At 62.7% G+C, this 56,115-nt stretch carries 53 protein-coding genes, 1 tRNA gene and 2 rRNA genes (2 of these 56 only partly in view); 23 read left to right on the forward strand and 33 right to left on the reverse strand.

Translation table 11 applies throughout. From position 1 onward, the window contains the following. The 3 genes from P1IM2_RS04300 to P1IM2_RS04310 all read left to right on the forward strand — a co-directional run. A 23S ribosomal RNA gene (locus P1IM2_RS04300) occupies positions 1-908 on the forward strand; it begins 1,885 nt to the left of the window's first position. A 116-nt stretch (positions 909-1,024) separates the two neighbouring features. Further along, positions 1,025-1,139 (forward strand): 5S ribosomal RNA (rrf, locus tag P1IM2_RS04305). A gap of 111 nt (positions 1,140-1,250) precedes the next feature. Further along, positions 1,251-1,327: transfer RNA gene (locus tag P1IM2_RS04310), tRNA-Met, on the forward strand. Between the two features lie 159 nt (positions 1,328-1,486). Here the strand turns inward: P1IM2_RS04310 and P1IM2_RS04315 are convergent. Next, complete coding sequence (locus P1IM2_RS04315; RefSeq protein WP_186401513.1) at positions 1,487-2,527, reverse strand: hypothetical protein; 1,041 nt, start codon at positions 2,525-2,527, stop codon at positions 1,487-1,489. Positions 2,528-2,685: 158 nt separating this feature from the next. Beyond that, positions 2,686-3,852 (reverse strand): CapA family protein, encoded by a 1,167-nt coding sequence (locus P1IM2_RS04320; RefSeq protein ID WP_186401514.1) that lies wholly within the window; start codon positions 3,850-3,852, stop codon positions 2,686-2,688. A gap of 155 nt (positions 3,853-4,007) precedes the next feature. Between P1IM2_RS04320 and P1IM2_RS04325 the strand changes: the two genes are divergently transcribed. From P1IM2_RS04325 to P1IM2_RS04340, 4 genes are read left to right on the forward strand one after another with little or no spacing between them, the layout of a single operon-like run. Then, entirely contained in the window at positions 4,008-6,902 is a 2,895-nt protein-coding gene (locus P1IM2_RS04325; protein WP_186401515.1) for a TonB-dependent receptor, read from the forward strand. A gap of 46 nt (positions 6,903-6,948) precedes the next feature. Continuing rightward, positions 6,949-8,499, forward strand: a complete 1,551-nt coding sequence (locus tag P1IM2_RS04330; protein WP_186401516.1) for an AbgT family transporter — start codon at positions 6,949-6,951, stop codon at positions 8,497-8,499. 8 nt (positions 8,500-8,507) lie between these two features. Next, entirely contained in the window at positions 8,508-10,340 is a 1,833-nt protein-coding gene (locus P1IM2_RS04335) for a CocE/NonD family hydrolase (protein WP_186401664.1), read from the forward strand. 2 nt (positions 10,341-10,342) lie between these two features. Then, positions 10,343-11,278: a LysR family transcriptional regulator gene (locus P1IM2_RS04340; protein WP_062901470.1), complete on the forward strand. Its 936-nt coding sequence runs from the start codon at positions 10,343-10,345 to the stop codon at positions 11,276-11,278. Between the two features lie 437 nt (positions 11,279-11,715). On the opposite strand, the gene P1IM2_RS04345 is transcribed toward P1IM2_RS04340, so the two are convergent. Genes P1IM2_RS04345 through P1IM2_RS04365 form a run of 5 tightly spaced genes read right to left on the reverse strand, consistent with a single transcriptional unit; the run spans position 11,716 to position 16,242 of the window. Continuing rightward, the gene (locus P1IM2_RS04345; RefSeq protein WP_186401517.1) at positions 11,716-12,861 is read right to left on the reverse strand and encodes a 12-oxophytodienoate reductase; all 1,146 of its coding nucleotides are present in this window, start codon (positions 12,859-12,861) and stop codon (positions 11,716-11,718) included. Continuing rightward, positions 12,858-13,664: an alpha/beta fold hydrolase gene (locus P1IM2_RS04350; protein WP_186401518.1), complete on the reverse strand. Its 807-nt coding sequence runs from the start codon at positions 13,662-13,664 to the stop codon at positions 12,858-12,860. The genes P1IM2_RS04345 and P1IM2_RS04350 overlap by 4 nt, the downstream gene beginning before the upstream one ends. Before the next feature lie 8 nt (positions 13,665-13,672). Next, positions 13,673-14,140, reverse strand: coding sequence for a nuclear transport factor 2 family protein (locus P1IM2_RS04355; RefSeq protein WP_186401519.1), 468 nt, complete (start codon positions 14,138-14,140; stop codon positions 13,673-13,675). 25 nt (positions 14,141-14,165) lie between these two features. Continuing rightward, positions 14,166-15,458, reverse strand: a complete 1,293-nt coding sequence (locus P1IM2_RS04360) for an acyl-CoA dehydrogenase family protein (RefSeq protein WP_186401520.1) — start codon at positions 15,456-15,458, stop codon at positions 14,166-14,168. 31 nt (positions 15,459-15,489) lie between these two features. After that, positions 15,490-16,242, reverse strand: coding sequence for a glucose 1-dehydrogenase (locus tag P1IM2_RS04365; protein ID WP_186401521.1), 753 nt, complete (start codon positions 16,240-16,242; stop codon positions 15,490-15,492). Positions 16,243-16,513: 271 nt separating this feature from the next. On the opposite strand from P1IM2_RS04365, the gene P1IM2_RS04370 reads away from it, so the two are divergent. From P1IM2_RS04370 to P1IM2_RS04400, 7 genes are all read left to right on the forward strand, one after another. Further along, positions 16,514-18,781 (forward strand): TonB-dependent receptor, encoded by a 2,268-nt coding sequence (locus tag P1IM2_RS04370; RefSeq protein ID WP_186401522.1) that lies wholly within the window; start codon positions 16,514-16,516, stop codon positions 18,779-18,781. 11 nt (positions 18,782-18,792) lie between these two features. Beyond that, positions 18,793-19,527: an SDR family NAD(P)-dependent oxidoreductase gene (locus P1IM2_RS04375; protein WP_186401523.1), complete on the forward strand. Its 735-nt coding sequence runs from the start codon at positions 18,793-18,795 to the stop codon at positions 19,525-19,527. Then, positions 19,515-20,546: a phosphotransferase family protein gene (locus tag P1IM2_RS04380; protein WP_186401524.1), complete on the forward strand. Its 1,032-nt coding sequence runs from the start codon at positions 19,515-19,517 to the stop codon at positions 20,544-20,546. The genes P1IM2_RS04375 and P1IM2_RS04380 overlap by 13 nt, the downstream gene beginning before the upstream one ends. Next, the gene (locus tag P1IM2_RS04385; protein ID WP_186401665.1) at positions 20,546-22,177 is read left to right on the forward strand and encodes a long-chain-fatty-acid--CoA ligase; all 1,632 of its coding nucleotides are present in this window, start codon (positions 20,546-20,548) and stop codon (positions 22,175-22,177) included. Before P1IM2_RS04380 ends, P1IM2_RS04385 begins: the two co-directional genes overlap by 1 nt. Continuing rightward, positions 22,174-22,881, forward strand: a complete 708-nt coding sequence (locus P1IM2_RS04390) for a TetR/AcrR family transcriptional regulator (protein WP_186401525.1) — start codon at positions 22,174-22,176, stop codon at positions 22,879-22,881. Before P1IM2_RS04385 ends, P1IM2_RS04390 begins: the two co-directional genes overlap by 4 nt. Positions 22,882-23,137: 256 nt before the next feature. Further along, complete coding sequence (locus tag P1IM2_RS04395; protein WP_260833901.1) at positions 23,138-24,304, forward strand: CaiB/BaiF CoA transferase family protein; 1,167 nt, start codon at positions 23,138-23,140, stop codon at positions 24,302-24,304. A 51-nt stretch (positions 24,305-24,355) separates the two neighbouring features. After that, positions 24,356-26,026 carry an NAD(P)/FAD-dependent oxidoreductase gene (locus P1IM2_RS04400; protein WP_186401526.1) on the forward strand — a complete coding sequence of 557 codons (1,671 nt, stop codon included), beginning with the start codon at positions 24,356-24,358 and terminating at the stop codon, positions 26,024-26,026. A gap of 245 nt (positions 26,027-26,271) precedes the next feature. On the opposite strand, the gene P1IM2_RS04405 is transcribed toward P1IM2_RS04400, so the two are convergent. The 3 genes from P1IM2_RS04405 to P1IM2_RS04415 all read right to left on the reverse strand — a co-directional run bounded on the left by P1IM2_RS04405 (position 26,272) and on the right by P1IM2_RS04415 (position 27,388). Next, positions 26,272-26,625 carry an excalibur calcium-binding domain-containing protein gene (locus tag P1IM2_RS04405; protein WP_217372865.1) on the reverse strand — a complete coding sequence of 118 codons (354 nt, stop codon included), beginning with the start codon at positions 26,623-26,625 and terminating at the stop codon, positions 26,272-26,274. Positions 26,626-26,753: 128 nt separating this feature from the next. Beyond that, the gene (locus P1IM2_RS04410) at positions 26,754-27,185 is read right to left on the reverse strand and encodes a hypothetical protein (protein ID WP_186401527.1); all 432 of its coding nucleotides are present in this window, start codon (positions 27,183-27,185) and stop codon (positions 26,754-26,756) included. Next, positions 27,182-27,388: a hypothetical protein gene (locus P1IM2_RS04415; RefSeq protein ID WP_186401528.1), complete on the reverse strand. Its 207-nt coding sequence runs from the start codon at positions 27,386-27,388 to the stop codon at positions 27,182-27,184. Before P1IM2_RS04415 ends, P1IM2_RS04410 begins: the two co-directional genes overlap by 4 nt. Positions 27,389-27,801: 413 nt before the next feature. Here P1IM2_RS04415 and P1IM2_RS18835 point away from each other — a divergent pair, with 413 nt between their 5' ends. The 4 genes from P1IM2_RS18835 to P1IM2_RS04430 all read left to right on the forward strand — a co-directional run bounded on the left by P1IM2_RS18835 (position 27,802) and on the right by P1IM2_RS04430 (position 30,542). After that, positions 27,802-27,936 carry a hypothetical protein gene (locus P1IM2_RS18835; protein WP_260833902.1) on the forward strand — a complete coding sequence of 45 codons (135 nt, stop codon included), beginning with the start codon at positions 27,802-27,804 and terminating at the stop codon, positions 27,934-27,936. 72 nt (positions 27,937-28,008) lie between these two features. Further along, positions 28,009-28,149 (forward strand): hypothetical protein, encoded by a 141-nt coding sequence (locus tag P1IM2_RS04420; protein WP_186401529.1) that lies wholly within the window; start codon positions 28,009-28,011, stop codon positions 28,147-28,149. A gap of 3 nt (positions 28,150-28,152) precedes the next feature. Next, a complete protein-coding gene (locus P1IM2_RS04425) occupies positions 28,153-28,827 on the forward strand; it encodes a lasso peptide biosynthesis B2 protein (RefSeq protein WP_186401530.1) in 675 nt (224 codons plus the stop codon). Positions 28,828-29,246: 419 nt separating this feature from the next. Further along, positions 29,247-30,542 carry an asparagine synthase-related protein gene (locus P1IM2_RS04430; RefSeq protein WP_186401531.1) on the forward strand — a complete coding sequence of 432 codons (1,296 nt, stop codon included), beginning with the start codon at positions 29,247-29,249 and terminating at the stop codon, positions 30,540-30,542. An 8-nt stretch (positions 30,543-30,550) separates the two neighbouring features. Here the strand turns inward: P1IM2_RS04430 and P1IM2_RS04435 are convergent, their stop codons facing one another. The 13 genes from P1IM2_RS04435 to P1IM2_RS04490 all read right to left on the reverse strand — a co-directional run bounded on the left by P1IM2_RS04435 (position 30,551) and on the right by P1IM2_RS04490 (position 42,354). After that, positions 30,551-32,566 (reverse strand): prolyl oligopeptidase family serine peptidase, encoded by a 2,016-nt coding sequence (locus P1IM2_RS04435; RefSeq protein ID WP_186401532.1) that lies wholly within the window; start codon positions 32,564-32,566, stop codon positions 30,551-30,553. Positions 32,567-32,751: 185 nt separating this feature from the next. Further along, positions 32,752-35,286, reverse strand: a complete 2,535-nt coding sequence (locus P1IM2_RS04440) for a TonB-dependent receptor (protein ID WP_186401533.1) — start codon at positions 35,284-35,286, stop codon at positions 32,752-32,754. 103 nt (positions 35,287-35,389) lie between these two features. Then, positions 35,390-36,379: a FecR family protein gene (locus tag P1IM2_RS04445; RefSeq protein ID WP_186401534.1), complete on the reverse strand. Its 990-nt coding sequence runs from the start codon at positions 36,377-36,379 to the stop codon at positions 35,390-35,392. After that, a complete protein-coding gene (locus P1IM2_RS04450; RefSeq protein WP_260833903.1) occupies positions 36,376-37,017 on the reverse strand; it encodes an RNA polymerase sigma factor in 642 nt (213 codons plus the stop codon). The genes P1IM2_RS04445 and P1IM2_RS04450 overlap by 4 nt, the downstream gene beginning before the upstream one ends. Positions 37,018-37,235: 218 nt before the next feature. Continuing rightward, positions 37,236-37,847 (reverse strand): GntR family transcriptional regulator, encoded by a 612-nt coding sequence (locus tag P1IM2_RS04455; RefSeq protein ID WP_186401535.1) that lies wholly within the window; start codon positions 37,845-37,847, stop codon positions 37,236-37,238. Continuing rightward, on the reverse strand, positions 37,844-38,719 hold the full coding sequence (locus tag P1IM2_RS04460) for a phytanoyl-CoA dioxygenase family protein (RefSeq protein ID WP_186401536.1): 876 nt from the start codon (positions 38,717-38,719) through the stop codon (positions 37,844-37,846). Before P1IM2_RS04460 ends, P1IM2_RS04455 begins: the two co-directional genes overlap by 4 nt. Beyond that, positions 38,716-39,339: an acyl-homoserine-lactone synthase gene (locus P1IM2_RS04465; protein WP_186401537.1), complete on the reverse strand. Its 624-nt coding sequence runs from the start codon at positions 39,337-39,339 to the stop codon at positions 38,716-38,718. Before P1IM2_RS04465 ends, P1IM2_RS04460 begins: the two co-directional genes overlap by 4 nt. A 98-nt stretch (positions 39,340-39,437) precedes the next feature. Then, positions 39,438-40,316 (reverse strand): helix-turn-helix transcriptional regulator, encoded by an 879-nt coding sequence (locus P1IM2_RS04470; RefSeq protein ID WP_260833904.1) that lies wholly within the window; start codon positions 40,314-40,316, stop codon positions 39,438-39,440. A 167-nt stretch (positions 40,317-40,483) separates the two neighbouring features. Next, positions 40,484-40,609, reverse strand: coding sequence for a hypothetical protein (locus tag P1IM2_RS18840; protein ID WP_260833905.1), 126 nt, complete (start codon positions 40,607-40,609; stop codon positions 40,484-40,486). 10 nt (positions 40,610-40,619) lie between these two features. Continuing rightward, complete coding sequence (locus P1IM2_RS04475; RefSeq protein ID WP_186401538.1) at positions 40,620-41,273, reverse strand: SOS response-associated peptidase; 654 nt, start codon at positions 41,271-41,273, stop codon at positions 40,620-40,622. Positions 41,274-41,303: 30 nt separating this feature from the next. After that, positions 41,304-41,813, reverse strand: coding sequence for a hypothetical protein (locus P1IM2_RS04480; protein WP_186401539.1), 510 nt, complete (start codon positions 41,811-41,813; stop codon positions 41,304-41,306). Positions 41,814-41,831: 18 nt separating this feature from the next. After that, positions 41,832-42,161 (reverse strand): hypothetical protein, encoded by a 330-nt coding sequence (locus tag P1IM2_RS04485; RefSeq protein ID WP_254535731.1) that lies wholly within the window; start codon positions 42,159-42,161, stop codon positions 41,832-41,834. A 1-nt stretch (position 42,162) separates the two neighbouring features. Continuing rightward, a complete protein-coding gene (locus P1IM2_RS04490) occupies positions 42,163-42,354 on the reverse strand; it encodes a DUF6771 family protein (RefSeq protein WP_186401541.1) in 192 nt (63 codons plus the stop codon). 387 nt (positions 42,355-42,741) lie between these two features. On the opposite strand from P1IM2_RS04490, the gene P1IM2_RS04495 reads away from it, so the two are divergent. Further along, positions 42,742-43,665, forward strand: a complete 924-nt coding sequence (locus tag P1IM2_RS04495) for a nucleotidyltransferase and HEPN domain-containing protein (RefSeq protein WP_186401542.1) — start codon at positions 42,742-42,744, stop codon at positions 43,663-43,665. A 38-nt stretch (positions 43,666-43,703) separates the two neighbouring features. Here the strand turns inward: P1IM2_RS04495 and P1IM2_RS04500 are convergent, their stop codons facing one another. The 4 genes from P1IM2_RS04500 to P1IM2_RS04515 all read right to left on the reverse strand — a co-directional run bounded on the left by P1IM2_RS04500 (position 43,704) and on the right by P1IM2_RS04515 (position 46,930). Further along, a complete protein-coding gene (locus P1IM2_RS04500; protein WP_186401543.1) occupies positions 43,704-44,282 on the reverse strand; it encodes a PIN domain-containing protein in 579 nt (192 codons plus the stop codon). Continuing rightward, positions 44,279-44,728, reverse strand: a complete 450-nt coding sequence (locus tag P1IM2_RS18845; protein ID WP_186401544.1) for a helix-turn-helix domain-containing protein — start codon at positions 44,726-44,728, stop codon at positions 44,279-44,281. Before P1IM2_RS18845 ends, P1IM2_RS04500 begins: the two co-directional genes overlap by 4 nt. A gap of 283 nt (positions 44,729-45,011) precedes the next feature. Next, the gene (locus tag P1IM2_RS04510; protein ID WP_186401545.1) at positions 45,012-46,049 is read right to left on the reverse strand and encodes an alpha/beta fold hydrolase; all 1,038 of its coding nucleotides are present in this window, start codon (positions 46,047-46,049) and stop codon (positions 45,012-45,014) included. Further along, the gene (locus P1IM2_RS04515) at positions 46,046-46,930 is read right to left on the reverse strand and encodes an oxidoreductase (protein ID WP_186401546.1); all 885 of its coding nucleotides are present in this window, start codon (positions 46,928-46,930) and stop codon (positions 46,046-46,048) included. The genes P1IM2_RS04510 and P1IM2_RS04515 overlap by 4 nt, the downstream gene beginning before the upstream one ends. 79 nt (positions 46,931-47,009) lie before the next feature. Here P1IM2_RS04515 and P1IM2_RS04520 point away from each other — a divergent pair, with 79 nt between their 5' ends. Beyond that, on the forward strand, positions 47,010-47,915 hold the full coding sequence (locus tag P1IM2_RS04520; RefSeq protein WP_222102993.1) for a LysR family transcriptional regulator: 906 nt from the start codon (positions 47,010-47,012) through the stop codon (positions 47,913-47,915). 117 nt (positions 47,916-48,032) lie between these two features. On the opposite strand, the gene P1IM2_RS04525 is transcribed toward P1IM2_RS04520, so the two are convergent. The 3 genes from P1IM2_RS04525 to P1IM2_RS04535 form a co-directional block, all read right to left on the reverse strand. Then, positions 48,033-48,866 (reverse strand): alpha/beta fold hydrolase, encoded by an 834-nt coding sequence (locus tag P1IM2_RS04525; RefSeq protein ID WP_186401547.1) that lies wholly within the window; start codon positions 48,864-48,866, stop codon positions 48,033-48,035. Between the two features lie 78 nt (positions 48,867-48,944). Then, on the reverse strand, positions 48,945-49,931 hold the full coding sequence (locus P1IM2_RS04530) for an SDR family NAD(P)-dependent oxidoreductase (protein ID WP_186401548.1): 987 nt from the start codon (positions 49,929-49,931) through the stop codon (positions 48,945-48,947). 75 nt (positions 49,932-50,006) lie between these two features. After that, positions 50,007-51,023: a zinc-dependent alcohol dehydrogenase family protein gene (locus P1IM2_RS04535; protein WP_186401549.1), complete on the reverse strand. Its 1,017-nt coding sequence runs from the start codon at positions 51,021-51,023 to the stop codon at positions 50,007-50,009. A gap of 99 nt (positions 51,024-51,122) precedes the next feature. On the opposite strand from P1IM2_RS04535, the gene P1IM2_RS04540 reads away from it, so the two are divergent. Next, the gene (locus tag P1IM2_RS04540; protein ID WP_186401550.1) at positions 51,123-51,992 is read left to right on the forward strand and encodes a LysR family transcriptional regulator; all 870 of its coding nucleotides are present in this window, start codon (positions 51,123-51,125) and stop codon (positions 51,990-51,992) included. A gap of 148 nt (positions 51,993-52,140) precedes the next feature. Here the strand turns inward: P1IM2_RS04540 and P1IM2_RS04545 are convergent, their stop codons facing one another. Both P1IM2_RS04545 and P1IM2_RS04550 read right to left on the reverse strand, forming a co-directional pair. Further along, positions 52,141-53,058 carry a hypothetical protein gene (locus P1IM2_RS04545; protein WP_186401551.1) on the reverse strand — a complete coding sequence of 306 codons (918 nt, stop codon included), beginning with the start codon at positions 53,056-53,058 and terminating at the stop codon, positions 52,141-52,143. Positions 53,059-53,225: 167 nt separating this feature from the next. Further along, positions 53,226-54,383, reverse strand: a complete 1,158-nt coding sequence (locus P1IM2_RS04550) for a sensor histidine kinase (protein ID WP_186401552.1) — start codon at positions 54,381-54,383, stop codon at positions 53,226-53,228. Positions 54,384-54,726: 343 nt separating this feature from the next. Here P1IM2_RS04550 and P1IM2_RS04555 point away from each other — a divergent pair, with 343 nt between their 5' ends. After that, a complete protein-coding gene (locus P1IM2_RS04555) occupies positions 54,727-55,152 on the forward strand; it encodes a hypothetical protein (RefSeq protein WP_186401553.1) in 426 nt (141 codons plus the stop codon). A gap of 59 nt (positions 55,153-55,211) precedes the next feature. Here P1IM2_RS04555 and P1IM2_RS04560 read toward each other — a convergent pair whose 3' ends face one another. Next, the gene (locus P1IM2_RS04560) at positions 55,212-55,610 is read right to left on the reverse strand and encodes a DoxX family protein (protein ID WP_186401554.1); all 399 of its coding nucleotides are present in this window, start codon (positions 55,608-55,610) and stop codon (positions 55,212-55,214) included. A gap of 251 nt (positions 55,611-55,861) precedes the next feature. Between P1IM2_RS04560 and P1IM2_RS04565 the strand changes: the two genes are divergently transcribed. Then, a protein-coding gene (locus P1IM2_RS04565; RefSeq protein WP_186401555.1) for a sensor histidine kinase crosses the window boundary here: on the forward strand, positions 55,862-56,115 show its beginning. 790 nt of this gene lie beyond the right edge of the window; only the first 254 of its 1,044 coding nucleotides appear in the window; its start codon is at positions 55,862-55,864; the stop codon falls past the right edge of the window.

Below are 56,115 nucleotides of genomic sequence, written 5' to 3' on the forward strand. Positions count from 1 at the left end.
AACGACTTCCCCACTGTCTCCAGGAGATGCTCAGCGAAATTGAATTCTCCGTGAAGATGCGGAGTACCCGCGGTTAGACGGAAAGACCCCGTGCACCTTTACTGCAGCTTCAGAGTGGCATTAGGAAAGAACTGTGTAGCATAGGTGGGAGGCTTTGAAGCGTTGGCGCCAGCTGACGTGGAGCCATAGGTGAAATACCACCCTGTTGTTTTCTGATGTCTAACCTCGATCCATGAAACTGGATCAGGGACCCTCTGTGGCGGGTAGTTTGACTGGGGCGGTCGCCTCCTAAAGAGTAACGGAGGCGCGCGATGGTAGGCTCAGGACGGTTGGAAACCGTCTGCGAGAGTGCAATGGCATAAGCCTGCCTGACTGCGAGACTGACGAGTCGAGCAGAGACGAAAGTCGGTCATAGTGATCCGGTGGTCCCGAGTGGAAGGGCCATCGCTCAACGGATAAAAGGTACGCCGGGGATAACAGGCTGATGATTCCCAAGAGCTCATATCGACGGAATCGTTTGGCACCTCGATGTCGGCTCATCACATCCTGGGGCTGGAGCAGGTCCCAAGGGTTTGGCTGTTCGCCAATTAAAGTGGTACGTGAGCTGGGTTCAGAACGTCGTGAGACAGTTTGGTCCCTATCTGCCGTGGGCGTCGAAATTTGAGAGGAGTTGACCCTAGTACGAGAGGACCGGGTTGAACATACCTCTGGTGTACCTGTCGTGGCGCCAGCCGCGCAGCAGGGTAGCTATGTATGGACGGGATAACCGCTGAAAGCATCTAAGCGGGAAGCCTCCCTCAAGATAAGATTTCTTAGAGCCGTGGAAGACCACCACGTTGATAGATCGGATGTAGAAGTGCGGTAACGCATGGAGCTAACCGATACTAATTGCTCTATTCGCGCTTGAAGAGTCCCACCATCAACGACAATCCTGTCAGGATTGTCCGCGATAAGTGGATGATTGATCAGACAGTATTGCACGGACATCGATTGAAACCCTTTTTGACCTACGCCGGCTTCATTGCTTGGTGACCATGGCGTCAGTGACCCACCCGATCCCATCTCGAACTCGGCCGTGAAACCTGACAGCGCCGATGGTACTTTGGCTTAAGCCACGGAAGAGTAGGACGTCGCCAGGCATTGCAGCCGGCGTAAGGTCGAAAAGAAACCCATTCACAAAGTTAGAGGCCGGCAGCGATGCCGGCCTTTTGCTGTTTTTGCGGCCCCAAACGGCGCCGCGCTCTGGTTGACGCGGGATGGAGCAGCCCGGTAGCTCGTCAGGCTCATAACCTGAAGGTCGTAGGTTCAAATCCTACTCCCGCAACCAGTAACCCCTTTGATTTCCATGATAAAGTTCCCCTCGGGGGAAATCTGGAAGCACGCCTCTGCATCATCGGTTAGCACACCCTACGCAGACGGATTTAATTTCATTACAATCCGGAAGCACCACGCCGAGGCGGCGCGAGAAGCGGCCAACGACCGCCGGTCAGCGGCCGAGGTAAGCAAACCTGTCAGGTGCGTGCTGCAGCAAGAATCTGCGAATCCGCTCGCGCTCCTCCGGCGCGCATCGAGCCATCAGGGCACGAAGTTCACCATCAATCGCCTCACTAGGAGCGCCGAGTTCTTCTGCTTTTTCGTACCAGCTGTGACCAGCGGCTAGATTACCGGCCTCCATATGCAGCGCGCCCAAGAGCGTGCATGGTCGGTAGCTGCTTCGTTCCAGCGCATGCGCTTCGAATGCAAGCGCCATCGCCTCTTCGTGCCGCGCCAGATCTCGCATCGCTCCACCGCGCGTGGTTGTGAGCGCTGATCGCAGTTTCGATTCCAGATTTGGCCTTTTCAACGCAGCCGCGGTCAGATCTAGCGATCGCCTCGGTTCTCCTGCCTTCCGCCAGTGGCCGCTGGCATTCACCGCCGTCCAAGGGTCTTGGCTTCGTTCCCATTCTTCGGTGAAGGCTTTCGCTTCGGCAGTGTGCCATGCGTGACTGACCGCATCGGTCCAGCAATAATCGGCCTCGGTTCTCAGCCATGCTACCTCGCTCGGTGAGAGCCGCCGCCCGACAGAAAGCTGGGAAAGCAGCCTCATGATGCGACGGTAGTGGTCGGCATCAACATTTCCGATTCCGAAACGATTCCGGAGCTCTTTGGACTCGCGCCGCCGACGAAATACAGGGTCATTTTCGCGCTCGGCGAAATATTGTTTAACTGCCGCGGCTCTGCTTTCCGCAGCCTGCGCAAGGGCCACTGCGTCGTCTGCCGCCTTTTGCTCGGCACATTCGATCCGCTCTCTACGCTCGGCCTCGGCTTGCTCCGAAAACTCTGACCAATCCCGCTGGCTGATCACGCAAGCGCGAATAGCTTCCAGGCCTCTTTCTGCAAGAAACTGTAGCGTTGCTGCCGAGGGTGACTCGCCGGCTTCGATCTTGCAGAGAATCCCATTAAGCCGTGCGCCAACTTGCCGCGCACCTGGAAGGTCGTCGACCAGATACCGAGCGGCCAAACCGAGATTAGTATTTTGATCGATCATGCTTAAGGCCGGAGTGTGATGGTGCCGACTAACGCCACGGCTATCGAGGCCCAATATGCCTCTATGTCGTTGTGAATATCTTAATCTCAGGCTCGTCGTCGCCCACGAGCTCCGCCAAATTCCGACTGGATTCCAGAGCATCGATCGCTGCCTGGCGGTCAGCTCCGTGGAAGCTTCGGAACAATTTTCACAGCCGTTGCGCCACGGCTTCGCGGCCGACCGGCCTCGAAAAAGACAGAGGATCCAAGAGCGTCACTCAGGTCAGCGAGGCGCGTGCAGATGACGCCGACCGAAGGCCCTGTGGCAAGCTGCGGGCTACCCTTCACCCGCCGCCCCCCGTAGTCGACACCTTCGGCATCGAGTTGAACGGGGATAATCTCTGCACGGGCTACGCCGCCATCAATGACGTCAAGTTCGGCAATCACCGACTGCCACGCTTCCGGGCCATAGGCGCCGTGAGGCTTTTCGGATTGGAAGATAAAGGACGAGAGGCCGTGGAAGAGCGGCGCCCCACGGTAATATTCGATGCCCTGCAATTCAGGCACGCCGTGGGCAACGAATGTGACGGCGCCGGCATCGATCGCTCGGCGGGCGAGGTCGCGCTGCCAAGCCGGCGTATCGGACTTGCGCGGCTCCCAATAATGGCTGTGCAGATAGGCAATCACTGTCGCCCCGCTGGCTGCGGCAATGCGGATGGCGGCTAGATAACGTTCGACGTCGCTTCCGACCAGCGCTCCGTCTGCTCCGCGGCGCAGCTCGTTGACGCCCGGCCTTGTGTCGGTGGCAGCCGCACCATCGCGGATTGCACCCGCCGCCGCCGCGACAAGCGCCACCCGGGCGCGCGCCTGCAACAAGCCGGGAGCGCTCGCTGCAGCGAGGTTGCGGCCGCTTCCGGCATAGACGAGATTTCGGGTCTCCAGCGCGTCAATGGTCGACAATATCCCGCCGCTGCCCAGGTCCCAGGCGTGATTGTTCGACGTTGCGACGATATTGACCCCGATTTTCAGGAGGCAATCGATAACCGTAGGATCGGCGACGTGCAGCACCTCGCTATCGGCAGGCCGCGTCGATTCCCCTGCGAGTGGGCCGGCAATTACCGTTTCAAGATCGGTGAAAACGGCGTCGCGCCCTTTGAACAGGTGCCCGAACGCCTCGAGCTCGCTCCAGCCAAGCTTGCGCAGGTCGGTTTTGATAAGTGATTGGCCGAGCAGGCTGATCCGCAGAGGCCGCTTCCCGGCTCCGGCCAGAACCGGCAGAAGGACGACGGAAACGCCAGCGCCGATGAGGTGTCTGCGGGTAGGCGTGAGCCGGTAGGCTGATGACATGAGTACCGTTCCTCCGCTTCACTCCATACCAAGTGCGTGCAAAGCAGGGCAATGTCATGCACTTTCGGTATGAGCGCATTTGCGACCGTCATAATATTTTTTGGGGGAACAGTTGGCCCTAAGCCAGTGACCGAATCGCAATTTGGGGGGACAATATGACCATCGCATCCGCTCGTTTCATCCGGCGCCGACAGGCCGCGAGGTTTGCCGCCATCGCCGGCATCAGCCTCGCCGCGCTTGCATGGCCTGCGCTCGCTCATGCTCAAGACGCAGAGGATGAGGCGGCAACAGATGCAGCTGGCAGCGGCGAGATCATTGTCACCGGGTCGCGCATCGGGCGCAAGGATGCAGACTCGGTCGGTCCTATTCTGACATTGACGTCGGAAGACATCACCAAGTCGGGCAGTTCGTCGATCGGTGACCTGCTGCAAAAGCTGCCGTCGGCAGGTGTCAGCCTTAATTCCAACGGCACGCAGGGAACCTCCTACGGCGCCAGTTCGATCAACCTGCGCTATCTGGGCGGCGCCGAGGGCAGCGGCAACCGGGTCCTTGTGCTCGTTGACGGGCACCGCTGGGTCGATGGCGTCGGCCAGCGTGGCTTCCGTGACTTCGTCGATCTCAACACGCTGCCGCAGGGAATGATCGACGGTATTGAAATCCTGAAGGACGGTGCGTCCGCCATTTATGGCGCCGACGCAATCGCGGGGGTGGTAAATATCAAGACCGTCCAACCGTTCGACGGGCTGCGAGGATCTGTTCGTGCGGGCGTGACCAGCCACGGCGACGGCGCCGAACTCGGGGGCAAATTGACCGTCGGCAAGACATGGGACCGGGCTTCGGTCATCCTGTCGGGCAGCTATTTTCGGTCGCGGCCCATCCGTACCGACGCACGCGAGCTGACCACGCAGACTTTGGTGCCGGCGACTTCGGTTGGCACCAATCCCAACGGTCTGTTCATCCTGCCGGGCCTGTCGAACAACGCCTATTTCGGCACCGCGACCGGCTTCGCCAATTCTTCAAACCCGATCATCCTCAATAGCGGCGCGACGATCGGCGCCGGGGCGCTCGCCGACAATGCATTTCATGTCGGAGCGCTGCCAGGCGATTATTACAACACGCAGGCGCAGGGCATCTATTCGGCGGGTCCCTCGGAACGTTACGGCTTTTATGGCCGCTTCGACTATGAGCTTTCGGACAATGTTTCGATCAAACTGGACGGCGTTTACAACCGCCGCAAGTCGAACCAGCTCTTCTCGCCAGTCCTGCTCGATATCGGTGGCTCATCGGGAACCGTGCGCGGATTTTCGATCCCGAACAATCAGGCCTTTAATCCGTTTGGCACTGCTAACGGGGTACCGACCGCCAACGCCATCGGCTTCGCTGCGAACAGCGCCTGGCGCATTCGCAAGGTCATGACCGACGTCGGCAACCGCAACAATCTGCAGGACGTTGAAACGATCCGGGTGTCGGCAGGTCTCGACGGAAGTTTCATGATCGGCGACGGCGAATGGCGCTGGGACGTCTTCGGATCCTATTCGAAAAATGCCATCCACACGACCGCCGAGAATGGTATCAACTACGACAATCTGTTCTTAGGCCTCGGCTCGCCCGCGACCTGCGCAGCGAATGCCGGCTGCGTGCCGATCAACCTGTTCGCGCCGATGACGGACGCACAGGCGGCCTATATCCGCTTCACGACGCGCGAATATAACCGCACCGAGCTCTACAATGCCGCATTCAACGTGACGGGCAATCTGTTCGACCTGCCCGCCGGACCGGTGGCGCTAGCGGTCGGCTACGAATATCGTCAGAACCGCGGCTTCGATGCGCCCGATCCGGTGGTCAACGCACCCTCGCTCTACCTCTCCTCCCAATATGCGAAGACGACCGGGCAAACCCGGACCGCGACCGTTGGCAGCTACGACCTCCATGAAGCCTATGCCGAACTCAATGTTCCGGTTTTCCGCAACCAGCCATTTGCCGAGAGCCTCGAGCTCAGCCTCGCCGGGCGCTATTCGGATTACTCGACGGTCGGCAACAAGGTTACCTTGAAGGCAGGCGTCGGCTACCGTCCTATCGAGGACATATTGTTCCGCGGCACTTACTCGCAGGGCTTTCGCGCGCCTTCGATCCTCGAACTATATCAGGGTGCCCGCCAGACAAGCTTCCAGGGGACAGACCCGTGCAACGGCGGCGCATCTGCGAACCCCGGCCTGCCAGGCTGCGCCGGCGTGCCGACCGGATATAACCAAGCCAATTACAACCTCAATGGCCTGATCCCGGGCGTCATCAGCGGCAACCCCGGCCTCAAGCCGGAAACAGCCGACACGTTCAGCGCAGGCATCGCTATCTCGCCGCGCGCGGTGCGCGGCCTGTCGCTGACCGTCGATTACTACAAGATCAAGATCAAGGACGCGATCGCCTCGCAGTCGGCGACCCAGATCCTTCAGCTTTGCGCCGTTCGCGGCGGAATATTCTGCGACCTCGTCAGCCGCGACAGCGGGACCGGCGCGATCCTCGAACTGCTGCAGGGCGCCCAGAACCTCAACTCGATCACCACCGATGGGGTCGACGCCACGCTGCGCTATGATTTCAGCACCAGCATCGGCCGCATCTCGGCGGTCGTCGATGCGTCCTATCTCCATTCGTTCAAGACCACCGCGCCCAACCCCGCGGGAGGCGACCCCATCGTCGACGAGCGCGCCGGCCGCGGCGATGCTCCGCGATCAACCTATCCGCACTGGAAGGGGCAGGCGTCGCTCGGCTGGACCGGCGACACGGTGGATGCGACCTTGCGCGCGCGCTACATTGGCCCGACGAGCGATGTGGTCAACGCGGTCAAGGACGACCGGACCCGGTCGATCATCTACACCGACGTCGAACTCGGCTTCAACATCGGCGACGATACGGCGCGCTTCGCGATCGGCGTGAACAATCTGTTCGACAAGGCGCCGCCTGCTTCTTACGCCAATGCGCCCATCAACTACGACATCTACACCTATGACGCGCGTGGCCGCTTCCTCTACGCCAGCTTCTCGGTGAAGATGTAAACCGATGCGCCGCGCCGGAACCGGCGCGGCCATCACGGAATCAGCGATGCGGGGCGGTTCGACGATGTCAGGCAAGACGCAAAAGTGGCTCGACCGGGTCGAGCGCTGGGGCAATGCCCTGCCCGACCCGGTCTTCATCTTCCTTGGTCTGATCGCGCTGCTGGTCGCCGTATCGGCGGCTGCGGCAAGCTGGGGCTGGAGCGCGGTCAATCCGGTGAATGGCGAAATACTGGTCACCAAAAGTCTGCTTTCGGCGGAAAATATCGGCAAGCTGCTGACCGCCATGCCCGACACCATGGCCAGCTTTCCTCCCTTGGGGCTGATCCTTGTCGTCATGCTGGGGGCCGCCGTCGCCGAGCGATCGGGACTGTTCACCGCCCTGATGACGCGCGCGATGCGCGGCGTGCCAAGCCGCTTTCTCAGCCCGGCGATTTTTCTGATCGGCCTGTTGTCGCATCAGGCCGCCGATGCCGCCTATGTCGTATTGATTCCGCTATCGGCGATCATCTTTGCCGCCGCCGGGCGGCATCCGCTGGCGGGCATTGCGATCGCCTATGCCGGGATATCGGGCGCTTTCGCCGCCAACCTGGTGCCAGGTCAGTTTGACGTTCTGATGCTCGGGATCACGAAAACGGCGACCGCGCTGCTCGTCCCCGATCATATGCTCAACCCGCTCGGCAATTGGTATTTCACCGCCGCGCTCGGATTGCTGCTCGTGCCGATCACCTGGTTCGTCAACGACCGGATCGTCGAGCCCCGGCTCGGTGTGTGGCGCGATCCGCCGCCCGAGGGTGAGATCGACGATCATGCCGATCCCGTGTTGCAGCGCCGCGGCCTGCGCCGCGCGGGCTTCGCTGCTTTCGCGGTGATTGCCCTATTCGCAGCCCTCCTCTTCTGGCCCGGCTATACGCCGCTGGTCGATGCAGGGGCATTGGGGCCGGCCCGGTTCGAACCATTTTACGCCTCGCTCGTGGCAGGCTTCATGCTGCTCTTCCTCGTCAGCGGCTGGGCTTACGGCGCCGCGGTCGGCACCGTCACCTCGCACCGCGACGTGGTCAAGATGATGACCGAAGGCCTTGCGACCATGACTCCGTTTCTCGTCATCGCATTCTTCGCCGCGCATTTCATCGCGATGTTCGCCTGGTCGAACCTTGGTCCGGTGCTCGCGATCAACGGCGCCGACTGGCTGCGCGCCCAGCATCTTGCGACCCCGGTGATGCTGATTCTACTGCTGCTAATGTCGTCGATTTTCGATCTCGTCATCGGTTCGGCCTCGGCGAAATGGAGCGCGATGGCGCCGATTGTCGTCCCGATGCTGATGCTGCTCGGCGTCTCGCCGGAAATGACCACGGCCGCCTACCGGATGGGCGATTCGATCTTCAACATCGTGACACCCGTTGCATCGAACTTCGTCCTCGTCCTTGTCCTTGCACAGCGCTGGCGCCGCGATTTCGGGGTCGGGTCGCTAATCGCGCTGATGCTGCCCTTCTCGATGGCAATTGGACTGACCGGACTTTGCCTTGTCGGATTCTGGACCGGGCTCGAACTGCCGGTCGGCCCCGGTGCACCGGCAACCTATATGATGCCTGCGCGGTGACCGCGGCCATGACCGCCCAGGTGATCGCCAACGTCATGGTGCCGATGCGCGATGGCGTGCATCTGGCGACCGACATCTATCTGCCCGCCGGCGCCAAAGACAAGGCCGTGCCGGTGCTGCTCGAACGCACGCCCTATGACAAGACCGGCACCAACCACGCCGACTTCTCGGTCGCCGATCCGGTGCCGCGGTCGAAGCCCGCGATTGCCGCCGATTTCGCAGCGCACGGATATGCATTCGTGTTGCAGGATTGCCGCGGGCGCTATGGCTCGCAGGGCGTGTTCCGCAAATATATGTCGGAGGCGGAGGACGGCGCCGACACCATCGCCTGGATCATGCAGCAGCCGTGGTGCAACGGCCGGATTGGCACGCTCGGCCTGTCCTATGGCGCGCATGTGCAGGCCGCACTCGCGACGCTCGATCCGCCGGGCCTCGCGGCGATGTTCCTCGATTCGGGCGGATTTTCGAGCGCCTATCACAGCGGCATCCGACAAGGGGGCGCCTATGAACTCAAGCAACTGACCTGGGCGCTCAAGCATGCGCTGCTTGCGCCGGAAACGCTGGCTGATCCCGCGCGGCGCGCGGCGCTCGAGGCATCCGACATCCGCGAATGGATCGGCGTCGAGAAATGGCGCCCCGGCCACTCGCCGATCGCGGCGGCGCCGGAATATGAAGATTTCGTCCTCGAACAATGGGACGAGGATCGTTTCACCGACTTCTGGAAACAGCGGGGCCTTTATGCGCGCGGCTGGTACGAGGACTTCGCCGACGTGCCCATGGTGCATATGTCGAGTTGGTATGATCCTTACGCGCTGACCGCTGTGGAGAATTTCGTCGCTCTGTCGAAGATCAAGCGCGGCCCCGTAAAGTTGATTCTCGGGCCGTGGACGCATGGTAAGCGCTCGCTTACCTATTCGGGGGATGCCGACTTTGGGCCGCAGTCGACCCTCGACCATCTGTTTGGTGATTATGGCGCGCTGCGAAAGGCGTGGTTCGACCGTCATATGAAGGCTAGCGCTATCGACCCGCTGCCCGAACCGGTTTACTTCTTCATAATGGGCGGCGGCACCGGCCGGCGCCTCCCGAGCGGGCGGCTCGACCATGGGGGACGTTGGAGCACCGCCGCTTCCTGGCCGCTGCCGACGATGCGCCTGACGCCATTCTATTTGCATCCCGACGCCGCGCTGCGCGAAGCGGCACCAGCCGGTTCCCACACGTCGAGCTTCATTCACGACCCCTATCATCCGGTGCCGACAATCGGCGGCGCGATCGCATCGGGAGCCCCGGTGATGGAAGCAGGGGGATTCAACCAACGCGAAGGACCCGATTTCTTCGGCGCGCGCGAACCCTGGCCCCCCCTTGCCGATCGGACGGATGTGCTGGTGTTTGAAACCGATCCGCTGGGTAGCGACGTCGAACTGACCGGTCAGGCGGTTGCCGAACTTTTCGTAAGCTCGACAGCCCTCGATACCGACGTCATGATCAAAATTGTTGATGTTTATCCGGTGAGCGCCGACTATCCGGAGGGCTATGCGCTCAATATCGCGCATGGCCTGTTGAGAATGCGCTTCCGAGACTCCTTTGAAGTGCCAGAAGTGATGGAGCCCGGAAAGATTTATTGCGTGCAGATTGCCTCGTTCCCGATGAGCAACCGTTTTGCGGCCGGGCATCGCATCCGCCTCGAAATCGCCGGGAGCAATTTCCCCCACTTCGACATCAACCCGGGCACCGACTGGCGCGTCGAAGGGCTCGACCCTGTCGTCGCCGAGAACAGCGTCTATCTGGGCGGTGGTCTCGCCTCGCGCATCCTTCTGCCGGTCATAGCGGCCGCGACAGACTGACGATGCGCAAGCCGCTAGCACCTGCCGGCGTCGAGCCCGACAAGGATGTCAGCTTCCGCGCGCTGCGCGTTTTTGCCGAGATAATGCGCACCGGATCGGCGACCGCCGCTGGCAAGCAATTGTCCCTGTCCCAGCCCGCGGTCAGCCGCCTGATAGCGCAGCTTGAAGCCCAGGTTGGCTTCGATCTCTTCTATCGCGATCGCGGTAAGCTGGTACCGACCGCCGATGGCACCAAGCTGATCCAGGAAGTCGAGCTTTCGCTCTCAAGCCTCGACCGATTCAACAGTCTGGTGCGTGACATTGCGGGCTATTCGGCGGGTACCGTCCGGATTGTCGCGCCGCCGAGCTTTGCCGAAGGCGTGCTGCCCGACATCGTCTCCCGCTTTCGGGAGCGCTTTCCGGGCGTCGAGTTCAGCATCGATTCGCGCAGCGTCGAAACCGCGCGGACGATGATCGCGATGCGTTATGTTGATTGCGGTTTCGTCAAGCTGCCGACCGACGAAAGCGATCTAGCGATCGAGCAGATAGTTTCGAGCGGATCGGTTTGCGTGATGCGCGGCGATCATCCGCTTGCCGGACGCGGCGAAATCACGCCGTCCGACATCGGCCGGCATCCTTTAATTCTGCTCGGCGCGGGGCGCCACTGGCGCACGCAGGTCGATGCCGCGTTCGCCGCCTTTGGCCTCCGCCCTACAGTGGCGATCGAAACGCACACGCACGGTTCAGCCTGCGCGCTTGCCGCACGCGGGAACGGGATGGCGATACTGAACGAATTGCTCGTTAAGCCCTATCTTCACCATCCGCTGGTCGCCCGACCCTTTGATCCGCCAATCGAGCATGAATATGCCTTTGCCGTGTCGAACGTGTCGCGGCCTTCGCGGCTGACGCTGGAATTTCAGAAGGAGGTGCGGGCCTATTTTGCGGCAAGGATGTTGTGAGTGGCACTCTTGGCCTGAGACGGCGGCGGGTACGCGGGGCATGGAGGCGCTTGTTCTTTCGCTCCAGCGCATGGGCTTCGAATGCAAGCGCCATCGGCTCTTCGTGCCGCGCCAGATCGCGAATCGCTCCACCGCGCGTGGTTGTGAGCGCCGATCGAAGTGTCGATTCCAGGTCAGACCTGTTCAGCGCGGCCGCGGTCAGATCTAGCGCTCGCCTCAGTTCTCAGCCAACCTAGATCGCTGGGTGAGAGCCGCCGCCCGGCAGCACGGTGCGGTCGTCTCGCGGGGCCTATTGCAGCGCAAACGGGTCGGCAGATTTTTCCGTCGCAGCCGGGGGGACCTTAGCGAACCGCAGCGAACCGCTTCCGTCTAGCTTGGGGAACTGCGACCGCGTTCGACGGACCGCAAAGCGACTATGCAGACTTCGAACAGAATCTTTAATGATGTTCATACTGTTTGAGCGCAGTCGCGCGATCATAGGGGGTCAATTCGTCGATGCGATGCTGTTCTATTTTCTCCAGCCAGTTGGGGTCGGCGAGGAGGACGCGACCGAGCGCGACGAGGTCGAATTCACCGCGTTCGAACATCGCAACCAGATCTTTCAAACGCCCCAGCATCGGCGAGGAAATCCCTTCGACGAAATCCTGCATCAGGTCGCGGTCCATGCCGATCGACCCCACGGTGATGACCGGCTTGCCCGTCACTTCCTTGATCCAGCCACCGAGATTTTTGGCATCGCCCGCGTATTCGGGCTCCCAGAAGCGGCGCTGCGAGGCGTGGAAGATGTCGACCCCAGCGCGTGCGAGGGGGTCGAGCCAGCGGTGCAATTCGTCGGGATCGCGCGCAAGCTTGACGTCATAGTCATAGGTTTTCCACTGCGACACGCGGAAAATAATCGCAAATTCTTCGCCAACCGCCGCGCGGCAGGCTGCGACCACCTCTGCGGCGAAGGTCGCGCGGTCACCGATGTCCGGCCCGCCGTAGCGGTCGTCGCGAAAATTGGTCTTATCCCAAAAGAATTGGTCGAAAATATATCCATGCGCGCCATGCAGTTCGATCGCGTCGCAACCGATCGCCTTGGCAGCACGAGCGGACTCGGCGAAAGCTGCGATAGTGTCGGCAATGTCGCGGTCGGTCATCGCCCGGCCGCCCGGCACGTCGGGACCAGCAAAGCCCGACGGGCTGACCAGCTCAGCGTGGGGCGCGTCGGGGTAGTTGAAATCGATACAGCCGCCGACATGCCATAATTGCGGAACAAACATGCCGCCTTCGCCATGGACCGCATCGACCGCGGCCTGCCAGGCGACGAGCGGCGTATCGCCGGCGAAGATGGGGATGGTGTCGGCAGCGACCGTGTGGTCGATCGCAACGCCCGTTCCTTCGGTGATGATCGTGCCGATACCCGCGGCAGCGCGGCGGCGATAATATTCCGCGCCATCGTCGGTCAGCACCCCGCCGGGCGCAAAATAGCGCGACATTGGCGCCATGCAGAAACGGTTAGGCGCTTTCAGCGATTTGCATGCGAAGGGCGCATGCAGGGGAGCGAGCAGGGCGGCAAGATCGTCGAGCGGCGCGGTGGTCATCGGTCAAGCTTTCTTACAAAGGCAAGTATCGCCTCATTATAGGCGGACGGGCTTTCCAGATGCGGCGAATGGCCAGTATCCATGGTGAGCAGCGTGCCTTTCGAGGCACAATTTGCCGCAAATCCCGCAATGGCTGGGTCGGCAATGCTGTCTTTCGCGCCGCCGATCGACAGCACGGGAAAATCGAACGATGCCAGCAAGGCGCGCTGGTCGAGCGTCGCCAGCCCAGCGAGCGTGTCGCTGGCGCGCGGTCCGGTGGCCAGGAATCCGCGTTCGACCCAACCGATCATCGCTTCGCTTGCGCCTTCGCCCGATGCGCCTTCGGCTAGCGCGCGGAAAAAGCCGGGGCGGTCGGCCGTGATCGCAGCGCCGATTCCCAGCACATCCTCGGGCAACCCGCCGTGCGGAAAGCCGTCGCCCTGGACATAGCGCGGCGACGCGCCGCAGGTAAGGATCAGGCCGGCGACGCGATTGCCCAGCAGATCGGCCGCGGCGACCGCGACGGCGCCGCCGAGCGACCAACCGTTGAGCACCACGCGCGGGGTGCCGCAGCGTTCGACGATCGCGGCCACGTCGCCTGCAATCGCGCCGATCGACATATCGCCGAAGTCGCGGTCGGAGCGGCCGCAGCCGCGGTGATCGACGACGATCGCGCCATGGCCCTCGGCAAGCAACGCCTCGACCGCCGAGGCCCAATAATCGCCCGACATGCCCCAACCGTGGATCAGCACAACGGCGAGGCCCGGCGCGCGGTGATGCTCGTAATAGACGCGGCCGCCGTCATCGGTGTCGAGATAGGCCATGAAAACTCCTATTCAGGGGCGGACAAGGTCACGCCGGGCAGCGGGTTGAAGTGATACATCTTCACCTTGCGGTGCGCGATCTTCCAAACCCCGCCGCGACGCTCGAACCGATCGAAATAGCTGGCGCTGACGGTCTGTGCCTGCTCGTCGGCGGTGGTGCCGATGCAGTCGACGTCGCACACCCCGGTCGCTTGGTCGTCGCCGTCGAAAGCGATGACAAGATTGGTCGTGAAATGGCTCGACGCGAGCCAGGCGGGCCAGAGAATATCCTTGGTCACATGCGCGATGCCTTCGCTCCCCTCGAATTTGCCGAAGGGCGGGCCGATGTCCCACACCGCGTCGGGCCACCAGATGGCACTGAAGCGGTCCCAGTCGTGCTTGTCGAAGCCGTGGCAGTAATCGCTGACGAGATCGTGCATCGCAAATCGGCTTTCGACACGGTCGAGACGCTGCGCGAAGTCAGGGGATTCGGACATTTCGGGCTCCTTGCGCCGCAGCGCGTCAGTCGAGAAAAGCGGCAAATTTTTCGCGCGCGGCCGCGAGGCGCGTCGGCACGTGATAACTTGGGAAAAGGCCGTCGAACGGGCGGATATCGCGCAAGATATCCTTTGCTACTCCGACCTTGTGAACCTCGGTCGGACCATCGACGATGCCCATTTCGGGCACATATTGCCACATATCCATCAGCGGCGTTTCGTTCGACATGCCGAGCGAGCCATGGAGATGCAGCGCCCGATAGACTACGTCCTTAAGCACCCCGGGCATCGCTGCCTTGATCGCGCTGATTTCGCGTCGTACCGGTCGCGTATAGGACTTGTCGCGGTCGAGAAGCCAGGCAGCGTAGAGCACATGCAGCCGGAACTGCAGGATCTGCGTATAGCTGTCGGCTATTTTCTCCTGCACCATCTGCTTGTCGGCCAGCCTTTCGCCCTTGGTGGTTCGGCTGACGACGCGCTCGGTCATATAGTCCATCGCCTTGTTGAGCATGCCAACGGTTCGCATTGCGTGGTGGATGCGTCCGCCGCCAAGGCGCGACTGTGCGACCTTGAAGCCCTCGCCAACCGGGCCAAGGCGGCTCGCCTCCGGCACGCGGCAACCGGTGAAGCGCAGGTAGCCGTGGACGCCACTTCCGAGTTCATCCTTTGGCCCGACTGCGGTGTTGCGCACGATCTCCAATCCAGGGGTGTCGTGCGGCACGATCAGCATGGTCGAGCCCTGATGGACCGGGACATCGGGGTCGGTGATGACCATGACGATCAGGAATTCGGCGATACAGGCGTGGCTGGCAAACCATTTTTCGCCGTCGATCACCCACTCGTCGCCGTCGAGGCGCGCCCGGCAGGTGAATTCGGCGGGATCGGCGCCGGCCTGAGGCTCGGTCATCGAATAGCAGGAGACGATCTCGCCATCGAGCAGGGGCTGGAGATATTTGGCCTTCTGATCCTCGGTCCCGAAGCGCGCGAGAATTTCGGCATTGCCGGTATCGGGCGCCTGCGTCCCGAACACCGTCGGCGCGAAGCGGCTGCGGCCGAGAATTTCGTTCATCAAACCCAATTTGAGCTGGCCGAGACCCTTTCCGCCAAGCTCGGGGCCAAGATGACAGGCCCACAGGCCGCGCCGTTTGACCTCTTCCTTCAGCGGCGCCATGGCACGCGCCGCGGGCGAGCGCGGATCGACGTGCGCGCCGGGGTTGCGAAAAACAAGGTCGAGCGGCTCGATCTCTTCGGCCACGAAACCGCGCATCCATTCGAGCTGCGCCTCGAACTCGGGGTCGGTCGAAAAATCCCAGGCCATCAGTCAAGGGTCCTTGCGCGCATGTCCACGCTCATTGCCCCGCGTACCATGCGCCATCGACCCAGAGCTCGGCGCCCGACACATATTTCGCTTCGTCCGATGCGAGATAGAGGCTGGCATAGGCGATATCCATAGGTTCGCCGACGATGCCCATAGGGATCGAGGCCTTGATCGCCGCATCCTGTTCGGGGGTGATGTCGCCGAGGATCGGTGTCTTGATCTGCCCGGGGAAGATCGTGTTGACGCGGATGCCCTGCTTGGCGAATTCGAGAGCGCCTGCTTTGCCCATCACGCGCACCGCGGCCTTGGAGGCGTGATAGGAAATGGCGTTCGGGCTGCCGATCAGGCCGTAGAGCGAGCTTATGTTGACGATCGCCGCATTGCCCGCGGCGAGCAGGGCAGGAACAGCGGCCTTCATCCCCAGAAAGACCGCGGTCTGGTTGATCGCGATCATGCGGTCCCAGCCTTGCTGTGTCTCATCGACGATCCCGCCCGGGTGGAAGATGCCGGCATTGTTGACCAGCGTCGTCAGCTGGCCGAACCGCGCGACGGCGTCGGCAACCGCAGCAGCCCAGCTGGCGGCGTCGGTCACGTCGAGATGAATGAAAGCCGCATTGCCGCCTTCCCCGGTGATGGTATCGACCACCGCCCGGCCCTTTTCGGTCTGAACGTCGCCGATCAGAACCGCGGCGCCTTCGCGGGCATAGAGGATCGCCTGCGCTTCGCCCAGACCGCTTGCGCCGCCCGAGATCAACGCCGACTTACCGTTCAGCCGGCCTGTCATTCTGCACTCTCCCAATCCGTCTCTTTGATAGCGAATCTTGTTACACACTTACTAGTTGAGAACAAGCAACAATATTTTTGATCTCGAAAAATAGGCGAAAAAATGATATTAAACAAATATATGGCCTTATCATCTTCTGCCTAAATTGCGGCGCTATCAAAATTTGCTTGTCGAAAACAACCAAGTGGGTCATTCTGAAATCGGAGCGTGACTCGCGAGCTTTGCACAGCGCATCCGCGAGAAAAATCACACGCCCGCCGATGGGAGAGAAATGACCATGATCGATCGCGTCAAATCCGTGCGCCTGCTCGCCACCGCCGCAATGATAGTCTGTCCGGCATCGGCCGCGAGCGCGCAGGAGGCTGGTGGCGAACCGCCGGCCGCTTCGTCCGGCGGCCTCGAAGAAATCGTCGTCACTGCGCGCAAGCGCGAAGAAAGCATGCAGGACGTGCCGGCATCGATCAGCGCGCTGTCGGCGAGCGAGCTTGATCGGCGGTTCGATTCTGATGTCCGCGATTTTGCCGACTCGTCGCCTAACATCGTGATCGACGATACCCAGCAGGGACCAGGCGGCGTAGCTGCAGTCTATATTCGCGGCATCGGGGTTGCCGACGTCGAGAAATCGGTCGATCCCGCGGTCGGCGTGGTGTTCGACGATGTCTATATCGGCCAAAGCTCGGGCAGCCTGCTGAAAGCGATCGATATCGACCGTGTCGAAGTTCTGCGCGGGCCGCAGGGGACGCTGTTCGGACGCAATGCGACCGGTGGGGTCATCAATCTCGCGCGCTCGCGCCCGACCTACGACCTGACCGGCAAGGCCCGGATCACATATGGCCGCTTTGACAGTTGGAAGGTGGAAGGGGTCGCCAGCACCGGACTGTCGGACAATGTTGCGGTGAAGGTCAGCGGCGCATATGAAAAATCCGACGGCTATATCTTCAACAGCTTTCAGAACCAGAACGGTCAGCGATCGGAATTCTACGCCGTCTCAGGCGCCCTGCTGTTCGAACCTACCGACAAGCTCGACATTCAGCTCAGCTACGATCACCAGAAGACGAAGCAGGATCCGCCCCAACTTCTGGCGGTCAACCGGCCGACCGATCTGTTCTGCGTTGCCTACAGCCAATGTTCGCCTGCCCCGGGGGTGCCGACATCGGGTGACCGCTATACGAGCGTTTCGGATGGCCGGCTTGAAAAGAACGCGACATTCAAACTCGATATGGCCATCGCCAAGGCCAGCTACGATCTCGGCTCCGACATGCAGGTCGACTATATTTTCGGCTGGCTGAAAACCAATGAAGCGATCAACCAGGATTTCGATGCCGGGCCGCAGACGCTCTATCACACCGATCGGCCGGCGCGCTGGCGGCAGACGACCAACGAGCTGCGCCTGACGAAGGGCGGATCGGGTCCGCTGAGCTTCGTTCTCGGTGCCTATCTTTGGGATTCGGCCTACACGATCAACCTCAAGAACTATATCGGTTTTGCCGGGCCTGCGCTCCTCACCAGCGCGCAGGACGTCAGGCAGACCAACAAATCGTGGGCGATCTATGGCGAAGCCGACTACGAAATTGTCGATCGGCTGACACTGACGGTCGGCGCGCGCTACACCAAGGACAAGAAGTCGAGCATCGTCAACGATCTGCCGATCTTCTTTTACGACACGACGGTCGAGGAAAATCCGGTCGGAACGGCGCCAGGCGCGATCGTCATGGCCGATCCGGTTCGCGCGAGCTGGTCGAAATTTACGCCGCGCGTTTCGCTTCGCTACGAAATTACCGATCAGGCGATGATATACGCCCTGTGGTCGCGCGGCTATCGAGGTGGTGGGTTCAACGGGCGCCCGTCGACGATCGGCGCTGCTACAATTCCTTATGACCCCGAAACCCTCGACAATTACGAGGCCGGCTTCAAAACCGAGTTCGCGAACGGGCGCGTGCGCCTGAACGGCGCCGCCTTCCTGATGAAATATAACGACATGCAGCAGGACCTCGACGTCCCGGCGCCGGGAACCTCGACCGGACGCGAAAACCGAACGATCAACGCTGCGTCAGCCGAGCTCAAGGGTTTCGAGCTCGATCTGACCGCGCGCCCCGTCGACGGCTTTACGCTCAACGGAAACATTGGCTATCTCGATGCAAAATATAAGGATTTCATGGGCGACATTTACAGCACCGGGACCCCGATCGACGCGAGCTTCCTCAAGATTCGCCGCGCGCCGAAATGGACTTGGAGCGTTGGAGGGACCTATGAGGCCGATATCGGCAGCAACGCGTCGGCGTGGATCTCGGGCGACGTCCACTATATCGGCCCGCACGAGATTACATTCCTCAACAACCCGAACCTGCGTAATAGCGGCCAATATTTGGTCGATGCTTCGATCAACGTACGGTTCGACCGGACAACCATCAGCCTATTTGGGAAGAATCTGGCCGACGAAAAGGGTTGGACGATCGGTTACGATGTTCAGGGAGTGTGGAGCTATGCCGCGCCGCGTCCGCGCCGGACATGGGGTGTCGCCGTGACCCAGACCTTCTGAGCGAGCCGGCGATGACGACACCGACGAAAGCTGCGCCGCGCCGATGGGTCGTCACCGGGGCATCGCGAGGCTTGGGCCTGGCGATTGCCCGGCTGGCGGCCGGCAAGGGTGATCGCGTAGCGCTGGTAGCGCGCGGCGCCGATATCGAAGCCCGGGCGAAAGCGATCGGCAAGGCCGCGATCGGGGTGGCTGCCGACGTGACCGATCCGGCATCGGTCACGGATTGCTGTGCGGAAATTGCCAAGCGGTGGGGCGGGATCGATGTCCTGATCAACAACGCCGGCCTGCATCGCGGCGGACTGATCGGTTCGCTGGCGCAGGGCGATTGGCAGGCGGTGCTCGATACCAACCTGTCGGGGCCGCTCAACTTCGTGCGCGGTGCCTTGCCGCATATGGGCGCAGGCGGATCGATAGTGAACATCGGCGCGGTCGTCGGCCTGCGCGGCTTTGCCGGCGACGCCGCCTATGGCGCGTCAAAGGCGGGACTGGCCGGGCTGACGCAAGTGCTGGCGGTCGAACTCGCGCGGCGTGGGATCCGTGTCAATTATGTCATTCCGGGTTTTACCGCGACCGAGATGACCGCGGGCATTTCGGCGCGCGCCAAGGCCAAGCTGGTCGCCAGCATCCCGCTCGGCCGCGAAGGCACCGCCGAGGAACTCGCCGACGTCGTCTGGTGGGTCGCGGGGTCGCCCTACATGACCGGATCAATCATCTCGAACGACGGCGGACTTCTGTGCAGGTTGTAAGCGATCCGGCCGAGCGGCTTTCCCGCTGGTTGGAGCGTGAAGCCGGAATTTCCGAAGCACGGATCGTTCGGCGGCTGACGGGCGGCAATGCCAATGTGACCAGTCTGGTCGAAACCGCGCAAGGACCGATGGTGCTTCGCCATCCGCCCGCGGATACCGTGTCGGACCTGGCGGCTGCAGGCATTGCGCGCGAGTATCGAGTTACCTCGGCAATCGCCGGCAGGGCGCCAGTTGCGGAACCGATCCTCTTTTGCGACGATCCGGCGGTGCTCGGCGCGCCCTTTTCGCTGACCCGGTTTGTCGGCGGCACGGCGATCACCGACGCCCTGCCGCCCGCCTATCCCGACACCGTCGCGACGCGCGATACGATCGGCCACGCCCTCATCGACGCGCTGGCGAGCGTCCATGCGATCGCGCCGGTGCCTGCCGGTCTGGGCGACATCGAAAAGGCGCGAAACTTCGTGGTCCGTCAAATCGAGCGGTGGCGGGCGGTGCGATCCGCCCATGCCGTCCGCGACCTTCCGCTGATCGAGGCGATCGGCGCCTGGCTAGCGGAGAACGCTCCGGAGCCGGAAGCAGTGCGCATCGTTCATTGCGATTATCACCTCGACAACCTTCTGTTGGCCCCCGATGCACCGGAAGTGCGGGCGATTCTCGATTGGGAGATGGCGACGCTCGCCGATCCAATGGTCGATGTCGGGCTGGTCACCGCGATGTGGAACCGCGACGAACGTCTGCCGCTCGGCTTCGCCTTCGTCCAGCGCGTGTCGAACCTTTCCGGCGTGGTGACGGGTTCGCAGCTGGCGCAGCGCTGGTCGAATGCGACCGGGCTGTCGATCGACCATCTGGGATATTTCCAGGCATTCGCGCTTTGGCGGCTCGCCGCGATCGTCGAAGGCGCTTATGGACTGTTTCGGCAGGGTCAGGTCGATGGCTCCTATGAGCGCGGATTGGAGAAGGACGTTCCTGCATTGCTGGAAGCCGCACGGCGGATCGCCGCGGCTGAGGGGATGGCGTGATGGACGCGACCATGATGCACGAGCCGCTGGGCACTGCGACGATCATGGCGCATGGCGAGCGGATTTACGCAAACAGCCGCATCGGACTGTTCGATGGCGAACAGGTGACATGGCGCAGTTATGCCGAGACCGCCGAACGCGCGCGCCGGCTGGCGGCGGCGTTGCAGGCCGCAGGCGTCGGGCCGAACACCCGCGTCGCGACGCTCAGCTGGAATGATTTTGCGCATTTCGAGGCCTATCTGGCCGTTCCCGCGATGGGGGCGGTCCTGCACACGCTCAACCTGCGCCTGCATCCCGATCAGCTGCGTTATATCATCGCCGATGCCGAGGACGCGTTTCTGATCGCCGACGGTTCGCTGCTGGCGGGACTGCTGCCGCAAATGAACGCGTCGGACAAGCTAGTGCGTATCATCGTCACCGGCGATACGACTGGACTCGCGGAGTTGGAAAAACCCTGGACGCCTTATGAGGCCTTCGTTGCCGAGCACGCGCCGCTTGCCGATTTTCCGGTTCCCGATGAAGCCGCCGCTGCGGCGACCTGCTATACATCAGGAACGACAGGCGATCCCAAGGGGGTCGTCTATTCGCATCGCACCATTTTCCTGCACAGTATGGCGTCGATGGCGGCCAATGCCTTTGCGCTTCGCGAGAGCGATACGATTCTGCTGCTGCCGCCGATGTTTCACGCCAATGCGTGGGGCCTGCCCTTTTCTGGCTGGCTCGCCGGGGCTGACTTCGTGCTGCCGGGCCCCCATTTGCAGCCCGAGGCGATCCGCGCGATGATCCGCGCGACCGCGCCGACCTTTACCGCGACCGTTCCCACGATCCTCAACGACCTGCTGCTCGCCGATGCGAGCGATCCGGTCGATATGACCAGCTTTCGGGTTATCGTGGCTGGCGGATCGGCGGTGTCGGAGGGGCTGATCCGCGATGTCGAGCGCCGCTGGGCTATCCCGTTGATCCAGGGTTGGGGCATGACCGAAACCAGCCCGCTGTGTGTGCTGTCGCATCCGCCCGCCGATGCTCCGCCCGACGAGGCACGCCGCCTGCGCGCCAAAAGTGGGCGTCCGGTGGCGGGGGTCCGGGTGCGGCTGGTCGACGACGCAGGCCAACCGGTTTCCGAGGATGGCCGGAGCGTCGGTCGACTGCAGTTGCGCGGGGCGTGGATCGCGCGCGGTTATCACCGCGGCGCCGGTGCAGGCGTCCTGACCGGCGACGGCTGGCTCGACACCGGCGATGCCGGGACGATCGACGAACGTGGTTATGTCCAGGTCACCGACCGGCTGAAGGATTTGATCAAATCGGGTGGCGAATGGATTCCGTCGGCCGAGCTCGAGAACCATGTCGCGAGCCTGCCCGGGGTCGATCTGGCCGCGGTGATCGGCATTGCCGACCCACGCTGGGAGGAGCGGCCGCTGGCAATCGTCACCACTATCGACGGCACCCGTCCCGATTTTGCGGGTCTGCGATCGGCGTTGCAGGGCCGGGTCGCGCGCTTCTGGATTCCCGAATATTGGGCGCATGCCGACAGGCTACCATTGACCAGCGTCGGCAAGATTGACAAGCAGGCCCTGCGTGCCGCGGTCGCAAACGGCCGGACGGGTTTTGAAAGGGTTGACGAATTTTCATGAACGCACCGTCTTCGATGAAAGGCAAGGCGTCGCTGCGCGAAGTGACCGAAAGCCATCGCGTCGAGCCCGTCAAGGGACGCGCCAAGCCGCGCGCCAGTCGCCGCACCCAGGCGGAGCGCACTGCGCTGTCCGATGCGCGCATGTTCGATGCCGCGATGCAATTGATCATCGAACAAGGAACCCACGCGACGACGTTGAAGGCGGTCGGCGAACGCGCCGGCTATTCGCGCGGACTGGCATCGAGCCGTTTCGGTTCGAAGGATGCACTGTTCGGGCAACTGGTGTTGCACTTCAACACCGGCTGGACGCAGGAGCTGGCGAACAAGGTGGGCACCCGCGGCGGCGCGCAGGCGTGTCTGGCGGCCTTGCGCGCGGTCGAGGGCTTTCTGGCAAGCCATTCGGGTTACATGCAGGCGATGTACATCCTGTGGTTTGAATCGATCAGCTCGCACAATGATGTGCGCGACCATCTTGCAGCGTATCACGAAATTTATCGCCGCGACGTGGCGCATTGGGTGAAGGAAGGTATCGCAAGCGGCGAGATCGACCCGTCGGTCGATGCCGAATGCTATGCTTTCGGCTTTTGCAGTTTCATCTTCGGGACGATTTATCAGTGGCTGGTCGCACCCGGCAGCGTCGATCTGCCTAAACAGTTCGAAGCGTTCCGCCGCTCCACCGCCAAGGCCTTTGGCATCGCATATTGATTCGCTTGGCGAATCTCATTTAAATTAATAAAATCAAGATAATAACCAACCAGTTTTACGCTTGATATTTCATTTGCTAGACGCTAGCAAATAAATTAGACGGATGCCGATGGCGGCGCCGGTTTATTGGGAGAGTTGGCTTGGCCCGGGCTGTCGATCTGGTGCCGTTGCAGAGCATGGTAAGCCATTCGCTCGCGCGTGCGACGCGCGCGGCTCGATGCAGGCAGCGCTATCATATCGCCCGAAAGCGGCCCCTATGACGCCTGTCCAGCGCCTCGATACGACCTCGATGCGGCCGGTACTCGATGGCGTGCGGGTCATCGAATTGGCGGGCATCGGTCCTGCCCCCTTTTGCGGCATGATGCTCGCCGACCATGGTGCCGAGGTCATTCGTATCGATCGCCCCGGCGGCAGCGACCCGCTGGCCCAGGATCAGAGTCGAGACGTGCTGCTGCGCTCGCGGCGCTCGATCACCCTCGACCTCAAGCAGCCCGAGGCGGTCGAGATCGTTTCCCGGCTGGCCGAAACCGCCGACGGCTTGATCGAGGGGTTCCGGCCAGGCGTGGCAGAGCGGCTGGGACTTGGTCCCGATATATTGATGCAGCGCAATCCGGCGCTCGTCTATGGCCGGATGACCGGGTGGGGGCAGGAAGGCCCGTTGTCCGACATGGCAGGACACGACCTCAATTACATCTCGCTCAACGGCTGCCTCGGCGCGCTGGGCAGCGAGGGCGAGCCGCCGCCGCCGCCGCTGAACCTGATCGGCGATTATGGCGGCGGGGGGATGATGCTCGCCTTCGGGTTCGTCGCGGCGCTGCTGGCGGCGCGGCATAGCGGCAGGGGACGTGTGATCGATTGCAGCATGGCCGAAGGGTCGGCGGCGCTAATGGCGGGAATGTGGTCGCTCGCCCATAACGGGATGTGGGACGAGGGGCGCGGCCGGAACCTGCTCGACGGCGGAGCCCCCTTCTATGCCTGCTATGCTTGCGCCGACGGGAAGTTTGTCGCGGTCGGCGCGATCGAGACACAATTTTACGCGCGGTTGATTGACGCGCTGGGGCTTACGGGCGACCCCCTGTTCGCGGCGCAGCACGACCAGAGCCGCTGGCCGGCGATGAAGGCGCGGCTGGCAGAGATTTTTGCCTCGGCACCCCGGGCTGCCTGGACCGACAAATTGCAGTTGCGCGATTGCTGCTACACCGAAGTGCTGACCATGGCCGAAGCCCCGACGCACGCGCACAACCGGGCGCGGGGCAGCTATCTGGAGGCCGACGGGCGGCTGCAGCCGCATCCGGCGCCGCGTTTCGGCGACACCGAGGTCGTCGTGCCGACGATGTGGCGGCGTGATTCGGCGCGAAGCGAGATTCTGGCCGAGATCGGGGTCGCCGACCCCGATCGGGTGGCGGTGCGACAGGAACCCTGAGGCAAAATGACGAGCGTCGGACAAGGCGCCGTCGGATGATTGGAGAGAGTGATGACGACGACGAACGCCGATACAAGCCTGGCCACCCGAAATCGCGACGACCGAGAGGCGTTCGATTATGATGCGATCGTCATCGGTGCCGGCTTTGCCGGACTGGCGCTGATCCATTACCTCCGCGAGATCGGGCTGAATATCCGCGTGTTCGACCGTGCGTCCGATATAGGCGGCACCTGGGCCTGGAACCGCTATCCGGGCGCTGCGACCGACAGCGAAAGCTATTATTACTGCCTGACCTTCTCGCCAGAATTGTTGCAGGAATGGTCGTGGTCCAAGCGCTATCCAGGCCGCGAGGAAACGCAAAATTACATGCGCTTCGTCGCCGACAGGTGTGACATGTGGCCGCACATCCAGTTGAACACCGAAATTGTCGAAGCCGAATATGAGGCCTCGCACGGGTGCTGGCGGGTCACGACGGGCGACGGTGACGTCTATACGTGCAAATATTTCATCAGCGGTATGGGGATGATCTCGGAACCGATGATTCCGAAAATCCCAGGGATGGATCGCTTTCAAGGACCGATCTTTCATTCCTCGCGCTGGCCGCAAGAGGGGCTCGATTATGCGGGCAAAAAGGTTGGCATCATCGGTGCGGGCGCGACCACCGTCCAGATGCTACCGGTCGTTGCGGAAACCGCAGCAAGCGTGACGGTGTTCCAACGCACGCCCAACTACGTCCTGCCCGCGATGCAGAAAGAGATGACTGCCGAGTGGGAGAAGGAGATCAAGGATAATTACCCGGCGATCGTGGCCAAGTGCCGCAACCATGTCTTCGGCATGGCCTTTGACAGTCCGGTCGGGCGCAACGTCCTGGATACTCCGCCAGAGGAACGGCAGCGGATTTTCGAGGAAAACTGGACCGGTAGTTTCCGCTGGGTGTTCGAAACCTTCGACGATCTGCTTGCCAGCCCCGAAGCCAACCGGATCGCAGGCGATTTCATCGCTGCCAAGATGCGCGAGCGGGTCAAGGATCCCGCGATCGCCGACCTGCTGACGCCAAGCTTTGACGATTATCCATTGTTCGCCAAGCGCCCGCCGCTCGACCATGGCTATTTCGAAGCCTTCAACCGCGATAATGTCCATCTGGTCGATATCAAGAAGCGCGAGCCTCTGGTCGAGATTACCGAGACGGGGGTGCGCACTACGCTTGCCGATTATGAATTCGACATCATCGTGCTGGCGACCGGCTTCAAGGCCTATACCGGCGCGCTCGAAGCGTTTCCCATCCGCGGCGAAGGAGGGCAGACGCTGCGGGAAAAATGGCAGGTCGAATCCTCGTCGATCATGGGGGTATGCGTCGCCGGCTTCCCCAACATGTTCGTCGTCACTGGTCCGCAGGCGCCATTCGCCAACCTGCCGACCTCAATCGAGCAGAATGCCATCTGGATCTCGCGCTGCATCGCCAAGATGGAAAATGAAGGGTTCGATATCTTCGAACCACGCGAAGCTGCGGAACGCGAATGGACCGCGGCGACCGCGAATATCCATGGCCAGACACTGATGGCCGAAGGCGACAAGGTCAATTCATGGATGATGGGCGCCAATCGCGACGACAAGGGTGCACGCGTGCTGATCTATTTCGGCGGCGCCAACCTATATTATGACGCGCTCGATCAGTCGGCGGCCGAGGGTTTCCCGGAGTTGGAGTTCAGAAGTCGCGCCTAGGCGGCGCGGGCAAATTTGAAACAGTATTCGGCGGTGGCGAGATGGAACGCTCCGTGAGGCAGTCACGCATTGGCCGCTTGAAGTTGATTGAAGCTATCGGCGATCGCCCGCCAACGCTCGACGTCCAAGATGTCGCGCGTCATGGCCGAGACATGCACCCGCTCGGCGATGAACTGTGGCCTGCGCGCCCACGTGCTCCTTCTCGGCGTGGAGCGCACAGGCCTACAGTTCATACTCGGGCGATATCACTCGCAACCGATGCCGTCGCCATCGCGATCGAGCCGCGGCGCATAGCCGGGATCGCCGATGCGAACAGGAGCAGCGCCAGCCGCGCGTGCTTCCCGGCAATTGCGAAAGGGCCGACTTCCGAAGGCCCGTTGCGGTTCGTCCGAGACAAAGCGCTGCGGCTGGAGCGCAAAGGGCTCGGGCTCGGCATAAGAGGCGCTGGGATCGTAATTGGCTGGCGCCTGGCCAACAAGAGCCTGGGGTGCCACGTATGCGCTGCGCTTCGGATCTTCACTCGACAGCTTGCCGGCAACGAACGCAAACAGCGCCACGAGCGCAATCGTTCCTATGTTGCTGTTGCCCCTCTTGCCCATGTCGGAAGACTGCCACGAAGGGGTTAAAGAGTCGATTCAGCCGACGAGCCGCCTTCAGACAGCGTAGGCGAAGGTCCCGACTGCGGCGGTCGCGAGCGCCAGGCCGATAGCGACGGTGGCGCGATCCTTCATGGGCAGCGATGCCCCTGCCAATAGCGGTCCCACTTGGCAGCATATCCGTTCCGCACCATTGCGCACGAAAGATCCCCCGACTTCGGCGAAACGCAAAAGGCCGCTGTCCGGTTTCCCCCGGCGCCGCCCGCGGAGCGGCAGTGCATCGTCGGGCCGCTGACTTTCACATGGCCGGTTCGCAACTTGCCCTGCGGCGTGCCAACGAGCTCGGCGAGATGATCGCGGGCGGCAACGGGGTCGGCGGCCGGGCAGGGGTGGCCGGGACGGCATGAGCCGTCCATTTCGCGCGCCGCGATGCCCGACAGGCGAATGTGCGGCCCTTCGGCGCACCAGATCGGCCCGTCGCCATCCCAAACGGCCGTGGGCGTGCAATCGAAGGATTGGCCCGCAGGAACGACCGCGGCCGCGAGAACAAGCGCAACTATCATTTCGGCTCGCATCCTTCCGGCCAAGGTTCGTCAATGCCCCAGACATCGCACACGCCATGGCTTTGGGGCTTCACCTTGGTCGATATCACCATGCGGCTGCGCTCGTCCACGATCTCCACGAGCAAGGCCGCAAGCGTGCCGGCAGCATAATCGTCGCTCCGTTGGGGCTCAGGGCGACCGCGACCATTCTTGCCCTGCCGCATTGTCTTGATCTTGATTCAGGCGCTGTCCCGCAGTTGCTGGCGATCGATCCGGCGCATGTCAGTGCTCGACCAGGCCGGCGCGGCTGTTCCCCGCCTCCGGAGCTCACGCCGCTGACCGAGAACGCTGGAACATCCAATTCCGGCTCCAGTTGTCGTTGCCAATCGACCATACAATCCTGAATGAAAACCCGCACTTCGAAATTAATGAGGTGTGTGACCGGGTTCCGCTACGCATGTCCAGGCGAAAGCTAAAGGTAGCGGAATGCGCCCCGACGTGCATTTCCTTGGCTCGGTCGCCTTTTTTATGACCTGGTATCCGATTATAAATGAATTATAAAATGGATGCCCCCGAAACCGGGGTATAACTTCATGAATGCGACTCATTCTGGTCGCGTCTTGAAGTGAGAAATGCCATGAAAACGCTCGAAAACAACATCGTCGATCTCGGCGATGCGCGCATCGAAACCCGCGGCGTCGACGTCGAGGGTCCGGTCGACTTCCAGACCCTTCTGAAGATCCGCAATGGCGGCATCCAGGCCGACGACTGAAGCGTCCGGCGTGCGGCGCCCGGGGGCGCCGCACGCCCTTCGCCAACTCGAGCCTTTCAGGAAGGACTAAAGATGAAAAGCAATACCCATGAGACCCAGATCATCGACCTCGGTGAGGCGCTCACGGCCACTCGCGGCGTTGATCTCGAAGGGCCCGTCGATCTCCAGACGTTGATGAAAGTCCGTCAAGGCGGCATCAGCGACGAGGATTGACCGATGCGGCATGCAAAAGGAAATCGGCTGCACGCCGATTTGCCGTGCGCCGCGTCAATTTATCGACCTCGCTCCTCGCTCCGCTATTGCGCGATCGGGGAGCGCATTATCTTTCTGGATATCGCGGCAAGCCGATACTTTCTGCTGGAGGGGAGGGCCGCCGGATATTTTTCGGATTTCCTAGCCGGCGAGTCGAGTCCCGAAGCCGTCTCTTGGTTGACCGAACAAGGTCTGATAGAGCGCGGCGAGCCCGCGGTGCCAACCTTCCTGCCAACAGTTGCAACGTCCAGTTTGCTCGAGGGCCCCCTTCCACCACCTCGCATTGCCACCGTTGTGGAAATGCTCGCCGCGCAGGCTCTCGCGCGGCGAAGAGTGAAGCGCGAACAGATGTCGACGCTGTTTATGCCGTCGCCAGATGGTCTCTCGGATATCGGGGAGTGCATTCCGCTCATTGCCGCCTTTCAGCGCGCCGCGCGCTATTCCCAAGCACAGGATCAGTGCCTCGCCAATGCTGTCGCTTTACGTTCGATGCTCGCCCGTCGCAGCTTGAGGTCGACGCTCGTCATCGGGGTCCGGCTTCCATTCGCTGCGCACTGCTGGGTGCAATCGGGCGACTACCTCTTGAGCGACCCGCTCGACCGGGTCATGAACTTCGAACCGATTGCAGCCGTGTCATGAGCTTTTGGTTCCGCGCTGAAATTGGCGCCCACAGCCTCTCTCCGCTGGCAGAGGGCGTGTTAGTGCCAGATTATACGACCCCCAACATGCGGGTCTGGTGCGGGCTGCCGCTGGTCTCGCTCGGGCGAGAGGGCTGTATTGCGGGCTATCTGTTTCGCCGCGAAAGCCCCTGCGGCCGCATTATCGAACTCGATCCCGACGAGCAGCGAAGGGCGGTCGCGACGCGCGGAGCGTCGCTGCTTGCGGATTATTGGGGCGGATATGTAGCGCTTTTTGCCGAGCCGAGCGGCGGAGTCTGCATGTTGCGCGATCCCTCTGGGATGCTTCCTTGTTATCTGAAGCGATCGGGCGGCAGCGTCCGCGCTGCCAGTGACATGGGCGCTCTTGCCAAACCGGGATCCGTCGCGATCGACTTTTCGGTGCTCGCGCGGATGTTCGCCAGTGTCGACGCGCTTGGCCGTAAGACCGGCATTGCGGGAATCGAGGAACTGCTGCCGGGTGAGCGGCTCACCGCCACGAACTCCCGCACCGCTATAGACATGGCGTGGTCGCCATGGACGCATGTTCGCTATCGTCCCCGGCTCGGTTTCGAAGAAACCGCAGAGCAGTTGCGGGCCGTCGTCAAGGCATCGGTCGGCGCATGGGCGAGCTGTTTCGACTCTATACTGCTCGGCGTCTCCGGGGGTGTCGACAGTTCGATTGTCGCGGCGGCAGCGATCCCTCGCGCGCCAGGTCTCCGCTGCCTTACTATGGCTGAGCCTGGGACCGATGGCGACGAGCGGCGCTACGCTGGAGCGCTTGCCGCCAAGCTTGGCAGCAGACTTGAAGCGCGCCTTTACGATGCGGGAACGGTCGATTTGTCGCGTCCCGTTCTGCCTCACAGTCCGATACCAAGTGGTTCGCATCTCATGCAGGCGATCGCAGCTGTTCATGCCGAACTCCACGATCAGAAATGTGTTGATGCCTATTTCACTGGGAATGGCGGCGACAATATCTTCTGCAACATGCACAGCGCTGCGCCGCTGGCAGACCGCTTTCTCGCCTGCGGGCCTATGCCCGGACTGTTTGCGACCGCGCGTTATCTTGCCGATCTTACCGGGTCGCCGCTCACAAGCGTGTGGGCGCACGGCTGGCGGCGCGTGCGGAAGCGGCGCCACCCTCACCCCATCCGAGCGGATCTCGCTGGCCTGACGACGGAGGCCGGGAAGATGGCCCTCGATGCAAGCGATCGTCACCCGTGGCTGGCGGCCCCAACCGGCGCGCTCCCCGGCAAGAAGGCCCATGTGGCCATGCTCGCCCGCGCGCAGAAGAGCATCGAGCTCTATCCGAGAGACAGCGCGTCGCCTCAGATCGCACCGCTCCTTTCGCAGCCCATTCTCGAGCTCGGTCTGTCGATTCCCACCTGGTACGCGGTAAGGGGTAGCCGCGATCGTGCTGTCGCGCGGGCGGCATTTGCCGCTGATTTGCCGCCGCTCGTTCACGAGCGGCGAACCAAGGGTAGCCCGAGTGGTTTTCTGCGACGCGTGTTTGACGCGCGGATGCCACAGGCGCTCCACCTATTACGCGGCGGCCGCTTGGTCGAAGCGGGCCTTCTCGACCCGGCCTATCTCGATCGTACAGCGGAGGCCGCCTGGCAGGACGACGGTCGCGACCACCGGATTCTCACGCTGTGTGGCGCCGAAACCTGGGTGCGCTGGTGGGAGGGACGAAGCTAGGTCGATGATCAGGCACCGGTGCGCTCATCGGCCCGACAACGCGCCGGAATGGCATCCCTCATCCTGTCCCACTCCGCATAGCGGCTCGCCGAAGGGGATAGAGGGTCACGTTCCCCCTTCAACCAATAGTCGAACCAGGCGAGATTTTCCTGCATCGCGGCCATCCGGTTGGACGGAATGTGGAAGATGTGGGTTTCGTCCGAGCTGTCATCCTCTCCGGGGAACAGGCTCAGTTGCGTCGGCACGCCGGCTGCGCGAAGTGCCCGGTAGAAATCGATCGCGCCGGCGTGCGGCGCTGCGACTTGCTGCAGGATAGCACCGCACGCTTCGCCCGTGCGCAGCGACGGCGACAGCGCGAGATAATTTGGCAGAAATTTCGGATCGAACGGTGATCCGCCGAAGACCGCACGGTAGGATTCGGGCATGTCCGGCTCATACACAGGCTCAAGATAGGCACCGTCGCCGCTGGACGCCGCACGGAATATTTTCGATTGCGTCATCGCGACATTCACCAGCTGGGATCCGCGGCTGTAGCCCGCGATACCGACGCGCTCCCTGTCGATTACCCCTGCTGCGGCCAGTTCTTGGATAGCGGTCTCGAAGCTCGCGACCCCTGTCAGCCAAAGAAGCTTCCGCATCTCCTCAGGTGGCATTAGGCCGCGCTCCGTTGCCCATGCCCTATCGGCATCGTGCAGATCCTTGTTGAACCGCGAACTTGGGATGTTGATCAGGAGAACAACATATCCGCGCTCGGCCAGCACTTGCGCCGGATATTCCCACTGGTTTTCCTGAACGGCAAAACGCTGATCGGCGTCGTAACCGTGCGTAATGACGATCGCGGGATAGCGCCGTCCCGTAACATAATGGCGCGGCCATATGACATAGCCCGTGGCCTTGTGGCCGTAGCGATTGGTCCAGGTTCGCGGTGTAACCTCGAGCGGCGCGATTTCGTCATGCTGATCCGATACCGATGCGACTTGTTCCACCTTGCCGGCGTCGACATCGATCGTCACGATCGAGGGCGGCCGACTCTGCCCCTCCGCGATACATGCGCCGTTGCGGAGCGTTGGCGTGAAATCGCATTGGATCAGGCTCGCCTTCCCCCAGATGGTCCGCAATCCCTTTGCCTCGATCACGGCTATCCCATAGCGCGGATCCTCAATCGTCCGCGCGTTGACGATCGCGCGGCGCCCATCGGCCGTCCGGAAACCGCCGAAGCCGGCTCCGTGCCCGATGGAGAAGGGGAAATGACCATAGCTGTATCGCTTGCCATTCTGGTCTGTCTCGACGATCTCGCGGCTCCCGCCAACCCCTTCAGCCGTGAGACGTCCGCCACGAGGGCCGGGCAGCATCCAGGACGCAACTTGCACCGTCGATCCGATTTCGCGCGATCGCTTTTCGGCAAAGGACCAGGCCATCGTCCGCTTGCGCTGGCGGCCGCCTTCCTCGGCATCCATCAGGACATATTCGAATCCGGTCGCGGACCAGTTGACGTCGCCCTTCGAAAAGATCGAACGAAGATCGCTTCGCGGTCTTTTGGCAACCAGCTGGATGGAACCGTCGGCGGCGCGAACGTAGAGCGAGGCGGTCGCTTGTCCGCGCGGTCGTCGCATCCCGCGCTGTTCGGCAATCTCCTCGTCATGCTGCACCCCGCGTTCCGGGCGGATGGCGTCGAGCAGAATGTAAAAGAGCCAGAGACCGTCAGGCGACCAGCTATAGGCTTTGACCCCGATGCCGAGCGGGGAATGCGCAAATCCCGGCAGGAGCCAGCCGTCGACCTCGCCAAACCGCACCGTCGCCGGGTGGATGATGATCGGTGCGACCCGTCCGTCAGGCTCGACCCGGTAAAGCTGGACTCCTTCGCCGCGATCGATCAGCGCGCTCCACGCCTCGCTTCCTGGAATGCGGCGGAGCTGGTCGATCCAGCCCGCGCGCAAGATCTCGCGCTTCGCGCCGGTCGCGAGATCGACCAGCGTCAATACCGCGACCGTCTTGTCGCTTGGCCTGTCGGCGATGCGCGTCACATAGGCAGCCCTCTTGCCATCGGCGGAGATAGCGATTGCTCGAAGCTCCGGAACGCTCAGCTGATCGTCGAGCGTCCAGTGTCTTCCCCCGGCCAAAGTCGGAGAGGAGATCAGTGCGGCAGCGGCGCCAATCACGCCCCATACCAGCCAATTGGCCCGAGCAGATAATAGCGGATACCGCATCCTCACCACTCGGTCCGAAGCGTGATGCCGAGAAACCGCCCCGCCGGGGAATAGTTAGTCGTGTCATAGGGGGTTTCTGCGGGCGACGCGGTGAAGATCGCCGCAGGCTTGGCGTTGAAAAGGTTGAGCGCGCTCAGCGTCACCCGGGTGCCGCTCGCGACCCCCAGCTCGCCATTGAGGTCGAATGTTGTGAGACCGCGCACCCGCACGGCCGTGGCGCGGCGGTCATCGTCGAGCGCTCCCGAATGGCTGATGAAAGCAGCGACCGACACCATCTGGTCAGCCCAGGCAATGCCGCCCCGGGCCCGGAGGCGCGCGGGATGGAAGATCGTGCCAGCCAGCTTCGTCCATGGCGCGTCGGGTCGGATTCGCTGGCGGCTTTGCAGCAAAGTCGCAGCTCCGGAGAGCGAGAACTCGCCCCCGCCGAGGGGAAAGCGATAGCGGACCGTGAAATCAACGCCACTATAGCGCTGACGTGCGATGTTGCGGTCGCGCAGATCCAGAAAGGCCACGACATTCGCCGGGTCATAGGCGGCGCCCGTTACATTCTGGAATGGCGGCAAGGCCCCGGCAATGATCTCGTCGAGCAGGTTCGCTCCGGGCGCGCGCGTGATCGAATCCTCGAAAACCGGATTGTCGAGCGCGCCCGCGGATGAGGCGAATGGCGTGGCGACGCGGTCGCGATAATCAATATCGAACCATGACACTGTAAGGTCGAGGCCCTGGACCGGGGTCAGCTGCGCACTCAGCGTCCAGTTTTCCGAGCGCTCAGGCCCGATACGGCTGTCCGGCCCCGCAGCGTAGAGCACTGTCGCCGTCGCCGGAAGGCCGGCGCCATAGCGCGACGCAGGTGCCAGAACGGCCGTGTAGCCGCTATATTGCTGGGCGAGCGTCGGCATCTTGAACGAGCGGCCCCATGAAAGCCCTAGCCGCAGGATCGACATGGGCTCCCACGCCAGCCCGAGCTTGGGCGTGACGATCCCGTCGGCGTCCGAATAATCTTCGAACCTCAGCGCCGCCGTGAGCGCGAGACGGTGCAGCCCCGAGATCTCCTCGGCGGGCGCCGCCAGCGGAATATGAATCTCGCCATAGGCGAAGATATTGTCGCGGCGCCGCGCGAGCGTTCCCGTCGGCGCCACCGACCGGAAGAAATTGCGCCGCGCGCCGCCGCCGATCGCGAGACGGACCTCGCCCGCGGGGAGTGCGAACAGCGGTCCCTGAAATCCCGCTTCGATGGCGATGTTGCGGTTGAAGAAGTGTCGGTCGATGCGCGCGAGCTCCGCGCCGCCCGCGAAGAGCCGCGTCGCGCCGCCCGTCTGGTCGGTGCCGAAAAAGCCCGCCGTCTTGAAGGTCCAGTCGCCGCCAAGCTCGATCGCAAGCCCTGGTGCGATACCGACAATCTCGGAGGTGCTCACCGCATCGAACCCCGATGTCTCGGGGGTCGAGCCGAGCGTGAATGCGGTCACGCTGTGATTGCGGCTGCGCTTGTATAGCATGTCGGCGGTGAGGGTGACATTCTCGCCGAGCACCTGATGGCCGCTCGCAAGCAGGCTGTGACGATGCTGCGCGGGGAAGAGGGTCGTTGCCGGATTTGCAGCGGCGGTATAGCTGCGGTCGCCCGCGCGGATCATCGTGGAACGGGTGAAATCATAGGCTGCCATGATGCCGCCCGAAGCCCATACCGAGCCCCCAACCAGTCCGGCCTGTTGCTGGAAATTGCCGCCATCGGTCGAGGCGCCGAGCCGCCCCATCGCCGACACGCCTTCATAATCGCGCTTGAGGAGGATGTTGACGACACCCGCGACCGCGTCAGCGCCATAGATGGCCGACGCGCCATCGGCGCTGATTTCGATGCGCTCGACCGCTGACACCGGGATCGCGCTGACGTCAATCACCGACGACACGCCGGTATAGGCAAAGCGATTGCCGTTCAGCAAAGTGAGCGTAGCGTTCGGGCCGATGCCGCGGAGGTTGAACGTCGAAGCGCCATTGACGTTGGCATTTTCGTTACCAGCGCCTTGGCCGTTGCCGATGCCGGGATTTTGCCCGCCACCGAAATTTTGCGGCAGGCTGCGCGCGACCTCGCCAAGATCATTTTGGCCGGCCTTGCGGATATCCTCCGCCGTCACGCGAATCAGTGGAGCGACCGGGGCGGCCCCTGCGATGCGCGATCCGGTCACGACAATCGCTTCGTCTTCGCTCGCGGCGAGCGGCGAGGCCGCTTGAGATCCGTCCGAGATGATCACGGCGCCCGCCTCGAACCTTGCGATAAGGCCGCTGCCCGCCAGCAGCGCTTCGATTGCCTCGCGCACCGACAAAATGCCTTTCAGCGGCGGTGCGGATTTGCCCTCGAGATCGCGCGACGATGCGTAAAGCTCGATTCCGGCAAGCGTGGCGGCGCTGCGCAACGCGTCGCCGAGGTCCTGTGCCGGCAGATCGTAGGACCGGCGCTCCGACGGATTGGCTTTCGCGGCCGCCGGTGAAAGACAGGTAGCGCTCCCCACCAGTAGCGCGGTCAGAAAACGGAACTTTTTCAACTTTATTACTCCCCCGATATTCTCGGCCGCGCATCAGACAGGGCGGCCAGTGGGGGTGCATTGACGAAAGAAGCCGAGCGACCTTAGCCGCCCGATGAAAAAATTATCGGCGGCTGAGGTGGATGGCGTCCGCCTGGCTGTCGACCGCTAGGTCGAGCAGCATTGCGATCCGTTCGGCAAACGCCTCGGTCTCACTGATGTGGAAGCGGCCCGACACCTCGCGTGCGGCTATCGCGCTATCGTCGATGACGATTGGGACCGCCGCATAGCGATTGGCCTCGGCGACGAGCGCGCCGAGCCTGATCGACCGATAGTCCGCCCAGCCCGCGGGCCAGCCGGCCGGAATGACCGTCGCCGGCGCCGCGACAGGCGCGAGCCGCTTGCCCGGCCCATAGGCAAGCGCGCTTCCCGCCTCGACTCGCTTCGCCTCTCCGCTATCCCCATCCGCGCGCACCTCGGCCGCGCCGCGGCGCAGCGATGCGACGACGGTCCCCTCCGCGTCGAGACTGAGATCGATCTCGGCATCATTGGCTATCGCCCCGCCGCGCCCCGCCTCGATCTTCAGCGGGACATCGCCCCGCACGACCGAAAGCCGCACCCGTCCCCTGACCAGACGAACGCTGCGTGTGTCCTTCGCGAACGCAACGTCGAGCCGGCTGTCGGTGTCGAGCGTCGCGCTCGACCCGTCGGCAAGACGGAAAGTCCGGATCTCGCCGCGCTGCGTCTCTATGGGTTCGGCGGCGAATGCCCTTGCTGCGACGCCAGGCTGGCCGGGAAGCGGGGCGCCTGCGGCCCCGATTGCGATGATCAGAAGCGCGAGCGCGGTGGCGGCAGCGCCCCATGCGAACCAGCCGCGAACCCGGCCGCGCCGCGCGTCGGCATGTGCCGTTCCGTGGCGCGGTGACGTCTTGAGGATCGCGAGCGCGGCCATGCGCTTCTCTGCGCGCCGATAGGCTTCGCGATGCTCGGCCGATGCCTGCAGCCACGCATCGAACTCGTCGCGGAGTGCATCTCCATCACCGCCGCGCAGTTTAACGAGCCAGGCCCGTGCGACTTCATCGACCGTGTAATCATCGCCGCCGGCTCCGCTCATTGTTCGCCGTCCACCACCTTTGCGATCAGACCGAGTGCTTTCATCATATGATATTCCACCGTCGCGATGCTGATGCCGAGCTGCTCATGTATCTCGCGATAGGAGAACTCGTCCACCCGGTGCATGAGAAAGACACGGCGTGTCTTCGGCGGCATGGCGTCAACCGCCTGCTCATAAAGTCGCAGCAGATCAGCGGCTTCGAGATTCCATTCCTGGGTCGCCGGGGTTGCCGCATCGCTTTCTTCGCGCAGCGAAAAGAGGGCCGTGGGCGCAGACTTGCGGCGGCGCGCCCGGTCAATCAAGAGGTTCTGGGCAATGCGGCGCAGAAAACCGCCGGGGTTGGCGAGCCGGTCGCGCTGCGCGCTTCCTGCGGCGCGCGCAAAAACTTCCTGTACAAGATCGGGCGCTTCCTCTGCTCCCGCCTTGCGGCGCAGGAAATAAAAGAGCGACGCGCGGTGAGTGCGGTACGCCGTCTCCAGATCTTGCCCGGATACGCATCGCTGTTCGGTCGGCACCGGACGATCGTCGGGATGCGCGTGGCACGCTGACGACACCGAAAAGGGATGACGCGACGGGGCGCGGTCGCCGCAGGTACAGGAGGGCACGGCACAAAATCCCGCAGGCACGAGCGGCGCCATCCCGCCGCGGCGGGATGCCCGTCTCTCCATGCTGCGCCGCCGTTCGGTCGCGTGTGCGATCCAGGTCCGGTTCGGCCGCCGGTCCGGTCAGGGACTGGCGCATTTAATGCCTGGCGAAAGATTTCGCGCAGGAGCTGCCAGCGATGCTTCTGCGCCGCTGAATCATGTCAAGTGCGAGGGGCGCTGACAAGCAAAAGTGTGGGATGCGGTCTCGCGCATCAAGCCTGGCCGCCCTGGTGAGCGCCAAGCATCCGTGCATAGCGCGCCGCCTCGTGCGCCCGTCTCTCATGATAGCCAAGCAGCAAATTTCGGACCGCGGCCTGCGGTTCGGCATCGGCGACTGCGGTCTCGATCCGGCGGTACTCGCTCTCTACGTCGCCGAGGATTGCCGCATCGAAGTGCCGCGAGAACTGCAGCCGGTCGCCGATCGCCGCTATGCTCGCGACGATCTCGCCGTTCGAAGTTCGTTCGGCGATGGCGAGGAACAGATCGGCGATCCGGTCGGGATAGGGCTGGTCGGCAGACACCGTCGCTGCGGCCGCATTCGGTGCCGTCGCAATCGCGGCGAGCAGGAGCACCAGATGCAGTTCGAGAAGATCGCGAAACTCGGTCTCGGTGAGGCGATGCACATGAAAACCCTCACCCGGTCGGAAGTCGACCATGCGTTCGCCATCCAACCGGAAGAGGCTGTCGCGCACCGGAGTCAGACTGACGCCAAGTTCATCGGCGACGCGCGCGGCTTCGATCCTCGCGCCGGCCGGCCATGCGCCCGTCATCAGGCGCCGTTTGACCGCTTCATAGGTCGGCTCGAACACATGCGCGGGGCTCATTGGGCGTTCCTTTGGCCGGCGGCAAAATCGGCGACGGCATCGGCCTGGTCGGGACGAAGCGCATCGACGGCGCCGACTGGACCAGGCGGATCGTCTTGCAGGAGGATGGAAGGGCACTGCCCCTCATAATTGCCAAGGTTGGGGCGGTGCTGCGCATAGCCCGCTAGCGCCGCGAGCCCGGGCGGAAAATCTCTTGCGACGTGAGGTGGGTAAGCCAGCCACAGATTTTCATAGGGCTTCAGCCATCCTAAACTGTAGCTCACGAGCAAGCCGCGCCGGACATTCTCGCTGATGTTCGCGCCAGCGCCATGCGCGGTCGATCCCAGAAAGCAGATCGCCGACCCGGGTTCGCATTCGGCATATATGGGAGGGCCGGGATCCTCTTTGGCCATACCGCTGACGCCATGGCTGCCCGGATAGATTTCGGTCGCGCCATTGTCCCTGGTGAAGGGCGTCAGGGGCCAGAGGACATTGACCAGATATTCCTGGCTGCCGTCTGCCCCGCGCCACATGTCCTGATCGCGATGCGGAAACTGCCGCACTTCACCGGGGTGGATCTCGATCGCCTGCGTGAGGTTGAGCTGGATGCGTTCGCATCCCGTTCCAAGGATCGCCTCGACGGCGGGCAGAACGAGAGGATCGAGCACCAGATCGGCCATGTGCCCCGAGCGCCGCAACAGGCTGCCGAACCGCTTCGTTCGCCGTCCGTAGAAGTCGCCCTGGCAAAAGGGCGTTTCGGCAAAGACCGGCTCGAGATCCTTCGCGAGGGCGTGCACAGGCGCGGGTGCGACCCCATGCAGGATGCAATATCCGTCGCGGCGGAGCTCGCTGACGAGGCGCCCACGGGCGGCGTGGTTGATAGCCCTTCTCATGGTGCGAGCTCCCCGCTTTCGAGTCTGAGCCCGAGCGGCGCCCATGTTCCCGTCCGCTGCAGCCCGGGAAGCGTGTCCTCATCGATCCTTATGCCGAACGCGAGGATCGGGCATGCCCCGTCGGGCCGCGCGGGGCCGAACGCGCGGCACGACCAGCCGAAGCTGCTGATCTTCGCGAACCAGCGCGTGTCGGCGATCCCGACATATTCGCGGATGCCGCTGTGAAGGGCATGGTCCGCAAGGGCGCTGACGAGCTGATTGCGCGCGTCGAGACGCTCTGCCGCCGTTTGCGCCGGGTCGAGGCAGAAGCGGCTGACCTCCCAGATGCTCTCGTCAGAGGGCGCGCCGTCCGGGCAGAGGTGCGGGTAGATGTTGCCGAGAAGATGCGGCGATGTCGTGGGCAGCAATCGCGCCGATGCACGGTGACGCAGATCGTCGGGATCGAGAAGGATAAGATATCGGGCCTGCGGATTATCGAACTGGTCGAGCTCGAAGCGGTCGTCAAGGGCAGGAAGATCCCATTTTAACCGGTCGATGAACACGTGTTTGCGGGCGGCGAACATGGCGCGCAGCGCCGCGTCGCCGGGCGCAGCTGGCGCCCGCGGGGATTGATCGGTCATGAAATGTCCTTCGTTGCTGGAAGCTCATTTCAGACCACCAATCCCGCGGGGCGGCTATTCCCATTTATGGGCAAGCCTTTTGCGATTGGACCGCCGGATTAGTCGGGGCGCCACCAGTCGTAGATGTCGGAGAAGCCAATCAGACCGTCGAACAATGCGCAAAGGATCAGCATCGAGCGGCAATGGACCGAATAGCGATCGCGCGCCATCTTGAGGTGGCGCACCACCGTCTCCTCGCTGATCCCGAGAATATCTGCGATCTCGCCGGCGGTCTTGCCGCGCGCCGACCAGAGCACGCATTCGCGCTGCCGCTCGGTGAGGATGGAACGTCCTCTCAGAGGGGCCGTGCCGACGAGCTCGCGCGCCTTCGCGATCGCAACGGCACCGATGATCTCTGCGACATGGAGCATATGGCCGGGCGTGTCGGCGCGCGGCTTCACGGCAAAAGAGCAGGATCCGCTCGCCTCGCCGGGCAGATGACGCGGAACGGTGAATCCGTCGCCGACGCCGCTCTCTCGCGCGACGCTGAGAAATTGCCGATCGCCGCGCGACAGCGGAATAAAATGGTCGACATTGCGCCATTCGAAGCCGGTGAGCGATCGCTCGCCGGCGCGCCGGATCGGGTCGGTTGAGCGGAGGTCGAGGCCGATATAAATCCGCGCCCAGGCCTCGGGATAATTATGGACAAGGATTGACGCGTTCTCGCCGCCGCGTCGTTCGAAGGCGAGCGCGAAATGGTCAAAACCCATACGGTCTGCGGCTTTCGCGAGCGCCGAAAAAAGATGGTCTTCATGCCCGGCGCCTGAAATTTCGTGCGCGAGTTCCTCTGTCAAATAAAACTGCTTCACGTCGATAATCGGCCGCTGGCGCGTTCCCGACCCGGCTGCCCGCGGTCCGCTCCCTGGGTCGAACGCCGCCGGTTCCTCTCCGGGACGCGCGAGATTGGGACAAGTCACCGACGGGTCCTGATATCGCACGCCGGACGGCAGTCTTCGCTGCCTCGGCGCGGCAATCTATCGGTTCCAACGGTCTAACGTCCCGAGAAATGACGTAAAGCCTGTGCGAGTAGAAGATGGGACCATTTTGACACGTTATCGGCCTGACGGCCATGCGATGCGATGTCCCCGCTGCGCGAGCTATGCAGTCAGTCGCCCGTGAGCGACCGAACCGCGCCGATAATTCCAGCGATGAAGGAGCCCGCCACGATCACTGCGGCGAGCCAGAACTCGATAGCAAGGGCGCGACGCTTCCACCTGGGTTCATCGGTCATCGGAACCGCATCACGGAAAGAGGTTTGGCGTGTCAGCCGGCGGGGCCTTGCGGCTGAACCATGGCACGTCGGTCCGCTCGACGGCGAGGCGGTTTGCGGGATATTTCGCGACCAGCGCCATCGCCTCTTCGGCAGGCGCCTGGAGCCAGGCCTCATGATCTTCGGGGTGCAGAATCACGGGCATGCGGTCGTGAATATGAAACAATTCCTCGGTCGCATCGACCATCACGCCCGTATAGCAATCGCCCCATTCATCGCTCGGACGCCAGAGACCCGCCCAGGCGACAAGCGGCTGGTCGGTGACGCTGATCCACGTCCGCGTCATGCGTCCTTTCTCGCCTTCGGCTTCGGCGAAGGAGGTGAAGGGAATGAGGCAGCGATGCGCCGGGTTGGTGAACCAGGGACGCCAGAAGGACATCAGCTTGTCGTCGCGGGCATTGTTGACGGGTTTCGGCTTGCTCGTGGGCTTCATATGCTTGAGCCGCACCGGGAAGCCCCAGGTCATCGCCTGCAGGACGCGCTCGCCGCCGTCCTGGCGGACCACGAAACCCTGTCCGCCGGGATAGACGTCGCCTGGCGAGACATTGGTGGCCTGCGGCCGGCGCGCCCTGAAATAGGATGCTACTTCGTCAACCGAGCTGTTCAGCGTCACCAGATTGCACATTGACGGCTCCAGGTCAGGGGAGGCTCACGGTCAGGCTGCCCCCAGCAGGACCCCGAAGCTCTGCTGGATCGGCGGCGCGATTCTGAAGCTATTCTTGGGGAAGCGGCGCAACATGTCCAGCGGCGGTCGCGCGCGCTCGAGCCAGTCGAAAAGATCCTCGGGGTGAACCACCGCCACATGGCGGTCCTTATAAGGTGCGAGATCGTCGTAGGCAGCGACGGTGAGCGCCGCGAAACTGCCCGGCCATTCGCGGCTCTCCGGTCGCCAGACCGCCGCGATGCCCATCAACGGTTCGCCGATCAGGCTGGCCGAATAGATTGTCTTGCCCTGCTTCACCAATCCGAAGGCATCGGCAAGCAGCAGACAGGGGCGATCGATGATCGCGGTCTCGGACTTGAGCAGCGGAATCTGGAAGACATCGGGATCGCGCGAAGGCAAACCCCAGTGGAGCTCCTTCTCGCGCTCGCGCACACCGTCCCAGATCATCACGCGATGGAACCTGCCGATGCCGATGAGGGCGTCGTTACCTTCGATATCCATCGGTCTGCCTTTCGCTGGCTAGGCGCGGAAGCGGCTCAGCGCGCGCTTCCATTCGCGCTCGTCGGGCATCGGCAGCCGAATGTCGTCCTTGCCAGGCTCGACCAGGTCGAGCCGGACCGGGCGTATACGCTTGCCCGTTCGCGCCTTGCAGCGCGCGCACCAGAATTTCTCGCGGGCGCGCCCAAGATCATCGTCCCACATCTTGCGCTGGAACAGCCACCAGAGGCCATAGGGATCGAAGCTTGCGCCATGCCCGCAGCGGCAAACGGGCCTGACCGCCTGATACCAGGCCGCCGCTTCGAACAGATGTGTGGCGCGCCGCTGCCCGTCTTTGGTCCAGCCGCCCACGTCACAGCGACAGCCCGAGCTGGTCGATATGCGCGGGCTCGCCATTCTCGCCCAAGCTTTCTGCGATCGCGCGCGCCAGCTCGAACGCTGCCTCGACGCGAACATGGCGGGTGGGTGCGGTAAGGCCCACGCGCGCCCAGCCGGGCGCAGTGAGCAGTGTTTCGGCGACTCGGGCGGTATCGATTCTGTTCATGCATCAATGAGAACATAGGAAGAACATTTTGGCAAGTCCGCGTGCATGTCCGCCATGCCGACATGGTATTCCTCCGCACTGCGGCCTCGACCGGCGCGCTGCCGCTTGCTGCGCCGACGCGCGCAAAATCCCGCAGGGGGCGGTCCGCCCCGACGGGACCGCGATCGCAAAGCCGCGCCCTTCAAGCCAACGAGCGGCTGATCCACGCCAGCCCACCGGGCTCATCGTCTTCTCGGGCACCGGCATCCAGGACAATCTCGTCGACAAGGCACGGGCGTTCGGCATCCCCGACGGGAATTTTCGTATCCGGGATCCGGCATCAGGTGCCGATCTGGACCTGACCGCGCTTGCCATCGGGCAAGCATGTGCCCACAGAAGGAAGGAGCGATGCGGAACGATCTCGACCATCTCCCGGCCAACAAGCAGCGCGAGCTCGAGCGCGTGAAGGCGATCATCTTCGAAGAATTTGAGGACGCCATTGCGCTCGGCACGATGAGCTGGAAGAAGAAGGGGCGCATCGACAAGATCATTCTCTACGGCAGCTATGCGCGCGGCGGCTGGGTCGACGAACCGCACACCGCCAAGGGCTATCGCTCGGACTTCGACCTGCTCATCATCGTCAGCGACAAGCGGCTGATCGACAAGCTCGATGTCTGGTCGAAGCTTGACGACCGGCTGACCCGAGAACTTCTGATCGACCGGACCCTCAAGACCCCGGTGAATTTCATCGTCCACACCCTGCAGGAGGTGAACGACGGGCTCGCGCACGGGCGCTATTTCTTCATGGACGTCGCGCGCGACGGGATTGCGCTTTACGAGGCCGACGACAAGGCCTTGCATCAGCCGAAGCCGAAGACGCCTGACCAGGCGTTGGCGATGGCGAAGGAATATTTTGAGGAGTGGTTTCCTCTGGCAATGCAGCGGTTCGAGTTGTCAGCCATGGGTCGGGAGAAGGGCTATCTTAAGCCCGCGGCATTCGACCTCCACCAGAGTACCGAATTCTTGTACCACTGCGTCCTGTTGGTGTGCACATTCTATTCGCCCCACGTTCACAATCTCGGCTTTCTGCGGACGCAAGCTGAGCGGATCGATATGCGTCTTGTCGACGCGTGGCCGCGTGAGCTGAAGGCCGATCGCGCTCGCTTCGAGAAGCTCAAGGAAGCCTATGTGAAGGCCCGCTACTCGAAACATTATCGGATCAGCGAAGCGGACCTGGTGTGGCTTGCGGGGCGTGTCGAGGAGCTTGGCCAGGCAGTGCACGCCATTTGCTCGGAACGTATCGCAGAGATGGAAGCTCGCGCTGGCGCGTAGCGGCTTACGGGTTCTATCTCTTTCCTTTGCGAAATCGCTTACAGGAGGTCGATATTCTCGCGCAGCATCGAGGCGAGCTTGGGCAGGCCTTTCTTCTGCAGATCGAAGATGAACTCGTTCGGTGTGAAGGGCGGCCGCGTGTAGCAGCGCCGCATCGTCGCGAGCGCTGACAGGGCCTCGGCGGGATAAAGTTCGAATGTGCTCGCGAGAAAATCGTCGGCCGAGACCGCGCTGATCCCATATTGGTCGAGCTTCGCGTCCGGGAAATCTCTCAAGTTCTCGGTCACGATATGCTCGGCACCGGCGCGGATCGCCGTCGCCAGAACATGGCGATCGTCAGCGTCTGGCAGATCGAGGCTGCCGATCAGGCCGGTGCCGCCAATCACGCAGCCCTCGGGAAAGGCGACGTGCATCGCCTCGATTTGCGCATCGATACTGGTCTCATAGCCGGGCTTTTGGGCAAGGAGGTTGCGGCGCCATTCGTCGAGAATTGTTGGCGACCAACGAGCGCGGAACAGCCCTGCCTCGGCGAACCGAAGCAGGGCGTCCCTTACCCTGAACGGATAAAGCACATTCGCGTCGAGAACGACGACAAAACGGTCGGCTAGGCACCTCAATCCGCATCGAACTCCTGGCCAAGGCGCTGAAGATCGGCAAGCGCGCCGCTTCGTTCCGCATCGCGCTGCGCTCGAAACGCGAGCACGTCGCTTGCCCGCACGCGTCGGTGCGATCCGACCTTGTGAAACGGTATCTTCCCGTCGCTCAGCATCGACACCAGGAAGGGACGCGACACATTCAACAGGTCGGCCGCTTCCTTCGTGGTCAGTTCGGCTCCGTAGGGAACAAATGTCACCATTTCGCCGCGGGCAACGTGGGTCAGCACGTCGAGAACCAGTTGTCCGAGCGCTGGCGACAGGTCCACCTCGGTCCGGTTCCCGTTTCGCTGTACGGAGAAGGGAAGGCCCTTCGACGTGAGGGCCTTGGCAAGCGCACGCGCAGCCTCCGACGCTTGTCGCACTTCCGTTTCGGTAGGGGGCCGCTGGGAAAGCTCCTGATCGCTCATTTCATTCTCCTCGCTGCCGGGGCCGGCTATATATATAGCTGGACCAGTAAACGCAATAAGTGAAATATGTGCAATAAACGTAAACGTGTATGGATGGTTGCTGAAGCGCCTGTTATGGTAGCTCCGGGCCCGTCGTTGCCCGACGCTTGGGGTGCCGAAAAGACAAGACGGGGTCGGCCATGCGCCTGATTTTGGCCGTTCTTTCGGTTTTTGTCGCGGTCCTGAAAGCCGTCATTCATTGAGCTCTGTCATGCAGCCTAGCGACCATTCCCGCAACCCACCTTTAGGCCATGTCCGCGATTGCAAGCACGGCGTCAGCGAAGGCCGCAGGCGCTTCTTGCGGTAGGTTATGACCGACGCCGCCGCCGATCAAGCGATGCTCGTAGGGGCCAGTGAAACGCGCGCGATAGCCTCTTGGCTCGGGGTGCGGCGCGCCGTTGGCGTCGCCCTCCATGGTGATCGTCGGCACCGCGATCGGTGGAGTCGCTGCAAGCGCTGCTTCGGCTGCTTCGTAGTGCGTCTCGCCTTCTACGAGACCCAGCCGCCAGCGATAATTGTGAATCACGATTGCGACATGGTCGGGGTTGTCGAAGCTTTTCGCCGAGCGCTCGTAAATGCGAGCGTCGAAATGCCATTGGGGCGACGCCATCTGCCAGATCAGCTTGTTGAAGGCGTGGCGGTTCGTCTCATAGCCAATCCGGCCGCGCTCCGTTGCAAAGTAGAACTGATACCACCAGGCGAGTTCGGCCTTGGGGGGCAATGGCGTGGCATTGGCCTGCTGGCTGCCGATCAGATAGCCGCTGACCGCTATCAGGCCCAAGCATCGGTCCGGCCAGAGTGCGGCAACAATATCGGCCGTGCGGGCACCCCAGTCGAAGCCGCCCAATATCGCGCGGCGGATTTTTAGCGCATCCATCAACGCAATCAAGTCGAAGGCGAGCGCAGCCTGTTGGCCGTTCCGCACCGCGTCGGGCGAACGGAAGACCGTACTGCCATACCCTCGCAAATAGGGGACGATGACGCGGTGTCCTGCGCTGGCGAGCCGCGGCGCGACCTCGGCGAAGGCTTGGATGTCATAAGGCCAGCCATGAAGTAGGATCACGGGTGTGCCGCCCGCCGGGCCTAAATCCGCATACCCCACGGAGAGCGAACCGGCATCAATCTGGCGGAGTGGACCTAAGTCGCTGACACCCGGCAGGAGCGTCGCGGCGCGAGCGGTGTTCGCGGACTGGCCGAACTGGATTGCGGCAACGGTCACGGTGGCCACGCCCAGAAGGCGGCGCCGATTGAGGGTGGCTGATCGCGGGGCGGCGTTGATCATGACAAGAGCTCCTGACGGGGCGAGCGTTTCGGGGGCAATTTCTCCGGTGACCCCGCCTCGAAGTCGGTCGAGCAGCTGAGCGAACGCCACTGTTGAAGTTCGTCCATCCGGGCGCGGTCCGTCAATTCGGCTCGGCCGAACGCATCGCTCCCCAGCACCAGTCGCAACGGCGGCGCCGGGAGCGCGGCGAGCGCGAGAATCGCCTTCGCGGCCTTTGCCGGGTCGCCTGGCTGATGTCCGTTGTAGACGCGCTGCCTTGCGGCGACAGCCCCGACGGTTTCGGCATAGTCGGGATCACCGTCCTCGATCTTCGTCGAGGCTCCAGCGAAGTCGGTGCGGAAGCCGCCCGGCTCGACGATCGTGACATGGACCCCAAAAGGTTCCATCTCCTGCGCCAGCACTTCCGAAAAGCCCTCAACCCCGAACTTCGCCGCAGAGTAAGCTCCGCGTCCGATCGCGCCGGATCGTCCCCCGATCGACGAGATCTGAATGAGGCGGCCCGACCGCTGGTGCCGGAACAGCGGGATGGCCGCCTTGGACACGATGATTGTACCAAACAGATTGGTTTCGATCTGCCGACGAAAGCTTGCGAGACTGGTGCCCTCGATCGGCGCGACGTCGCCGTAGCCCGCGTTGTTGACGAGAATATCGAGGGTGCCGAACCGATCGATGGCCAGAGCTACGGCATGCGCGGCCGAGTCCGCGTCGGTGACGTCGAGCGAAGTCGCCAACACGCTATTCGGGAAACGCGCAACGAGGTCGGCAAGCTGCTCGGGTGCGCGCGCGGTGGCGACGAGATTGTCCCCTGCTTCGAGCACGGCTTCGGCGAGCGCGCGGCCAAGCCCGCGTGCGCCGCCGGTGATGAGCCAGGTTTGGGTCATAACAACCTCCAAATGATCGGGAGGTCTAAAGGTAGATTATGGCTATGATCCCGATAAGGGGTGCGATAATCATCATATCATGCCAAGAAGCGGGATAATCAGAGCCGGGCGGCTGGCGGAGCTGGAGGCCGTCGCCGCAGTTGCCCGCCAGCGGAGTTTTAGTCTGGCGGCACTCGATCTTGGCCTCTCGACGACTGCGCTCAGCAGGACGGTGGCGAACGTCGAGGAGCGGCTTGGGGTGCGGCTCTTCGCACGGACGACCCGCAGCGTCGCGCTAACCTCAGCTGGCGAACGATTTGTGGCGCGGATGGTGCCGGCGCTCCGCGAGATCGGAGCAGCGATCGAAGATGCGACCGACGAGCGCGACACACCGGCGGGCAGGCTGCGAATCAACTGTTCATCGGGAGCAGCGCACCAGATTCTCCCGTCGCTGGTTGTGCCATTTTTGGACCGCTATCCTGCTGTGTCGATTGATCTCGTCACCGAGGAGCGTTTGATCGATATCGTCGCCCAAGGTTTTGATGCGGGCATTCGACAAGCGGAATCGGTGCCGACGGGGATGACCTGCGTGCCCATTTCGGGTCCCGTCCGCTTCCGGATCGTAGCCTCGCCAGCCTATCTGGCCGGCAGAGAGATGCCGCGCGTGCCGGCCGATCTTCTCGCTCACCGCTGCATTCGCATCCAGCTTGCCAATGGCGCCAGCTATGCCTGGGAGTTCCAGGAGGGGACGAGAGGATTCATGATCGATGTATCAGGCCCCCTGACGCTCGACGAGCCGGCATTGATGCGGCGCGCCGCGCTTGCTGGTGCCGGTATCGCCTATATCGCGGATGGGCGCGTCGCCGCCGATATTGCGGCCGGCCGGCTTGTTTCCCTGTTGGACGAGTGGACCCCGACAGAGGAAGGCCTTTACCTTTACCATCCGAGCCGGCGGCACCCTTCCGGTGCGCTGAGGGCCTTGATCGACATGATTCAACGCAGTTGATCTGCTAACGCCGAGAGTCGCCTGCGCGCCCAATTTCGGTCATTCGATCTATCACCCGCGCTTTCTGAAAGCAGCCGCCCAAACCAAGGAGGAGAGGGATCGTGTCATCAGCAGACCCTACGCTGTGCTGATGAAGGTCAAAATGTCCATGTTTATGATGTCCGGGTGGCTCGTCGGCATCCCGTGCGGAAGATCGGGGTAGGTCTTGAGCGTGCCGTGCTTCGCCAACTTCGCAGCCAGCGGAGCGGAAGACGCAAACGGCACGACCTGATCGTCTTCGCTGTGAAGCACTAGAACCGGCACGTCGATTGCCTTGAGATCTTCGGTGAGATCGGTCTCGGAAAACACCTTGATGCAATCATGATGGGCCTTGATCCCGCCCATCATGCCCTGCCGCCACCAATTGCGTATGGTGCCTTCCACCGGCGCAGCGCCGGGACGGTTGAATCCGTAGAACGGGCCGGAAGCGATATCGAGATAGGCCTGGGTGCGGTTTGCCGCCACAGCCTGGCGATAGCCATCGAACACCTCCACCGGCAGCCCGCCGGGATTGCTGCCGGTGCGGATCATCACCGGCGTAATGGCGCTGATCAGCACCGCCATGGACACGCGGCCCGGTTCCGCCTGCGCGACATAGCGTGCCACCTCGCCCCCACCGGTCGAATGGCCGATATGGATCGCGGCCTTGAGATCAAGCGCGCGCGCCAGTTCGATCACATCCCGGGCATAGGTGTCCATGTCGTTGCCATTCTCGGTCTGCGTCGAACGGCCATGACCGCGGCGGTCATGCGCAATCACGCGAAAGCCGCGATCGAGGAAGAACATCATCTGGTTGTCCCACTCGTCGGCGCTCAGCGGCCATCCGTGGTGAAAGACAATCGTGCGCGCGTCTTTCGGACCCCAGTCCTTGAAGAAGATGCGTGTTCCGTCGCTGGTGGTGATAGTGTCCATGGGACTACTCCTTGCGGCGCCGGTTGACAATCCCTGCGGGCTGTCCGGCGCACGGCAGCCAGCGGGTGTCTCGTCGGTCTATCGCTGGGCTGCGGGACGCAGATCGAAGGTCTGCGACACCCACTCCTCGCTTTTGGCCCAGAGAGCCTTGGCGGTTTCGGGATCCAGCGCATAGGGCCGCACGCCCGGGCTGCCGAAGCCGATGCTTTCATCGCTGATCAGCGGAGACACCTGGCAATCCTCGCAATAGCGCCCGCCAACAGCGTCAGCTTCGGCCACGAGCCCTGCCCAGAGCGTTGTCGCCGCGCCCTGCGCAGGGGTCTTCCACGCCATTGGCGGCTTACCCTCCTTCGCCAGGTCCGCGTTGATGCTGTCGGCAAGCAATTCGAGCTTTTCGGCGCCCATGTGGCGGGCCAGCTCGGTCCGGATTGCGCCGGGATGCACCGCCGTCGCTCGCAGCCCGAGCGCGCGATACCGCCGGTCGAACTCGACAGCGAAGAGGATGTTGGCGGTCTTGGAACGACCATAGCCGACGAACGGTTCGTAAGGCGTCGTATCGAAGTTCGGATCGACGAGATCGACATCGGCGAAGCGATGCCCGGACGATGCCAGCATCACCAGCCGCGATCCGGGCCGCATAAGCGCGGCAATGCTGTTCACGAACGCAAAATGACCGAGATGATTGGTTCCGAACTGGGTTTCGAAGCCATCGGCCGTGCGCCCGAACGGCGGCGCCATGACTCCGGCATTGGCAATCACAAGGTCGAGGCCATGGCCGTCCGCCAGCAATTCCGCCGCCGCGCGTCGCAAGCTCGCCAGATCGGCCAGATCGAGTTCCAGCAGAGCGACGGCGGCCTGATCAAGTCCGGCTTCGGAGAGAGCCCTGACGGCCTTGCCAAGGTCTCTCGCCGTGCCGACCACCTGCGCGCCGTGGCTGGCGAGCGCGCAGGCGGTTTCGACCCCGAGCCCTGCCGAAACGCCGGTCAAGAGAATGCGCTTGCCGGTCAGATCGATCCCTTTGAGCACGTCGTCGGTGGTGGAAGTGAAGCCGAATGTCTTTGTCATGTGATGTTCCTGTGGTTCTTGCGGAAGTCGCACCAAAAGGGCGGCGGCGAAGGGATGCCTTCGGTCCTGTTGCGGCTAGTCGGCTTGCGGATCGATGGTGACCGCGATCTTGCCTTGCTGGCGCGCAGCGCCGTTCACACCCAGCACCGCGTCGTAAGCGGCCCCGAGTTCCTCGATGGAAAAGCTGCGCTGATCGAGCCTGGGAAGGAGCTTGCCCGCCTCGACAAGAGCACTCGCCTCGGTCAGGATTTCGCCGAAATGCGCACGGCCCTCGTCCGCCAGCAGCGTGTGCAGCGTGAACACGCCCGAATAGGTGGCTTGCTTGAAGGACAACGGAGCCAGCTTGTGTGTGCCCCAGCCCAGGCAGCTCACCACGTGCCCGAAGCGCTTCACAGCACGGAACGAGGCATCCAGAACCGGACCGCCGAGCGTATCGTAGACCACATCGAAGCCCGCGCCGCCGGTATGTTCGGCGACAAAAGCTTCCACTTCGACAGAGGCGTCGATCGGTGTGGCACCCAGGCTGCGCACATAGTCGAGATCCTCACGCAGCGCGGTGGCAAAGACCTTTGCCCCGCGGTCAAGCGCAATCTGGACGGCAACATGGCCGACACCGCCCGCGCCGCCTTGCACCAGCACTGTCTGCCCGGCGCGGACCTTCGCACGGTCGACCAATCCTTCCCAGGCGGTGATCACGACCAATGGCAGAACCGATGCCTGCCGCATGGTGAGCGAAGCCGGTTTGCTGGCCAGCAGCGGCGCATCCACGGCAGCGAACTGCGCATGCGAGCCCTGCAGCCCGCCGGCACCGCCCGTCAGTCCGAAAACGGCGTCCCCGATCCGGAAGCCCGCCACGCCATCCCCGATTGCGACCACCGTTCCGGCAAGATCCATCCCGAGGATGGCCGGAAGGGGTTGCCGGGCGTGGGCCGCCTCGCCCGCCCTGATCTTGGTGTCGAGCGGATTGGTGCCGCTCGCCGCGATCTGCACGAGCACCTGCCCGGCCGCGGGCTCTGGCCGCGCAAGCTCACGGAGGATGAAAGGTCCGTTGGTGACTTCGACGAGGGCGGCGGTCATGGTTGGCTTGGACATGGTCGGTCTCCTGTTGATGCACAGGTGATGGACGCATTCACCTTTGACTGACAGCCGCTAAAAGTGCACAATGATCATTCATTTTTGAATGGAAGCGCTATGTCCGCTGTGCCGCTTGACTGGAGTGACTTGCGCGTTTTCCTCGCGATTGCGCGGGCCGGATCACTGGGCGGCGCAGGCCGGCGCCTCGGCCAGTCGCAGCCGACAATGGGGCGGCGATTGCGGGCGCTGGAGGAGGCCGTGGGCACGAAGCTTTTCCAGCGTTCGTCGTCCGGCTTCTCGCTGACCGACGAGGGCGCAATCATGCTTCGCCATGCGGAGGTGATGGAGGCGGAAGCTCTTTCTCTCGCCCGCGAGCTCACGGGCAGCGACGGTTCGCTCGAAGGAGTGCTGCGGCTGACCTGCTCGGACTGGTTCGGCCGCATCATGCTGACGCCGGTGATGGCCGAATTCCAGCGCCTCAACCCGGCCGTTGTCCTCGAATTGCTGACCGATGCGCGGGTTTACAGTCTGGCCCGGCGCGAAGCCGATCTCGTGATCCGCATCGCCGGCTTCGACGAACCGGAGGTGATCGCGCGCAGGCTGGTGACCGTGGACTATGGCCTCTACGCAAAGCCGGGAACGTGGCTGCCGGCTGCTGATGACGGTGCAGGCTGCCCGTTGATCGTGATGGATACGGGTTTTGGCGACATGCCCGACGTTGCCTGGCTTGGACGAACCTTCCCGAAGGCCCATATTGCGGCGCGAAGCAACAGCCGTGATGTGCAGGCGCAGCTCTGCGCGCAGGGCGTTGGCCTTGCGGTTTTACCCGTTCCGCTTGCTGAAGCGACAGCGGGGATAGAGAAACTGGAACTTGAAACCGATCCGCCGAGCCGGGACACCTGGCTCGGCTTTCACCGCGACCTCAGGCACCTGCCACGCCTGCGCGCGTTTGTTGATTTGATGGTGGAGAGTTTTTCATCGCCTTGAACTTGCGCATCGCAAGGTCATGGAGTGCATTGCCCGAATGCCTGCATCGATTTTACGATCCGACGGCCGGATTCCCCGCTTGCCAACTCAAACCTGCCTTTCGGCAATCGGCCATTGATGCTCTCTGATAAGCTTTCGAATTGCTAATTCATGGTGAACTCTTGCCGGGCAGCGCCGCTTTCGGCGCGGGGCCGGCTTCCGGATTGCGGATGATCCAGCCGCGACCTTCGCGCAAGTCGAGCGTGATGATCCAGTCGTGCAAAAAGGGCATGCCCAGATTGCCGTCCATGATCATGTCGGGCGTGAACATATGCTGTGACTCGATTTCGACGCCATCGGCCACCTTGAAATGCCCCGATTGAGGCCCCTCTGCGTCAGCCTGCAAGTCGAATAGCGAGGCGTTGTGCTTCGCCACCAGCACGGTGCCCCCATTGCCCGAGTCGAGTTCCATCCATACGGGGCCGCGCGGCGTAGGCACTTCCGCCATCACGGCGAGCGCTGTGCCCTCCACCTCGCGCTTCAAGCGGATCGGGAAGGGACGCATCGAGTGTACGCGTTCAGCGAGGCTCGCCGGAGATTCCACGATGATCTCGCCTTCGCCAAGGTTCAAGGTAATGGCCCGCCCTTCAAACATGTTGAGTGCGGCAATTCCTTCCAGTTCGGCGTCGGCAGGATTGAGCTTCCCGAGATTGATCGCGCCGAGAAGCGGCGGCCTGAAAGCGCGACCGGCGATGACGATATCCATGGCATTGCAACGGGGACCATCGCCCCGTTGCCCAAACATCCGAAAGCCGGTCACGCGGCCCCACAGCTCGCACTTTGCTGCCACAAGAGCATCGGGATGGAGCAGCGTCAGACCAGCGCCGGAATCGAACAGCAGCTTGCGTTCCGCCCCACCGAACTCGGCGCGCAGCATCCAACGCGTGCGCCAGCGTTCCAGCGGTATGACCGCGTCCGGAGACGCATCTGTGCGCGGCGTGACCTGCTCTCTCGCCTGCGCGGGCGAGGAGACGGCAATCTGAGCCAGGGCTAGCGAGGCTCCCAGTAAAAGACTGCGAAATTTCATTCTGCACCTCATCGATAAGGCCCAAGCGCCGCCATCATCATTTTCGATTGAGCGGCTCTGCCTTCAACTTTTGGGTAAGGCGGCGCGCGGTTCGCCGGCTTCGTGTCTTCGGAAGCGCGCGAGGAAAATCTTGATGCCCCTTATGGATGTAAATGCTGCTGACTGCATCAGGATCGGCCTCCGACTGCACGCCGGCCAGAGGATGGGTTTCTCGCCGTGACTTGCATCAAGGCGCGACTTCCGCGGGCTTGGCAGGGCATCAGCGGAATATGAAGGGTCGCGGTGAAGCCGGACTCGCTGGCCGACGTGTGCAATTGCCCCCTCTCTCCGTAAAGTACGGCCAGCCGGTCACGAATGTTGCGAAGTCCGACCCCTGTTCCATTTTCTGGTACGGGCAGTTCGGCTCTCCCGTCATCGCTTACGCAGATTGTCAGCATATCGTCCGCGGCACGGGCCACGATGGAAATCGTGGCACCGAGCCGCGACGAAGCCACAGCATATTTGACGGCGTTCTCGACCAGCGGCTGGAGGATGAAGCCTGGAACGCTCGCGTTGCCAAGATCGGCCGGGCAGTCGATTTCGACCTTGAGCCGCTCGGCGAAACGAATGGCTTCCATGTCGAGATAGGCTTCGATCGTCGCAATCTCATCGGCAAGTGCAATCGGCGTTTTGACATCGCCGCCCAGATTGATTTGGAAAAAAGTAGCCAGTTTCATAGTCATCGCATCGGCATCGTCGGGGCGGCCCTGCACGATCAGGCTCGATATCGCGTTCAATGTGTTCAGCAGAAAATGCGGGTTGAGCTGGAAGCGTAGCGCTTCGATCCGAGCATCCTGTGCGCGGGCTTCGGCTGCCGCGGCAAGCATCTCCTGCTTCTTGGCGCGCTCGCTGATGCCAAGGGCCCAGAACAGCGTGACGTTGAGGCAGAAAGTCCAGGTGTAGAGGATGAAGACAAAACCAATTCGCCTGAAATCGATATTGGTCCAGCTTTGCCACTCGGGAAATAATGTGTCCGTGAGCCACCGATAAAGCACAAGATCGAGGGCGCTCTGAAGGGCGCCGGCGCAAAGGCAGCCGACGAGGATTGACGGCCAGCGCAGCGCCGGCGCGGCCGGCTCGAGGCGTTGCCAGAGAAAAAAGAGCGCCATGGCCAGGCTCAGCGCGGTGAGGCAGAGGGGCAGCTGGATCATGGCCTGCACCAAAAAGCCTCGCCCCATCAGTCCGGCCAGTATCGCAACCAGCGCAAAGCCGAAACCCCACAGGATCAGCGAAACCCGCGCCGCGGGCGATGCTGCGGCGCATGCGATAAAACTGCGATCCTGCATGCTTCCTCCTTGCGAACCGGCGGATCCATTGCTGCGCATGTTCTTGCCGGGTTGCGGGCAGATTGGCGGGCGGGCGAGTCGGCCCAAGCGTCAGCGGTCAGGACGCCTAGCCGATATCGCGACAAACAAGCCTCTCGTCGCGACCAAGTCCGACATTTGCAAGACAAAGATCGCTTTACAGTCCCGGCGGGCGTTTCTTCGCTTGGTACTGCCAGTTCATTTCGATCGAATGCGCAGCCGGCCCGAACGCGGCAGGGGCGGGCTTGATCGCAATCGGCTCTCGCGATGGATAAGCTCGGGGCAAGCTCGGCCTTTGACCTCATCAATGTGCAAGGAGCCGATAATGCGTAAAATTCAATGGTCGATACTGGGCAGCCTGATCGCGGCGACATTGCTCGTGCCGGCGCCGTCCTATGCCAAAAAGCAGGCGGAGACACCGGCCTTCCAAACGGTAAAGCCTGGAGACCGGGAAATGAGCTGCGAGGCGCTGGCTGCGGAAATCAATTCGCTCGACGGGCAGCGGCAGGCGGATGCGAGTGCCAAGCAGAAGAAAAAGAAGGGTCTTGGCTTTCTCAAGATGCTCGGTGCCGCCAGCCCGATCCTCGGGGTTGCCGGTAGCGGCGGCGCGGTCGCCTCTACCGCAATGGGCGCCGCCGGGTCCGTAGCGGGCGGGATGGGCGGCTCCGGTCAAGAGGATGCCGAAGCGATGCTCCAGCGCAACCAGCGCAAGCAGCGGCTGATGGGCATATTCGACGAGAAGAAGTGCTGATCATGACATCGGTGGGGCGTCAGAAGGCACCCCGCCGATGTCTTCCGACCCTCTGCTCTCTACTGCCTATCTGCAGTTTCAATATAGTCTAGCCAAGGCTGCCAGCTCTTCGAACCTCTCACGCCCGCCCAGGTCATGATCCCGAGGATTACGCATATCCACTGCGGGGGTGAGGCCAGTTCGCCCAGCCGGAAATGGGCGCAAATTGCCCCGCCAAGAAAGCCGGTGATGCAAATCGCTCCGAGCAGCGCTGTCCGCGGGACGGCATAGAGAAGGATCGAGACGGCGAGAATGGCGGCAATCTGCGGCGCTTGCGCCGCTTCAAAGCCCGTCGCTGCAAATTCCGCCGCGAGGGCGTCTGGACGAAATGCCATCACGGCGGCATCCGCCCCCAGTATCAATATAGCCGATAGGCGCAAAGCCAGTGCCAGCCGGCGGCGCGTCGCTGAAGTGATCATCGCTTTTCTCCACGGCGCGACTGTCGCGCCCTCCATGAGCAATCACAGGGGGCGGGCGGTATGGCGATGGGCACGCGACAAAGCTCGACACGCAAGCGACGACGAAATCATCCCCGTCCGAAATTCGACCAACGCGGACCTTGATGCGACCAATCCGGTCGGCCGAAACGCCAGCCTGTGCTAAGACGCGCGCCGTGAACCGGCTCCCGACTTTCCGCCTCAAACTGAAGGGTTTTGCGCTTGGCGCAGCGATGACCCTGATATTTTGGGTCATGGTACTTCTACTATGGGCCGCGCAGGACATCGCCTCGGGCAAACCGATACCCGATGCGCTGAAAGTCCTTCAGGCGATGACTTTGGGGCTGGGCGTGATATTCTGCGGAGCGCTGGCCGGGTTCATCATGCTCGCCCGGAGGCTGCCCAATCCCGCAATGACGGCTCTGGTCGCGCTTGTCACGACGGCGCTCGCCCTGCTGCATGCGCTAATCGATGCGATATTGATGCA

This window comes from Sphingopyxis sp. P1IMeth2, from assembly GCF_900185685.1.
Lineage (GTDB): Bacteria > Pseudomonadota > Alphaproteobacteria > Sphingomonadales > Sphingomonadaceae > Sphingopyxis > Sphingopyxis terrae_A.

What these genes read in the sequence shown, in the direction of transcription:
- P1IM2_RS04315 (WP_186401513.1), bottom strand. Translation starts at nt 2,527, where the DNA reads ATGATCGATCAAAATACTAATCTCGGTTTGGCCGCTCGGTATCTGGTC.
- P1IM2_RS04320 (WP_186401514.1), bottom strand. Translation starts at nt 3,852, where the DNA reads ATGTCATCAGCCTACCGGCTCACGCCTACCCGCAGACACCTCATCGGC.
- P1IM2_RS04325 (WP_186401515.1), top strand. Translation starts at nt 4,008, where the DNA reads ATGACCATCGCATCCGCTCGTTTCATCCGGCGCCGACAGGCCGCGAGG.
- P1IM2_RS04330 (WP_186401516.1), top strand. Translation starts at nt 6,949, where the DNA reads ATGCGGGGCGGTTCGACGATGTCAGGCAAGACGCAAAAGTGGCTCGAC.
- P1IM2_RS04335 (WP_186401664.1), top strand. Translation starts at nt 8,508, where the DNA reads ATGACCGCCCAGGTGATCGCCAACGTCATGGTGCCGATGCGCGATGGC.
- P1IM2_RS04340 (WP_062901470.1), top strand. Translation starts at nt 10,343, where the DNA reads ATGCGCAAGCCGCTAGCACCTGCCGGCGTCGAGCCCGACAAGGATGTC.
- P1IM2_RS04345 (WP_186401517.1), bottom strand. Translation starts at nt 12,861, where the DNA reads ATGACCACCGCGCCGCTCGACGATCTTGCCGCCCTGCTCGCTCCCCTG.
- P1IM2_RS04350 (WP_186401518.1), bottom strand. Translation starts at nt 13,664, where the DNA reads ATGGCCTATCTCGACACCGATGACGGCGGCCGCGTCTATTACGAGCAT.
- P1IM2_RS04355 (WP_186401519.1), bottom strand. Translation starts at nt 14,140, where the DNA reads ATGTCCGAATCCCCTGACTTCGCGCAGCGTCTCGACCGTGTCGAAAGC.
- P1IM2_RS04360 (WP_186401520.1), bottom strand. Translation starts at nt 15,458, where the DNA reads ATGGCCTGGGATTTTTCGACCGACCCCGAGTTCGAGGCGCAGCTCGAA.
- P1IM2_RS04365 (WP_186401521.1), bottom strand. Translation starts at nt 16,242, where the DNA reads ATGACAGGCCGGCTGAACGGTAAGTCGGCGTTGATCTCGGGCGGCGCA.
- P1IM2_RS04370 (WP_186401522.1), top strand. Translation starts at nt 16,514, where the DNA reads ATGACCATGATCGATCGCGTCAAATCCGTGCGCCTGCTCGCCACCGCC.
- P1IM2_RS04375 (WP_186401523.1), top strand. Translation starts at nt 18,793, where the DNA reads ATGACGACACCGACGAAAGCTGCGCCGCGCCGATGGGTCGTCACCGGG.
- P1IM2_RS04385 (WP_186401665.1), top strand. Translation starts at nt 20,546, where the DNA reads ATGGACGCGACCATGATGCACGAGCCGCTGGGCACTGCGACGATCATG.
- P1IM2_RS04390 (WP_186401525.1), top strand. Translation starts at nt 22,174, where the DNA reads ATGAACGCACCGTCTTCGATGAAAGGCAAGGCGTCGCTGCGCGAAGTG.
- P1IM2_RS04395 (WP_260833901.1), top strand. Translation starts at nt 23,138, where the DNA reads ATGACGCCTGTCCAGCGCCTCGATACGACCTCGATGCGGCCGGTACTC.
- P1IM2_RS04400 (WP_186401526.1), top strand. Translation starts at nt 24,356, where the DNA reads ATGACGACGACGAACGCCGATACAAGCCTGGCCACCCGAAATCGCGAC.
- P1IM2_RS04405 (WP_217372865.1), bottom strand. Translation starts at nt 26,625, where the DNA reads ATGGGCAAGAGGGGCAACAGCAACATAGGAACGATTGCGCTCGTGGCG.
- P1IM2_RS04410 (WP_186401527.1), bottom strand. Translation starts at nt 27,185, where the DNA reads ATGATAGTTGCGCTTGTTCTCGCGGCCGCGGTCGTTCCTGCGGGCCAA.
- P1IM2_RS04415 (WP_186401528.1), bottom strand. Translation starts at nt 27,388, where the DNA reads ATGCGGCAGGGCAAGAATGGTCGCGGTCGCCCTGAGCCCCAACGGAGC.
- P1IM2_RS18835 (WP_260833902.1), top strand. Translation starts at nt 27,802, where the DNA reads ATGAAAACGCTCGAAAACAACATCGTCGATCTCGGCGATGCGCGCATC.
- P1IM2_RS04420 (WP_186401529.1), top strand. Translation starts at nt 28,009, where the DNA reads ATGAAAAGCAATACCCATGAGACCCAGATCATCGACCTCGGTGAGGCG.
- P1IM2_RS04425 (WP_186401530.1), top strand. Translation starts at nt 28,153, where the DNA reads ATGCGGCATGCAAAAGGAAATCGGCTGCACGCCGATTTGCCGTGCGCC.
- P1IM2_RS04445 (WP_186401534.1), bottom strand. Translation starts at nt 36,379, where the DNA reads ATGAGCGGAGCCGGCGGCGATGATTACACGGTCGATGAAGTCGCACGG.
- P1IM2_RS04450 (WP_260833903.1), bottom strand. Translation starts at nt 37,017, where the DNA reads ATGGCGCCGCTCGTGCCTGCGGGATTTTGTGCCGTGCCCTCCTGTACC.
- P1IM2_RS04455 (WP_186401535.1), bottom strand. Translation starts at nt 37,847, where the DNA reads ATGAGCCCCGCGCATGTGTTCGAGCCGACCTATGAAGCGGTCAAACGG.
- P1IM2_RS04460 (WP_186401536.1), bottom strand. Translation starts at nt 38,719, where the DNA reads ATGAGAAGGGCTATCAACCACGCCGCCCGTGGGCGCCTCGTCAGCGAG.
- P1IM2_RS04465 (WP_186401537.1), bottom strand. Translation starts at nt 39,339, where the DNA reads ATGACCGATCAATCCCCGCGGGCGCCAGCTGCGCCCGGCGACGCGGCG.
- P1IM2_RS18840 (WP_260833905.1), bottom strand. Translation starts at nt 40,609, where the DNA reads ATGACCGATGAACCCAGGTGGAAGCGTCGCGCCCTTGCTATCGAGTTC.
- P1IM2_RS04475 (WP_186401538.1), bottom strand. Translation starts at nt 41,273, where the DNA reads ATGTGCAATCTGGTGACGCTGAACAGCTCGGTTGACGAAGTAGCATCC.
- P1IM2_RS04480 (WP_186401539.1), bottom strand. Translation starts at nt 41,813, where the DNA reads ATGGATATCGAAGGTAACGACGCCCTCATCGGCATCGGCAGGTTCCAT.
- P1IM2_RS04490 (WP_186401541.1), bottom strand. Translation starts at nt 42,354, where the DNA reads ATGAACAGAATCGATACCGCCCGAGTCGCCGAAACACTGCTCACTGCG.
- P1IM2_RS04495 (WP_186401542.1), top strand. Translation starts at nt 42,742, where the DNA reads ATGCGGAACGATCTCGACCATCTCCCGGCCAACAAGCAGCGCGAGCTC.
- P1IM2_RS18845 (WP_186401544.1), bottom strand. Translation starts at nt 44,728, where the DNA reads ATGAGCGATCAGGAGCTTTCCCAGCGGCCCCCTACCGAAACGGAAGTG.
- P1IM2_RS04510 (WP_186401545.1), bottom strand. Translation starts at nt 46,049, where the DNA reads ATGATCAACGCCGCCCCGCGATCAGCCACCCTCAATCGGCGCCGCCTT.
- P1IM2_RS04515 (WP_186401546.1), bottom strand. Translation starts at nt 46,930, where the DNA reads ATGACCCAAACCTGGCTCATCACCGGCGGCGCACGCGGGCTTGGCCGC.
- P1IM2_RS04520 (WP_222102993.1), top strand. Translation starts at nt 47,010, where the DNA reads ATGCCAAGAAGCGGGATAATCAGAGCCGGGCGGCTGGCGGAGCTGGAG.
- P1IM2_RS04525 (WP_186401547.1), bottom strand. Translation starts at nt 48,866, where the DNA reads ATGGACACTATCACCACCAGCGACGGAACACGCATCTTCTTCAAGGAC.
- P1IM2_RS04530 (WP_186401548.1), bottom strand. Translation starts at nt 49,931, where the DNA reads ATGACAAAGACATTCGGCTTCACTTCCACCACCGACGACGTGCTCAAA.
- P1IM2_RS04535 (WP_186401549.1), bottom strand. Translation starts at nt 51,023, where the DNA reads ATGTCCAAGCCAACCATGACCGCCGCCCTCGTCGAAGTCACCAACGGA.
- P1IM2_RS04540 (WP_186401550.1), top strand. Translation starts at nt 51,123, where the DNA reads ATGTCCGCTGTGCCGCTTGACTGGAGTGACTTGCGCGTTTTCCTCGCG.
- P1IM2_RS04545 (WP_186401551.1), bottom strand. Translation starts at nt 53,058, where the DNA reads ATGAAATTTCGCAGTCTTTTACTGGGAGCCTCGCTAGCCCTGGCTCAG.
- P1IM2_RS04550 (WP_186401552.1), bottom strand. Translation starts at nt 54,383, where the DNA reads ATGCAGGATCGCAGTTTTATCGCATGCGCCGCAGCATCGCCCGCGGCG.
- P1IM2_RS04555 (WP_186401553.1), top strand. Translation starts at nt 54,727, where the DNA reads ATGCGTAAAATTCAATGGTCGATACTGGGCAGCCTGATCGCGGCGACA.
- P1IM2_RS04560 (WP_186401554.1), bottom strand. Translation starts at nt 55,610, where the DNA reads ATGATCACTTCAGCGACGCGCCGCCGGCTGGCACTGGCTTTGCGCCTA.